General features: G+C 63.3%; 72 protein-coding genes and 1 other RNA gene (2 of these 73 only partly in view). 51 read left to right on the top strand and 22 right to left on the bottom strand.

The window, feature by feature from the left end; genetic code table 11:
• The 3 genes in view from B4393_RS22910 to B4393_RS22900 are tightly spaced (each overlapping or abutting the next) and all read right to left on the bottom strand, a layout consistent with a single transcriptional unit that may run on beyond the window.
• Window positions 1–271, bottom strand: partial view of a metal-dependent hydrolase gene (locus B4393_RS22910; protein WP_078336099.1) — the 5' end (the start) only. It extends 590 nt beyond the left edge of the window; only the first 271 of its 861 coding nucleotides appear in the window; it begins with the start codon at window positions 269–271; its stop codon lies off the left edge, out of view.
• Window positions 268–594, bottom strand: a complete 327-nt coding sequence (locus B4393_RS22905) for a 2TM domain-containing protein (protein ID WP_078279774.1) — start codon at window positions 592–594, stop codon at window positions 268–270. Before B4393_RS22905 ends, B4393_RS22910 begins: the two co-directional genes overlap by 4 nt.
• Window positions 584–1,057, bottom strand: a complete 474-nt coding sequence (locus tag B4393_RS22900) for a PadR family transcriptional regulator (RefSeq protein ID WP_078336098.1) — start codon at window positions 1,055–1,057, stop codon at window positions 584–586. The genes B4393_RS22905 and B4393_RS22900 overlap by 11 nt, the downstream gene beginning before the upstream one ends.
• 199 nt (window positions 1,058–1,256) lie before the next feature.
• Here B4393_RS22900 and B4393_RS22895 point away from each other — a divergent pair, with 199 nt between their 5' ends.
• Complete coding sequence (locus B4393_RS22895) at window positions 1,257–2,015, top strand: hypothetical protein (protein WP_330359284.1); 759 nt, start codon at window positions 1,257–1,259, stop codon at window positions 2,013–2,015.
• On the opposite strand, the gene B4393_RS22890 is transcribed toward B4393_RS22895, so the two are convergent.
• The gene (locus tag B4393_RS22890; protein WP_078336096.1) at window positions 2,012–2,488 is read right to left on the bottom strand and encodes a Clp protease N-terminal domain-containing protein; all 477 of its coding nucleotides are present in this window, start codon (window positions 2,486–2,488) and stop codon (window positions 2,012–2,014) included. The genes B4393_RS22895 and B4393_RS22890 overlap by 4 nt on opposite strands.
• A 21-nt stretch (window positions 2,489–2,509) precedes the next feature.
• Here B4393_RS22890 and B4393_RS22885 point away from each other — a divergent pair, with 21 nt between their 5' ends.
• Complete coding sequence (locus tag B4393_RS22885; RefSeq protein ID WP_078280769.1) at window positions 2,510–2,806, top strand: hypothetical protein; 297 nt, start codon at window positions 2,510–2,512, stop codon at window positions 2,804–2,806.
• A gap of 386 nt (window positions 2,807–3,192) precedes the next feature.
• The gene (locus B4393_RS22880) at window positions 3,193–5,265 is read left to right on the top strand and encodes an acyl-CoA synthetase (RefSeq protein WP_078336095.1); all 2,073 of its coding nucleotides are present in this window, start codon (window positions 3,193–3,195) and stop codon (window positions 5,263–5,265) included.
• Here B4393_RS22880 and B4393_RS22875 read toward each other — a convergent pair.
• The 5 genes from B4393_RS22875 to hisN all read right to left on the bottom strand — a co-directional run bounded on the left by B4393_RS22875 (window position 5,252) and on the right by hisN (window position 10,007).
• Window positions 5,252–5,674, bottom strand: coding sequence for a TIGR03668 family PPOX class F420-dependent oxidoreductase (locus B4393_RS22875; protein ID WP_078336094.1), 423 nt, complete (start codon window positions 5,672–5,674; stop codon window positions 5,252–5,254). The genes B4393_RS22880 and B4393_RS22875 overlap by 14 nt on opposite strands.
• Before the next feature lie 2 nt (window positions 5,675–5,676).
• Window positions 5,677–6,186, bottom strand: a complete 510-nt coding sequence (locus B4393_RS22870) for a hypothetical protein (protein ID WP_078279759.1) — start codon at window positions 6,184–6,186, stop codon at window positions 5,677–5,679.
• A gap of 146 nt (window positions 6,187–6,332) precedes the next feature.
• Window positions 6,333–7,544 carry an acyl-CoA dehydrogenase family protein gene (locus B4393_RS22865; RefSeq protein ID WP_070938776.1) on the bottom strand — a complete coding sequence of 404 codons (1,212 nt, stop codon included), beginning with the start codon at window positions 7,542–7,544 and terminating at the stop codon, window positions 6,333–6,335.
• Between the two features lie 46 nt (window positions 7,545–7,590).
• Window positions 7,591–8,994, bottom strand: coding sequence for an acyl-CoA dehydrogenase family protein (locus B4393_RS22860; RefSeq protein ID WP_078336093.1), 1,404 nt, complete (start codon window positions 8,992–8,994; stop codon window positions 7,591–7,593).
• Window positions 8,995–9,215: 221 nt separating this feature from the next.
• Window positions 9,216–10,007: a histidinol-phosphatase gene (gene hisN / locus B4393_RS22855; RefSeq protein ID WP_078336092.1), complete on the bottom strand. Its 792-nt coding sequence runs from the start codon at window positions 10,005–10,007 to the stop codon at window positions 9,216–9,218.
• A gap of 23 nt (window positions 10,008–10,030) precedes the next feature.
• On the opposite strand from hisN, the gene B4393_RS28520 reads away from it, so the two are divergent.
• On the top strand, window positions 10,031–10,525 hold the full coding sequence (locus tag B4393_RS28520; protein WP_109558634.1) for a hypothetical protein: 495 nt from the start codon (window positions 10,031–10,033) through the stop codon (window positions 10,523–10,525).
• Here the strand turns inward: B4393_RS28520 and B4393_RS22845 are convergent.
• From B4393_RS22845 to B4393_RS22825, 5 genes are all read right to left on the bottom strand, one after another.
• Window positions 10,520–11,998 (bottom strand): FAD-dependent monooxygenase, encoded by a 1,479-nt coding sequence (locus tag B4393_RS22845; RefSeq protein WP_078336091.1) that lies wholly within the window; start codon window positions 11,996–11,998, stop codon window positions 10,520–10,522. The two genes, B4393_RS28520 and B4393_RS22845, sit on opposite strands and share 6 nt — an antisense overlap.
• A gap of 74 nt (window positions 11,999–12,072) precedes the next feature.
• A complete protein-coding gene (locus B4393_RS22840; RefSeq protein WP_078336090.1) occupies window positions 12,073–12,270 on the bottom strand; it encodes a WhiB family transcriptional regulator in 198 nt (65 codons plus the stop codon).
• A complete protein-coding gene (locus B4393_RS22835) occupies window positions 12,260–13,621 on the bottom strand; it encodes an FAD-dependent oxidoreductase (RefSeq protein ID WP_078336089.1) in 1,362 nt (453 codons plus the stop codon). Before B4393_RS22835 ends, B4393_RS22840 begins: the two co-directional genes overlap by 11 nt.
• 145 nt (window positions 13,622–13,766) lie before the next feature.
• Window positions 13,767–15,506 carry an acyl-CoA dehydrogenase family protein gene (locus B4393_RS22830; protein WP_078279737.1) on the bottom strand — a complete coding sequence of 580 codons (1,740 nt, stop codon included), beginning with the start codon at window positions 15,504–15,506 and terminating at the stop codon, window positions 13,767–13,769.
• An 82-nt stretch (window positions 15,507–15,588) separates the two neighbouring features.
• On the bottom strand, window positions 15,589–16,254 hold the full coding sequence (locus tag B4393_RS22825; RefSeq protein ID WP_070938786.1) for a short-chain dehydrogenase: 666 nt from the start codon (window positions 16,252–16,254) through the stop codon (window positions 15,589–15,591).
• Window positions 16,255–16,365: 111 nt separating this feature from the next.
• Here B4393_RS22825 and B4393_RS22820 point away from each other — a divergent pair, with 111 nt between their 5' ends.
• From B4393_RS22820 to B4393_RS22810, 3 genes are read left to right on the top strand one after another with little or no spacing between them, the layout of a single operon-like run.
• Window positions 16,366–17,256: an IclR family transcriptional regulator gene (locus B4393_RS22820; protein WP_078336088.1), complete on the top strand. Its 891-nt coding sequence runs from the start codon at window positions 16,366–16,368 to the stop codon at window positions 17,254–17,256.
• Between the two features lie 49 nt (window positions 17,257–17,305).
• On the top strand, window positions 17,306–18,409 hold the full coding sequence (gene prfB / locus B4393_RS22815) for a peptide chain release factor 2 (RefSeq protein WP_070938788.1): 1,104 nt from the start codon (window positions 17,306–17,308) through the stop codon (window positions 18,407–18,409).
• Complete coding sequence (locus tag B4393_RS22810; protein WP_070938789.1) at window positions 18,402–19,439, top strand: mechanosensitive ion channel family protein; 1,038 nt, start codon at window positions 18,402–18,404, stop codon at window positions 19,437–19,439. Before prfB ends, B4393_RS22810 begins: the two co-directional genes overlap by 8 nt.
• Window positions 19,440–19,563: 124 nt before the next feature.
• On the opposite strand, the gene B4393_RS28310 is transcribed toward B4393_RS22810, so the two are convergent.
• Window positions 19,564–19,815 (bottom strand): hypothetical protein, encoded by a 252-nt coding sequence (locus tag B4393_RS28310; RefSeq protein ID WP_070938790.1) that lies wholly within the window; start codon window positions 19,813–19,815, stop codon window positions 19,564–19,566.
• A gap of 128 nt (window positions 19,816–19,943) precedes the next feature.
• Here B4393_RS28310 and ftsE point away from each other — a divergent pair, with 128 nt between their 5' ends.
• Genes ftsE through smpB form a run of 3 tightly spaced genes read left to right on the top strand, consistent with a single transcriptional unit; the run spans window position 19,944 to window position 22,024 of the window.
• Window positions 19,944–20,633 (top strand): cell division ATP-binding protein FtsE, encoded by a 690-nt coding sequence (gene ftsE / locus B4393_RS22800; protein ID WP_070938791.1) that lies wholly within the window; start codon window positions 19,944–19,946, stop codon window positions 20,631–20,633.
• A 12-nt stretch (window positions 20,634–20,645) separates the two neighbouring features.
• Complete coding sequence (gene ftsX, locus B4393_RS22795) at window positions 20,646–21,548, top strand: permease-like cell division protein FtsX (protein ID WP_070938792.1); 903 nt, start codon at window positions 20,646–20,648, stop codon at window positions 21,546–21,548.
• Window positions 21,545–22,024 carry an SsrA-binding protein SmpB gene (smpB, locus tag B4393_RS22790; protein WP_070938793.1) on the top strand — a complete coding sequence of 160 codons (480 nt, stop codon included), beginning with the start codon at window positions 21,545–21,547 and terminating at the stop codon, window positions 22,022–22,024. Before ftsX ends, smpB begins: the two co-directional genes overlap by 4 nt.
• Window positions 22,025–22,034: 10 nt before the next feature.
• Here the strand turns inward: smpB and B4393_RS22785 are convergent, their stop codons facing one another.
• A complete protein-coding gene (locus B4393_RS22785) occupies window positions 22,035–22,499 on the bottom strand; it encodes a DUF2834 domain-containing protein (protein WP_078336087.1) in 465 nt (154 codons plus the stop codon).
• An 81-nt stretch (window positions 22,500–22,580) separates the two neighbouring features.
• Between B4393_RS22785 and B4393_RS28175 the strand changes: the two genes are divergently transcribed.
• Both B4393_RS28175 and B4393_RS22780 read left to right on the top strand, forming a co-directional pair.
• On the top strand, window positions 22,581–23,186 hold the full coding sequence (locus B4393_RS28175) for a TetR/AcrR family transcriptional regulator (protein ID WP_236743229.1): 606 nt from the start codon (window positions 22,581–22,583) through the stop codon (window positions 23,184–23,186).
• Between the two features lie 54 nt (window positions 23,187–23,240).
• Window positions 23,241–24,803, top strand: a complete 1,563-nt coding sequence (locus B4393_RS22780; protein ID WP_236743228.1) for a phytoene desaturase family protein — start codon at window positions 23,241–23,243, stop codon at window positions 24,801–24,803.
• Between the two features lie 93 nt (window positions 24,804–24,896).
• Here B4393_RS22780 and B4393_RS22775 read toward each other — a convergent pair whose 3' ends face one another.
• A complete protein-coding gene (locus B4393_RS22775; RefSeq protein ID WP_078336086.1) occupies window positions 24,897–25,466 on the bottom strand; it encodes a hypothetical protein in 570 nt (189 codons plus the stop codon).
• Between the two features lie 123 nt (window positions 25,467–25,589).
• Here B4393_RS22775 and ssrA point away from each other — a divergent pair.
• Window positions 25,590–25,958: a transfer-messenger RNA gene (ssrA, locus tag B4393_RS22770) on the top strand.
• 86 nt (window positions 25,959–26,044) lie between these two features.
• Entirely contained in the window at window positions 26,045–27,136 is a 1,092-nt protein-coding gene (locus B4393_RS22765; RefSeq protein ID WP_062912569.1) for a tyrosine-type recombinase/integrase, read from the top strand.
• A gap of 34 nt (window positions 27,137–27,170) precedes the next feature.
• On the opposite strand, the gene B4393_RS22760 is transcribed toward B4393_RS22765, so the two are convergent.
• The 4 genes from B4393_RS22760 to B4393_RS28170 form a co-directional block, all read right to left on the bottom strand.
• The gene (locus B4393_RS22760; RefSeq protein WP_078336085.1) at window positions 27,171–27,530 is read right to left on the bottom strand and encodes a DUF2510 domain-containing protein; all 360 of its coding nucleotides are present in this window, start codon (window positions 27,528–27,530) and stop codon (window positions 27,171–27,173) included.
• 300 nt (window positions 27,531–27,830) lie between these two features.
• On the bottom strand, window positions 27,831–28,526 hold the full coding sequence (locus B4393_RS22755; protein ID WP_078336084.1) for a hypothetical protein: 696 nt from the start codon (window positions 28,524–28,526) through the stop codon (window positions 27,831–27,833).
• Entirely contained in the window at window positions 28,526–28,834 is a 309-nt protein-coding gene (locus tag B4393_RS22750) for a helix-turn-helix domain-containing protein (protein ID WP_133052611.1), read from the bottom strand. The genes B4393_RS22755 and B4393_RS22750 overlap by 1 nt, the downstream gene beginning before the upstream one ends.
• A gap of 229 nt (window positions 28,835–29,063) precedes the next feature.
• On the bottom strand, window positions 29,064–30,800 hold the full coding sequence (locus B4393_RS28170) for a hypothetical protein (protein WP_236743227.1): 1,737 nt from the start codon (window positions 30,798–30,800) through the stop codon (window positions 29,064–29,066).
• 541 nt (window positions 30,801–31,341) lie between these two features.
• Between B4393_RS28170 and B4393_RS22735 the strand changes: the two genes are divergently transcribed.
• Complete coding sequence (locus B4393_RS22735; RefSeq protein ID WP_078336083.1) at window positions 31,342–32,130, top strand: phage antirepressor KilAC domain-containing protein; 789 nt, start codon at window positions 31,342–31,344, stop codon at window positions 32,128–32,130.
• Between the two features lie 83 nt (window positions 32,131–32,213).
• Here the strand turns inward: B4393_RS22735 and B4393_RS22730 are convergent, their stop codons facing one another.
• A complete protein-coding gene (locus B4393_RS22730; RefSeq protein ID WP_109558636.1) occupies window positions 32,214–32,429 on the bottom strand; it encodes a hypothetical protein in 216 nt (71 codons plus the stop codon).
• Window positions 32,430–32,533: 104 nt separating this feature from the next.
• Here B4393_RS22730 and B4393_RS22725 point away from each other — a divergent pair, with 104 nt between their 5' ends.
• The 36 genes from B4393_RS22725 to B4393_RS22550 all read left to right on the top strand — a co-directional run.
• Entirely contained in the window at window positions 32,534–32,734 is a 201-nt protein-coding gene (locus B4393_RS22725; RefSeq protein ID WP_078336082.1) for a hypothetical protein, read from the top strand.
• Window positions 32,731–33,021, top strand: coding sequence for a helix-turn-helix domain-containing protein (locus B4393_RS22720; protein WP_062912826.1), 291 nt, complete (start codon window positions 32,731–32,733; stop codon window positions 33,019–33,021). The genes B4393_RS22725 and B4393_RS22720 overlap by 4 nt, the downstream gene beginning before the upstream one ends.
• Window positions 33,022–33,117: 96 nt before the next feature.
• Window positions 33,118–33,447, top strand: a complete 330-nt coding sequence (locus tag B4393_RS22715; RefSeq protein ID WP_235631128.1) for a DUF732 domain-containing protein — start codon at window positions 33,118–33,120, stop codon at window positions 33,445–33,447.
• Window positions 33,444–33,665, top strand: a complete 222-nt coding sequence (locus B4393_RS22710; protein WP_062912561.1) for a hypothetical protein — start codon at window positions 33,444–33,446, stop codon at window positions 33,663–33,665. The genes B4393_RS22715 and B4393_RS22710 overlap by 4 nt, the downstream gene beginning before the upstream one ends.
• Window positions 33,662–33,826, top strand: coding sequence for a hypothetical protein (locus B4393_RS27890; protein ID WP_165758522.1), 165 nt, complete (start codon window positions 33,662–33,664; stop codon window positions 33,824–33,826). The genes B4393_RS22710 and B4393_RS27890 overlap by 4 nt, the downstream gene beginning before the upstream one ends.
• Entirely contained in the window at window positions 33,823–34,245 is a 423-nt protein-coding gene (locus tag B4393_RS22705; RefSeq protein WP_062912560.1) for a hypothetical protein, read from the top strand. Before B4393_RS27890 ends, B4393_RS22705 begins: the two co-directional genes overlap by 4 nt.
• The gene (locus tag B4393_RS22700) at window positions 34,242–34,424 is read left to right on the top strand and encodes a hypothetical protein (protein ID WP_078336081.1); all 183 of its coding nucleotides are present in this window, start codon (window positions 34,242–34,244) and stop codon (window positions 34,422–34,424) included. The genes B4393_RS22705 and B4393_RS22700 overlap by 4 nt, the downstream gene beginning before the upstream one ends.
• Window positions 34,421–34,630: a hypothetical protein gene (locus B4393_RS22695; RefSeq protein WP_078336080.1), complete on the top strand. Its 210-nt coding sequence runs from the start codon at window positions 34,421–34,423 to the stop codon at window positions 34,628–34,630. Before B4393_RS22700 ends, B4393_RS22695 begins: the two co-directional genes overlap by 4 nt.
• Window positions 34,631–34,658: 28 nt before the next feature.
• Window positions 34,659–35,507, top strand: coding sequence for an SPFH domain-containing protein (locus B4393_RS22690; RefSeq protein ID WP_413816163.1), 849 nt, complete (start codon window positions 34,659–34,661; stop codon window positions 35,505–35,507).
• Between the two features lie 184 nt (window positions 35,508–35,691).
• Window positions 35,692–35,925: a hypothetical protein gene (locus B4393_RS22685; RefSeq protein ID WP_083070023.1), complete on the top strand. Its 234-nt coding sequence runs from the start codon at window positions 35,692–35,694 to the stop codon at window positions 35,923–35,925.
• Window positions 35,922–36,068, top strand: coding sequence for a hypothetical protein (locus tag B4393_RS27700; RefSeq protein ID WP_157901324.1), 147 nt, complete (start codon window positions 35,922–35,924; stop codon window positions 36,066–36,068). The genes B4393_RS22685 and B4393_RS27700 overlap by 4 nt, the downstream gene beginning before the upstream one ends.
• On the top strand, window positions 36,065–37,213 hold the full coding sequence (locus B4393_RS22680) for a beta clamp domain-containing protein (RefSeq protein ID WP_078336077.1): 1,149 nt from the start codon (window positions 36,065–36,067) through the stop codon (window positions 37,211–37,213). Before B4393_RS27700 ends, B4393_RS22680 begins: the two co-directional genes overlap by 4 nt.
• On the top strand, window positions 37,210–37,737 hold the full coding sequence (locus B4393_RS22675; RefSeq protein ID WP_078336076.1) for a hypothetical protein: 528 nt from the start codon (window positions 37,210–37,212) through the stop codon (window positions 37,735–37,737). The genes B4393_RS22680 and B4393_RS22675 overlap by 4 nt, the downstream gene beginning before the upstream one ends.
• Window positions 37,734–38,708 carry an AAA family ATPase gene (locus B4393_RS22670; RefSeq protein ID WP_078336075.1) on the top strand — a complete coding sequence of 325 codons (975 nt, stop codon included), beginning with the start codon at window positions 37,734–37,736 and terminating at the stop codon, window positions 38,706–38,708. The genes B4393_RS22675 and B4393_RS22670 overlap by 4 nt, the downstream gene beginning before the upstream one ends.
• The gene (locus B4393_RS22665; RefSeq protein WP_078336074.1) at window positions 38,705–40,276 is read left to right on the top strand and encodes a DNA cytosine methyltransferase; all 1,572 of its coding nucleotides are present in this window, start codon (window positions 38,705–38,707) and stop codon (window positions 40,274–40,276) included. Before B4393_RS22670 ends, B4393_RS22665 begins: the two co-directional genes overlap by 4 nt.
• The gene (locus B4393_RS22660; RefSeq protein ID WP_078336073.1) at window positions 40,273–41,283 is read left to right on the top strand and encodes a DNA-methyltransferase; all 1,011 of its coding nucleotides are present in this window, start codon (window positions 40,273–40,275) and stop codon (window positions 41,281–41,283) included. The genes B4393_RS22665 and B4393_RS22660 overlap by 4 nt, the downstream gene beginning before the upstream one ends.
• Window positions 41,284–41,473: 190 nt before the next feature.
• Window positions 41,474–41,824 (top strand): hypothetical protein, encoded by a 351-nt coding sequence (locus B4393_RS22650; RefSeq protein WP_078336071.1) that lies wholly within the window; start codon window positions 41,474–41,476, stop codon window positions 41,822–41,824.
• Window positions 41,821–42,555, top strand: coding sequence for a DNA-binding protein (locus B4393_RS22645; protein WP_078336070.1), 735 nt, complete (start codon window positions 41,821–41,823; stop codon window positions 42,553–42,555). The genes B4393_RS22650 and B4393_RS22645 overlap by 4 nt, the downstream gene beginning before the upstream one ends.
• 187 nt (window positions 42,556–42,742) lie before the next feature.
• Window positions 42,743–43,720, top strand: a complete 978-nt coding sequence (locus B4393_RS22635) for a DUF5131 family protein (protein ID WP_078336068.1) — start codon at window positions 42,743–42,745, stop codon at window positions 43,718–43,720.
• On the top strand, window positions 43,717–43,884 hold the full coding sequence (locus B4393_RS27695) for a hypothetical protein (protein WP_157901323.1): 168 nt from the start codon (window positions 43,717–43,719) through the stop codon (window positions 43,882–43,884). Before B4393_RS22635 ends, B4393_RS27695 begins: the two co-directional genes overlap by 4 nt.
• The gene (locus B4393_RS22630; protein WP_078336067.1) at window positions 43,881–44,276 is read left to right on the top strand and encodes a hypothetical protein; all 396 of its coding nucleotides are present in this window, start codon (window positions 43,881–43,883) and stop codon (window positions 44,274–44,276) included. The genes B4393_RS27695 and B4393_RS22630 overlap by 4 nt, the downstream gene beginning before the upstream one ends.
• Complete coding sequence (locus B4393_RS22625) at window positions 44,273–44,503, top strand: hypothetical protein (protein ID WP_078336123.1); 231 nt, start codon at window positions 44,273–44,275, stop codon at window positions 44,501–44,503. The genes B4393_RS22630 and B4393_RS22625 overlap by 4 nt, the downstream gene beginning before the upstream one ends.
• Complete coding sequence (locus B4393_RS22620) at window positions 44,503–45,348, top strand: hypothetical protein (RefSeq protein WP_204985574.1); 846 nt, start codon at window positions 44,503–44,505, stop codon at window positions 45,346–45,348. The genes B4393_RS22625 and B4393_RS22620 overlap by 1 nt, the downstream gene beginning before the upstream one ends.
• Window positions 45,345–45,692, top strand: a complete 348-nt coding sequence (locus B4393_RS22615) for a hypothetical protein (RefSeq protein WP_078336066.1) — start codon at window positions 45,345–45,347, stop codon at window positions 45,690–45,692. Before B4393_RS22620 ends, B4393_RS22615 begins: the two co-directional genes overlap by 4 nt.
• 31 nt (window positions 45,693–45,723) lie before the next feature.
• Complete coding sequence (locus B4393_RS22610) at window positions 45,724–46,098, top strand: DUF7352 domain-containing protein (RefSeq protein ID WP_062912544.1); 375 nt, start codon at window positions 45,724–45,726, stop codon at window positions 46,096–46,098.
• Window positions 46,099–46,414: 316 nt separating this feature from the next.
• Entirely contained in the window at window positions 46,415–47,074 is a 660-nt protein-coding gene (locus B4393_RS22600) for a hypothetical protein (RefSeq protein WP_078336064.1), read from the top strand.
• Window positions 47,071–47,592, top strand: a complete 522-nt coding sequence (locus tag B4393_RS22595) for a hypothetical protein (protein ID WP_078336063.1) — start codon at window positions 47,071–47,073, stop codon at window positions 47,590–47,592. Before B4393_RS22600 ends, B4393_RS22595 begins: the two co-directional genes overlap by 4 nt.
• A complete protein-coding gene (locus B4393_RS22590) occupies window positions 47,589–48,416 on the top strand; it encodes an ATP-grasp domain-containing protein (protein WP_109558633.1) in 828 nt (275 codons plus the stop codon). Before B4393_RS22595 ends, B4393_RS22590 begins: the two co-directional genes overlap by 4 nt.
• A 53-nt stretch (window positions 48,417–48,469) precedes the next feature.
• Entirely contained in the window at window positions 48,470–48,688 is a 219-nt protein-coding gene (locus B4393_RS22585; RefSeq protein ID WP_078336062.1) for a hypothetical protein, read from the top strand.
• Window positions 48,688–49,101, top strand: coding sequence for a hypothetical protein (locus tag B4393_RS22580; protein WP_078336061.1), 414 nt, complete (start codon window positions 48,688–48,690; stop codon window positions 49,099–49,101). Before B4393_RS22585 ends, B4393_RS22580 begins: the two co-directional genes overlap by 1 nt.
• A gap of 149 nt (window positions 49,102–49,250) precedes the next feature.
• Window positions 49,251–49,553, top strand: a complete 303-nt coding sequence (locus tag B4393_RS22575) for a hypothetical protein (protein WP_078336060.1) — start codon at window positions 49,251–49,253, stop codon at window positions 49,551–49,553.
• A gap of 590 nt (window positions 49,554–50,143) precedes the next feature.
• Complete coding sequence (locus B4393_RS22570) at window positions 50,144–50,449, top strand: HNH endonuclease (RefSeq protein WP_078336059.1); 306 nt, start codon at window positions 50,144–50,146, stop codon at window positions 50,447–50,449.
• Complete coding sequence (locus B4393_RS22565; RefSeq protein ID WP_062912535.1) at window positions 50,449–50,829, top strand: hypothetical protein; 381 nt, start codon at window positions 50,449–50,451, stop codon at window positions 50,827–50,829. The genes B4393_RS22570 and B4393_RS22565 overlap by 1 nt, the downstream gene beginning before the upstream one ends.
• Window positions 50,830–50,907: 78 nt before the next feature.
• Entirely contained in the window at window positions 50,908–51,153 is a 246-nt protein-coding gene (locus B4393_RS22560) for a hypothetical protein (RefSeq protein ID WP_078336058.1), read from the top strand.
• Window positions 51,140–51,490 (top strand): hypothetical protein, encoded by a 351-nt coding sequence (locus B4393_RS22555; protein WP_204985573.1) that lies wholly within the window; start codon window positions 51,140–51,142, stop codon window positions 51,488–51,490. Before B4393_RS22560 ends, B4393_RS22555 begins: the two co-directional genes overlap by 14 nt.
• On the top strand, window positions 51,459–52,895 hold the 5' portion of the coding sequence (locus B4393_RS22550; protein WP_078336057.1) for a terminase large subunit domain-containing protein. The gene runs 15 nt beyond the window's last position; 1,437 of the gene's 1,452 nt are visible here — the first part of the coding sequence; the start codon lies at window positions 51,459–51,461; its stop codon lies beyond the right edge, outside the window. Before B4393_RS22555 ends, B4393_RS22550 begins: the two co-directional genes overlap by 32 nt.

Below are 52,895 nucleotides of genomic sequence, written 5' to 3'. Positions count from 1 at the left end.
GGTGCTCCCGTCCATGTGTCACTTCCTGGCCGATGAATCCCGCTACTTGCCTCTTGAGTGCCGGGTCGGTGATCTGGTCGGAGAAGTGCCTGACAGAACGGATGAAGTAGTCCTCCCCTTCGGGGAACACCGCGGACATCATCGCGACGATGTGGCTCATCATGAGGTCGCCTTGCACGTAGTGGCGGTTCAAGGACCCTGTGGGGTAGCGAAATTTGATGCGCCGCACAGTGATGGGTCTGGCGTCGACGTTGGTGGTGGCGGTGTTCATTGGGACTCCTCTGGATGTGTTGACGGTGCGGGCTGTAGCCACATGTTCCTGACGAAGACGTAGTGCGCGATGAGGCCAATTCCCCATCCGAGTAGCGGGTATATGAACCATGGGTAGGCAGTGCCGTGGTCGAACTGCCATGTCAGGGCCCAAATGGCGATCAAGAGCACTTGGACGGCGACGAAGACGCTGGCATGAATCCGGAACGCGGTGCGGTTGATTGCCCGGGCACGTTCGTACCGTTCGCGCTGAAGGCGACGATGCTCTTCCTCAGCTCGGCGCTCGGCGCGTTCTACTGCTCGATCGAAGGCGTCACCGTCCATTATTTGATTCCTTCCCTGGGGTTTTGGTTTGGTCAAGGGCTGTGATCTCGGTAGCGGCGCGGTCGAGGATTGCCTCGACGGCCGCGGGGTCCACCCGGCCGGCCAACGGCGTGATCCGGGCGGCGAAACGGGCGAGGATCTTTTCGAGCGAGTCGCCGCCGCCGAACCGCACGCCCGTGCGCACCTCGACTCCTGCGAGCACATCGATACGCCTGCCCAGCGCCTGCTCGCCCTCTTCGGATGCGCTGTAGACCGTCCGGCCCTCGTGCGTATGTCCGGTGAGCAGGCCCTCTGCGGCCAGCGCATCCACCGCGGGATAGACGGTCCCGGGGGAGGGGCGATAGCCACCGGCGCTGAAAAGACGTGATAGCTCGGACATCAGCTCGTAGCCGTGCATTGGCCGCTGAGCGAGTAGGGCGAGGAGCACCAACGGTAGTTCACCGTGGCGGAAGAACCGTGCCACTAGATACGCCCCCTACGTGCGTTGTTGTGCCAGAAAAAGTCAGCCAAGGGGACCCGCCTCCCGTACCTACGAAACTATTACGCAGAAGCTATATCGAAACTATTACGAAGTCAACGGTTGGGAAGTTGGAGATTTGCCCGCCCGGGTTGCCGGGGAGGACGCTGTCGCGCTCGGTCGGTGGCTAGGCAATGATCTGTTCATGGGTCTCATCTCGCTGCCTACCGCCGTGCTGTCCGACGCCGATATCGCCGACGTGTTGAGCCGTGCGGTCCGGATAATCAACCCGGTGCTCACGGTGCTGGCGGAGTCCGATCCGTTCGGTCTCAAAGAACGCACCTACGAGTTGGGTGCCGGCGAGGGGGTCGCCGATAAGGCGCTGGACGCACTGGCTTGTGCATTGAACACGGCGACGACTCCCGGCACAAAGGCGTGGGACATGCTGGACGCCCGCGGGAAGGCGCACTGGTGGGTGCAGCGGGTTGGCGCCGTCAACACCGTATTTGTTGCGTTCCCAGGCGTTTTCGGTGCCCTCGCGGCGCGTCTACCCGTGCAGGACCTGCTCGGGTTTTCCAACCAGGCCATCGTGTTGGTTGCCATCGCCCGGGAACTCGGAATTGACGATCATCGGGAGCAGGTTCGTCTGCTTGCGCAGGTGCTGTGCAATCGCACGCTCAGTGATGAGGCGTTGGCGGGTGCCGACGATCAGGCGCCGGAGAGCCCGCGCAGTTGGTCGCCGTTCGCCTTGGCCCGCACGCTGTGGCATCTCGCGGGCACGCTGCGGGCCATCGGCGACGAGTTGGAGAAGCGTCCGCAACCCAAGCGGATTTTCCGGTATCTCGGCATGCTGCCCGTGGTGGGCAGTCTGGCCGGATATATCGGTGAATACGGAGCCCTGCGACGTGCTGCCAGCGAGGGTGAGCAGGGCATCGCGGTGCGGTCGCAAGCGGTGTCCGCCTAATCGCCCAGATTCTCGTCCAAGTGCGCTCGGACGTTGTCCCAGAGGTCGAGAACATCGACGCTGAGCCTCTCCCAAATCTGGATGATGATGGGATCCGCCGCGTCGACGAGACCTAGGAGTAGGTGTCCTGTGCAGATCTCCGTGTGCCGGCGACTCTCCGACGCCGTCATAGCGAGTTCAAGTGTCCGTTGGGCGCCCGGAGTGAACGAAATCTTCTCGCCGGGTGGCTCCTGACCCAGCGGGATGAGCTGCTGAATCACCCGCGTCGCGTTCTCGAACCGGACCCCCGCGGTCGCAAGCAGGCGGGCACCAAGCCCGGTTCCTTCGCCCACGAGGCCCAGCAGGAGGTGTTCTGCTCCGAGGTAGTTGTGCTGCCGTTCGCGCGCTTCCTCCTGTGCGATCACGATGACCTGCCGTGAGCGCTCGTTGAACAGATGGAACATGACCCTCCCTGTCTCTGCGTCAACGTACATCTTGCCGGAGTGGGTGCGGCGATGAGCTACTGTCACGGCATGACCGCTCTGAAGGTGTTGGCTGGAACAGGTTTCGTGGCAGTCGCGCTGCTGGCGGGGTGCTCGGGCATCGTCAACATGGGCGGCGATACCAAATGCAAGGACTTCATCGCCGCCGAGGAACAGAAGCAGAACGACGCGGTGAGCAAGATGGTCAAGGACGAACGCGGGCGTGATGCGTCGAACCTGGAGATCTCCGCGATGCGTACCTCGGTCACGATGTACTGCAAGACACTTGGGAACGACAACAGCAAGATTCGCGAGGCACCCCACATCTAGGGGAGGGCCACGCGTAGGCGTTGCGTGCCTGCCGAAGGCTCCAATCATCTTGGGCGCGAGGTCGATGCCGGAGCTTCCATCTGCCTATCGTGGCGGCGATGCCCGCACTGCGGTGGTGTCTCATCGCCCGCCTCGAGGTGATGGGTAGCTAGTGGTGCGGCGCCCGCCCAGGGCGAGCGAACCCTGTCGCGTCTCCCGGGGGCCGCACGGTCGATGATTTGCCACTCGGCGGTGCGCTGCCGAGGTGGTGGGTAATTCGCTCTGGCCTGCGTTCGGCAATCTGGTCACGGTAGTGACAAGAGCCACAATGGTTATTCGGCAGTGATGCGCGTCATCGGGTACGCTCGCGCGATGCATGACCGAAAACCGCAGGTAGGACTACTATTATGGTCGCTGATGTAATTAGTTGCGACAAGTTGCTCAGGCACCCACGCGGGCTGGTGTGGGAGCTGATCAGCTCACCCGATACGTACCCCATGTTCTTTACCGGGGTTGGTTCCTGCGAGACCTTGATCGAGAGCACCGAGGCAGGACCGGATCCCGAATACCTGGTGTTGTCCGCCAAGGTGAAGGCTCGCGTTCGGCTGATTCTCAGCAACACCAAGGAAAGTCTTGCGATCGAGGGCGTCGATAACGACGGGCTGATTTCCGTGCGATTGTTCGAGGAACGGTCTGCGCAGACCCGAGTCCGTATCACGGTGTTGCGGGCGGCATCGGTATTGCCCTCCGGCATCAAGAAGCCGAGTGTGGCCGTCAACCAATGGTTGATGGACGGACTGGACAGAATCGATGACTATCTCTCCGGCGCGCCTACTTCCACCGTGTCCAACTCCGGTGACAACGGAAATCTTCAAGTCAGCATCGCCCGGCTGATGGTCGGCGTGGGTGTGGTACGCATTCCGCGCCCTGACCGTGGGCTTCGCCAGTTGAGTTCACTGGCCCGGTGGGGATTCACCCTTCAGGGCGGCTATGCGGCCGCGGCGGCGCGCGCCCCCAAACAGCTCGCGGTCGCCGACGACGCCGGACAACTGACCTTCGAGCAACTTGATCGACGCGCCGAAGGGCTGGCCACTGGGTTGATGCGTGCCGGCATCAACGAAACCTCGAAGATTGGCCTGCTGGCCCGCAACAACATTGCCATGGTCGAGTGCCTCATTGCCTTCGGCATGCTCGGGGTGGACGTGATGCTGCTCAACAACGCACTCGCAGCAACTCAGATCCAGATTGCTGTCGCCCGCAACAACCTCACCAGGGTGTTCGTCGACGATGAGCTCGATGAGCTCGTCAGGTACGTGCCGTGGGAGGTCGAGCTCGTCAGCACCGGCCGGCGCAGTGCCATCAACGGACGCCGTGGACTCGATGACTTCGTGGTAGCCGACAAGCCCGGAGTGTTGCCACCTACCCGCCCCGGCCATCAGGTGGTGCAAACATCCGGAACCTCTGGAACGCCCAAGGGGGCGTTGCGGCCCACGCCACGCGGGTTCGCCGTCATCGCGGCAATGCTTTCGCGGATGCCCATGAAGATGAACGAGACCATGCTCATCTCGGCGCCCATCTTCCATGCCTGGGGGTTGGGCTGCCTGCAGATCAGCACACCGCTGCGGGCGACGGTGATCCTGCAAGAGAAGTTCGATCCGGAAGAGTGCCTGCGCGCCATCGCCACTCGCAAGGTCACCACGATGATCGCTGTGCCTGTCATGCTGCAACGCATCGTGGACCTGCCTGCAAAGGTGCGTCAGAAGTACGACACATCGAGCCTGCGATTGGTCGCCTGTAGCGGTTCGCCGCTGAATGCCTCACTGGTACAACGGTTTACCAATGCATTTGGCGAGGTGCTCTACAACTTCTACGGATCCACCGAGGTGTCATGGGCCACCATCGCCGATCCCGAGGATCTTGCGATCGCGCCCACCACCGTCGGCCGGCCGCCGCTGGGCACCACCATCGCGATTCTCGATGCCGACCGGCGCCCGGTGCCGCGCGGCGTCACGGGCCGGATCTTCGTCGGCAATGAGATGTTGTTCGAGGGATATGTGGCAGATCCGTCACCGGCGTCGGTGAACGGCCTGCTTGATACCGGCGATCTGGGCCACCTCGACGCCGACGGCCGCCTGTACATCGACGGTCGCGATGACGAGATGATCATCTCCGGCGGTGAAAACGTCTTCCCGCGACCGGTGGAGGACGCACTGTCCTTCCTGCCGCAGGTTGCCGATGTCGCCGTCGTCGGGACCTCCGACGACAGCTTCGGGCAGCGACTGTCGGCGTTTGTCGTGCTGCACAAGGACGCCGGCCTCGACGGCGATATGGTGCGCGCCTTCATCAAAAACCGGCTCAGTAAGTTCCATGTGCCGCGTGACGTGTACTTCGTCAAGGCACTTCCGCGCACGTCGACCGGCAAGGTCATCAAGCGGCTGTTGCTCGCCGATTGCGAGCGTGACGGGATCAGGCCTCAGTAGCCGAGGCTGCCCATCCGCTCCAGTGGAAAACATCGGTCAGTATCATCGGGCCGGTTGGCGGTGTCTCTCGATACTGTCGATATTTGTTGGCCAGCAACGTGATCCAGGTGGCGTCGGGGGTATCCAGAACACGCGCGATGCCGTCGGCGCGCACCCACCACAACGCTGCCCAGTCCTCGTCGTAGCGATCCGCCAGAAAGCTGACCGCAGGGTTCGCGGCGATATTGCGTACGCGCTGCAAGTCGCTGCGTGACTTCGGTTTGTGATCGACGGCCCAGCAGATGAGGTCGTCGGCGACGGCGAAGGTCACCGGAACCAGATGTGGCGCACCGGATTCGCTGATCGTCGCCAGCCGTGCCACCGCCGCCGCCCGGAAGCGGCCGCGTGCCTCGGCAGGGTTGAGGCGCACGCCTAGCGTCGGCCGCCGTTACAGATGTTCGCCAGTACGTGGAAGTTGTTGGCGCCGTCGAACAATAAGCCGCCGACCGCCCCGCCACGATCGACGATGTCGGGGGAGGAGCGCACCTCGGGGGTAGCGGCTAGCCACGTTCCCGCCAGGTCGTAAGCGCCACTGAGGCCGTCGGCGTAGGCAGTGAGCTGCTGGCGCGCTCCCGGCTCGGTGACACCATCCAGGTTGGCACGCACCGCATCGTTGTTGCGTCCCCACATGTCCCGCGCCTGGCCGATGGCCTCGACCTGTCGGTCCAGGCCGGAGTAGGCGGGATTGTCGGCGCGCAGATACATCAGTGCCTCGGTGACGATCGGCCCGTTGTTGGCCGGGTCGTCGATCGTCTTCGACATCTGATCGATCGCAGCGCAGGTCGACTCATCCGCGTTGGCAACCGGAACGCCGGCTCCGAACGGAACGAGGGCACAGCTCACCAGGACGAGCCGAGCGAGCAGACCTGACCGAACCCACATGGTTGTCCTCCCTGAAGTGATGCGCTGCACCGATCGAAACGGCAGCTTAGCTGGCTTCGTCGCTTCGTGCTCAAGTGGCTCGACGAAAAGGGTGCGGCCCCTCCGGGGGAGTCCCGGAAGGGCCGCAATGGATCTTGGTCAGCGCATCACTTGAGCTCGGCGGAGCTCAGCCCCAGCAGGCGGCGGGCCACCACCAGTTGCTGGATCTGCTGGGTGCCCTCGAAGATGTCCAGGATCTTCGAGTCCCGGCCCCACTTCTCCAACAGGGTGCGCTCGGAGTAGCCGGTGGTACCGGCCATTTCGACGGCCTTGAGGGTGACGTCGCTGCCGACGCGGCCGGCCTTGGCCTTGGCCATCGACGCTTCCATCGAGTTGGGGATGTTGTTGTCGGCCTGCCATGCGCTACGCAGTGTCAGCAGGTACGACGACTCCCAGTCGGCCTCCATCCGCAGGAACTCGGCGGCGGCGGCGTGCTGGGCGTGTGCAGGCCGGTCGTAGGAGATCTCGATGCCTGCATCCTCGAGGATCTTGCGCAGTTCCTCCAGTGACGCGCGCGACACACCCACGGCCATGGCGGCCACGATCGGGCGGGTGTTGTCGAAGGTGCTCATCACACCGCCGAAACCCTTTTCGGTGTTGATTTCCGGATCGGACAGGATGTAGTCCTTCGGAATCCGGGCGTTGTCGAAGCGGATGACCGCGGTATCGGAGGCCTTGATGCCGAGCTTCTCCTCGAGACGCTCGATCGTCACTCCGGGGTGTTCACGCGGCACCAGGAAGGACTTGATGGCGGGGCGGCCCTTGGTTTTGTCCAGGGTTGCCCACACCACGATGTGGGTGGCACGCGAACCGGCGGTAACGAAGATCTTCTCGCCGTTGATGACGTACTCGTCGCCGTCGAGCTTGGCGGTGGTGGTGACCGCCGCCGAGTCAGAACCGAAGCCGGGCTCGGTGATGGCCATGGCGGCCCACACCTTGCCGAACTTGTCGGCATCTTCCTTGCTGGTCACGCTGGACACGGCGGCGTTGCCCAGCCCCTGGAAGGGGATGGTGAGCAGCAGGCCGCAGTCGCCCCAGCTCATCTCGAGGGCGTTCAGCAGCGCGGACATGTTGGCGCCGTTGACGTTCTGCTTCTTGGTGTTCTCCTCGGCGCGGAAGGCCTCTGCGCCGGCGAAGGCGAAGGTGCCGGCCGCGGAGACACCTGCGAACAGCGTCTCCAGGGTCTCCAACTCGACGGGGTAGGTGTGCTCGGCCAGGTCGTACTTGCGGGAGATGGGCCGTACCAGCTCGGCAGCGCCCTGATGCCCCTTCTCCTGAACAGCCTGCAACTTCTTGGGGAGTTCCAAATTGATTGCCATGGAAAGACTTTCGTTTAGTAGATAAGACTTCAGAAGGACAGAACCGCTAGAGAATTACCACGCCTTCGGCAACACCGATTGCGCGCAGGTTGCGGTACCAGCGCTCCACCGGGTGCTCCTTGGTGAAGCCGTGTCCGCCGAGCAGCTGCACGCCGTCGAGGCCGATCTGCATGCCCTTGTCGGTGGCGAGCTTGCGGGCCAGTGCCGCCTCGCGGATGAAGGGCAGGCCCTGCTCGGCACGCGAGGCACCGCGCAGCGTCACCAGGCGCAAGCCGTCGAGCTCGATGGCGATGTTGGCGCACATGAAGGCAACGGCCTGGCGGCGGGCGATGGGCTCGCCGAACGCCTCGCGCTGCTTGACGTAGGGGATCACGTAGTCGAGCACGGCTTGGCCGGTACCGACCGCGAGAGACGCCCAGCCGAGGCGGGCCAGCGCGATGGCCTCGGAGTAATCGGAATCCGCGGCACCGTCCTCACCGAGCAGGCCGGAGGAGGGAACCGCGACGTTGTTGAGGTTCAGCCGGCCCAGCGCCGCGCCGCGGATGCCCATGCTCGGGTCTTCCTCGACGGTGATGCCCTCGGTGCCCGACTCGACGATGAACAGTGTCGGGCGGCCGTTGTAGTTGGCGGCCACGATGAACAGTTCAGCCTGCGCGGCGGCCGGAACCAACGACTTCACGCCGTTGAGGCGGAAGCCGCTGGGGGTGCGGGTGGCGGTGGTCTTGAGGCTGAACGGGTCGAACAGTGCCTGCGGCTCGGCGACGACCACCGAAGCCTGCGGCACGTTCTCGCCCGCGAACTCCTTGAGGTAGGTGGCCTGCTGATCGGCGCTGCCCCAGTTGGTCAGCGCGGTGGCCACACCGGAGGGGGCCAGGATCGGCAGGGCCAGACCCATATCACCGTACGAGAGAGCTTCGGCGACAAGGGAGTTGGTGACAGTCGAGCGCTGCGAGGCGATGCCGTCGAAATCCTCCGGGATGTTGATGGCGGTGACGCCCAGCTCGGCGACCTTGCCCAGCAGATCGGCGGGGTAGTTCTTGTTCTTGTCCGACTCGTAGGCGGCCGGGCGGATGACCTCGACGGCGAATTCCTTCACCGTGTCGGCGATCATCTTCTGCTCGTCCTCGGGGTTGAGGTCGAAGTAGTCGGCGTTGGCCTTGTCGAGGCGCTTGGGTGCACCCTTGCTGCCGGTGACCTTCTTGAAGGTGCGGTTGGCAACGCCGAGGGTGGTGAACAGGCCCTTCGTGGTCTCGAAGATGCCCTTGTTGAAGGCTCCGCGCAGGTTGTACTTGTCCAGCAGCTCCGAACCTGCGATCGGGGTCAGCACCGCGATGAGGATGTCGATCGCGCCGCGCTTGTGCTTCTGAAGGCCGACGCCGGTCTCGTGCCTCGCCGGGCTCTTGCTCTTGGCGGCCTTCTTCTCGTCGCGCGGAGTCAACGTGTTGGTCATGTCACCAGCCGTTTCTGGGGTTAAAGGGGTTCTGCCGGAGTATCTGGCCGTTACCTTACTCCGAAGTAAGAACCGTATCTTACTAAGCGGTAAGATCCTCAGGAAACGAGGTGTATGTCACACCCGTCGCCGCCCGGCGAACAGACGCTTATTGCAGCGAAACCCCAGGTTGGGCCTGCAATAAGCGTCTGCTTGCGGGGAGCGGCGGTGCGCACGGGGCGTTAGTCGAGGGCCTTGAGTACCTCGTCGTGCAGCAACCCGTTGGTCGCCACCGCACTACCGCCGTGCGGGCCGGGCTCGCCGGCCAGATTCGTGAACCGGCCGCCCGCTTCGCGAACCAGGATGTCCAGCGGGGCCAGATCCCACAGCGAGACCTCGGGTTCGGCGGCGATATCGACCGCGCCCTCGGCCACCAGGCAGTAGGAGAAGAAGTCTCCGAAGCCCCGGACGCGCCAGATCTCGTCGGTCAGCTCGATGAACTGATCGCGTTTCCCGCGGTCCGCCCAGCCCGACAGGCTGGAGAACGACAGGCTTGCCGACGTCAGCCGATCCACTCGGGAGGCATGGATGAGCCGATCCTCGCCGGACCCGACTCGGGTGTGAGCGCCGAGTCCCTCTGCCGCCCACCAGCGACGGGACAGGGCCGGGGCGCTGATGACACCGACGACGGGTATGCCGTCCTCAAGCAGTGCGATGAGTGTGGCCCAGATGGGGACGCCCCGCGCGAAGTTCTTGGTGCCGTCGATGGGATCGATAACCCACTGCCTACCGCTGAATACGGCCTCGCCGCCGTACTCCTCGCCGACCACCGAGTCCGCCGGGCGCGATCGATGCAACAACGAACGCAGGACCGATTCCACCGAGGTGTCCGCGTCGGTCACCGGTGTCAGGTCGGGTTTGGTGTCCACCCGTAGATCGAGTGCGCCGAACCGGGACGTGGTGATTTCGTCGGCGGCATCGGCTAATTCGAGTGCGAGCCGACGATCTTCGCGCAAGGACACGGTGGGCGTCATGCCTGCAGTCCTACCATGACAGTGTGTGGGAATTCTTGGTGCTACTTCTGGTCGGCGGCTCGCTGGCTTTCCTGATCATGCAGATGCGCCGCGGCAGGCAGGCGCAGCCGGGTATGAACGCGGTGCACGGGACCCTGTTGGTGACAGGTGTCAGCCCTCGTCCCGAGGGGGTCACGGGGGAGCAACTGGTCACAATCACGGGTGCGCTCAACGGTCCTACGGTCGCCGAATATGTCACCTACCGGCAGATCGTGCGCGACGTCAACGACTGGCCGCGCATCGGTGACCTGATCCCGGTGCTGTACCCGCCGAAGAACCCCGATCGCTGGGGTGTGCTGCTGGCGCCGCCGGCCGGTCCGCAGCAGCAGTATCCGAGTGGGCCGCCGTCGGTCGAAAACATCGATCCGGTGCCGCCACCGCCGTCTACACCGGGGCCGGTCGAGGGGCCGTCGTCAACAGAGGATCCGGCCAAGAAGCACGAGCCGCCACCGAGGTACTACGAACCGCCGCCGCTATGAACGAGGCGGCCCGAACCAGGCGTGTAGCGCGTCGTTGAGCCCGGTTGTCGTACCGTCGCCGACCCAGGCGACGTACCCGTCGGGCCGGATCAGTACCGCATTGGGCGCTTTGACGGCACCGATGACGGGCAGCTCGAAGGCGTCTTCTATGCCAACGTATTCGGCGTCGACGGAATCGACCCGATGTGACCAACCCGAGGTGCCGGTCATGGGTGTACCCAGGTTCAGGAGCACGCCGCGGGCATCGTGCAGCAGGGTGAACACGCGGACGATGCCATCGCCGGTGCGCACATCGAGGTCCGGCATACGTCGCCCGAGCAGGGGATGGTCGGGGCCGGTCTGCGGGCCCAGGTCGTAGTGGATGTCCAGACCGCTCATCATTGCCGCGATGTGCTGACGTGGGGCGTCAAGAGCGAGGAGCTGAGCGATGATGTCGCGCAATGCGTCAACCCGCTCGCCGGCGCGGCTCAGTGCGGTCTGTGCCATGGTGTTGTGCAGTACCCGCTCCGCGACGGGGTGCCGTTCGGCGTGATAGGTGTCCAGCAGTTCCTGGGGTGAGGTGCCATTGACGACTTGGGCGAGTTTCCAGCCGAGGTTGACGGCATCCTGGATTCCGGTGTTGAGACCTTGCCCGCCGATGGGGAAGTGCACATGCGCCGCGTCTCCCGCGAGCAGCACCCGCCCCTTGCGGTACGTCGCCGCCTGCCGGGTCACGTCGGTGAACCGGGAAATCCATGTGGGACTGTGCATTCCATAATCGGTCCCGCGTGCCGCGATCAGCGCCGTACTCAAATCACCCAGGGTCGGCTCACCGGTGCGTCCGATCTCGGGCTCGGTCACCAAGACCCGAACGGGGCCGTCCTCCTCGAATCTGAAGATCGAATGCAGCGCGCCGTGGCGGTGGATGCCCCACTGTGGTTCCTCGGTCAGTTCGACATCCGCGACCAGGCAGCTGGTGGACGGATCCCATCCGGGGAAATCGATGCCGGCGGTCTTGCGCACCAGGCTGCGTCCGCCGTCGCAGCCAACCAGATACTGCGCCCGCAGCGCTGAGCCATCGGAAAGATCGGCATCGACGGCGTCATCGGATGCTTTGAACCCGTTGACTTCACGCCCTCGGTAGATCGGTACCCCATGTTCGGCGACCCATTCGCACAGGGTGCGTTCGATGCGGTACTGCAACAACATCAACCCAAAGGCGTGTCTGGTCGGCTGGTCGGTCATATCCAGCAGGAGCGCGGAAAAATGCGCGATGGGTGCGGTGAGTCCCTGGGGCAGGAACCGGCCGACGATCCCGCGTTGATCGAGCACTTCGAGGGTGCGTGACGTCATGCCGCCCGCGCGCGAACCGTCCAGGTCGTGGGTTGCGCGCCGCTCGACGATGGCTACATCGGCTCCGGCGAGGGCCAGCTCGCCGGCCAGCATGAGTCCGGTTGGGCCGCCGCCGACAACCACCACGTCATGTTCGGTCACTCGTCACGCTCCTCGGGCTCAGCCAACTCGGACCAGCTCGACGGTACCCGAAAGATAAGAAAAATAAGAGATTTCTAAGGTAATTCTAAGGGTGCGTGCCCCTGCGATAGCCGTTGCGCGCGTTCGGCATGTTCGCGACGCTCACTCGGGGTGAGCGCGCCCCAGACGCCATGAGACTCATCGTTCACGAGCGCGTACGTCCCGCATGGCTGCTGTACGGGGCAACTGCGACAGATGCGTTTGGATTGAGCTAGCTCAACGTCACGGCTGATCGTGCCGTCCCGTCGCGGCCAACAATTCGGGCACCGTTTCGAGCTTCACCCGGGGGCGTCCTTGTGGTTCACCGGTCGCCCGCTCGTGCGAATCGATGGTGAGCCAATCGGATTGGGACACGATGTGTGGCTCGTGCCCCAACAGCCATTCCTCAAGGGCCGCAACATCGGGCGCGGCCCGCAGTTCTGCGGTTGCCAGATCGGCGAGCAGGGTGTCGACCGTCTCCTGCGAGTCGCTCTTGTTGGTTCCGATAACACCAACCGGACCACGCTTGATCCAGCCGACCACGTACTCGTTGTCGCGACCCTCGATACGCCCCGCGTTATTGAGGATGACCCCGCGCCGGGAGTCGAAGGGCAATCCCGGCACCGGAACCCCGCGATATCCGATGGCACGCACCACCAGATGGGTCGGCAGTGTTTCGCGTTCGCCGGTATCGCGGGCAACCAGATACCCGTCTTCTTCGACTAATTCGTTACGGCCCACAGTGATCGATTCGACTTGGTTCTCGCCAGTACCGTTGCTGTGCAATTCAATGGGGGAGGTGCAGAACCGGAACACCACTCTGCGATGGCCATCGGTGTGCGGCCGCTCCGAGAACTTGCGCAAGGTGTCGATATTGGTGCGGGTGGGCTTGGGGGCCGCCGCCAGCTGCTCGTCGGTGATGCCGGCCAAGTCCTCGGGGTCCACCACCACGTCGACGCCGGGCAACTCGCCCATCTCGCGTAGCTCCAGCGGAGTGAAGGTTGCCTGTAGTGGTCCGCGCCGTCCGATGATTACCACCTCGCGGATAGCGTTGTGGTCCAAGGAATCCAGTGCCCGATCGGCAATGTCGGTGGTGTGTAGCGACTCCGGATCCATGCCGAGGATGCGTGCGACGTCCAGTGCGACGTTGCCGTTGCCGACGACCACGGCGCGCTGACCGGACAGGTCGACCGCCACCTTCTGGTAGGTGGGGTTCGCGTTATACCAACCCACGACGTCGACGGCGGCGATACAGCCGGGCAGCTGATCGCCCGGGATGCCCAGTGGTTTGTCGGACTGGGCGCCGACCGCGTAGATCACCGCGTCGTAGCGAGCTGCCAGCTCCTCGGCGGTGATCTGCACTCCCACCTCGATGTTGCCGAAGAATCGGAACCGCGGATGCGTGGCCGTCTTCTCGAACACCGCGCTGACCGACTTGATCTTGGGGTGGTCGGGGGCCACCCCCGACCGAACCAAACCCCAAGGGGTCGGCAGCATTTCGAGCATGTCCACGTGGACGTCGAAATCGGTGTGTTTGAGCAGCGATCCGGCGGCGAAGAACCCCGAGGGGCCCGCACCGACGATGGCGACGTGAACGGCGCGCACCCTCGTACATCCTTATCTGCCCGACGGGGCAGCGGCTGTCGTCGGCTATGGGCTGGCCGACAGGGGGCTGGCCGCGGTCCTGTCCGGACGGGTTACCCCACCGATGCTAGCGACGGAAACGAGGGTGCGCGGGTAGACCTGCGGACTAGGCCCGCATTTCGTACGCACCGGAGAGCGCCTCGATCCGATTCCAAATCTCATCGAAGCGTTCGGAATTGAATACCGGTTCTGAAATGACGTCCTTGGCCCACTGCCGTTGGGTGGCCGTGGCCTCGCGCTTGCCCAGTAGATCGACCGCGTAGGTGGAGAAGTCCCGGTTGAGGAACTCGAAGATCTGGTCAATCAGCACGGAGTCGGTGCCACGCAGCTTCGCTTGCTCCAAGATCAGACCGCCGTACACCACCAGGGTGAACAGCTCGCCGATGCTCAGCTGCAGGTCCAGGCCGGCGTTCTTGATCGCGTCCCGCTCGCTGGCGACAAGCGTGGCCAACGCCTCGGCACGCTGGGTGAAGGCCGCGACGTTCGGGATGCCGGCATTGTCCGCGAAGGGCTTGCGCCAGTCGTGGAAGCGGACCTTGCCCAGGCCGCTGGCCGGTCCCTGACGGAACAGGAACTCGTCGTCGCCGGGCTGCAGCTGGACGCCGGGCACCGGAAGGTCCTGCGCATCATGTAGGTAGGCGGGCATGAACTTGAGGATCAGTGCCAGGTTCACCGCAACGGTGCCTTCGAGCTTGGGCAGACCGGCCACATCGATGCGAGCGGCAGTCGTGTAGCTCTCTGCCTCGAAGGCCTTGGCCGACATGACGTCGGCGAGCAGTGCCAGCACCTTCTCGGCTTCGGTGGTGGCCTTCATCTTGGTGACGGGGTTGAACAGCAGGTAGCGCCGGTCCTCGGCATTGGCGGTGCGGAAGTAGTCGACCGCACGCTCGCTGAAGAGCTTCATTGCCAGCAGGCGGGCGTATGCGTCGACGAATTCGCGGCGCACATGGTCGAACTTGGTCACCGGGTTGCCGTAGAGAATTCTGTTGTGGGCGTGGGTGATTGATTCGTAGAAGGCGTGAGTGGACAGGCCGATGCCGCCGAAGCACAGGTTGAACTTTCCGATGTTGACGGTGTTCAGTGCCGCGCTGAAGGCATCCGCGCCCACGTGCAGGATGTCGTCTTCGCTGACCGGATACTCATCGAGCGCGAACTCGGCGACGTACATCTGCGACGGCACGACGTTCTTGATCACCTTGTAGTTCGGGTGCTCGCTGTCGGCGAGGAAGAAGACGTACTGATCGAGTCCGTCACGGCCCTGGACCCGGCCGAACACCGAGACGATGCGGGCACAGTTGCCGTTGCCGATGTAGTACTTGGGGCCCGATGCCTTGTAGCCGCCGCCTTCGAGTGGGGTCAGCACCATGTCGGAGGAGTAGATGTCGGCACCGTGGGCCTGCTCGGACAGGCCGAACGCGGCGACGGCACCACCGTCGAGCAGATCGGCGGCCCGCTTGCGCGGGTCGGTGTTGGCGCTCTGCCATACCGGGCCCAGGCCCAGCACGGTGACCTGCCACGGGTACCAGTAGTTCAGGCCGTAGAAGCCGAGGATCTCCGAGAGCTTGGCCACTCGCGCGGTGTCCCAGCGCTTTTCGGCGTTTCCGGCGCCGTCGGCAGCGGGGGTCAGGAAGGTTGCGAACAGTTTTTCGCGTGCCGCGAAGTCCAGGAAGTCCTGGTAGAAGACCTTGTCGACGTAGTCCTGGAGCAGCCGTGTCTTTCCACGTTCCTCGAACCAATCGACGGTTGCTTTGAGGAGCCGACGCGTTTCGCCGTCGAATTCGGCGAAGTCGTCCGCAGTGGGGTGAAGCAGTTCGGTCTTGGGGGCGGCGTTCGTATCCTGACTCACGGTCAGGAACCTACCACCGCGTCAGTTTGGATAGCGAGGGACGGGGATTTGAACACCACGTGCACAAGCGGTTCGGGTCGCGTCAGTTGGCCCGGAGCGCCGGTGGGACGGCGGATACGTCTCCGTCGTGGAGGCAATGGCGGTGACGCTGTCGCCCGAGGCGGGCCAGCGCCATGAGCGCGAGGTCGTCGGCGTCCATCGCAGGGCGGTGTGGAACAAAGTCGTCCAACAGGGCAACCTCGACATCCTGCCGAAGCAGGCCGTCGCGGAGGCCGGCCGTGAATGTCGAGTCGGCGCGGTGTAGTGGTGTGCCCTGGGAGATCGATTGTGCGGCCAGTGATTTCACCATGATTACGGCTCCCTCGCCGCGATCGGCGATTCGTTGCCCGAATCGGTGGGTCAGGTAGAGCGTGCGCAACCGATTCAGGGCAGATTCACCACAGCGGCCGCCGGTGGCATCTTCGTCGGTGATGCACACCAGTAGGCCCACCTCGATATCGTCTGTCGCCGCGGCGAGTTCACCGGTAAAGACGTCGGGTGAGGTGGTCCGGACGCTCACGCCGGCAGTCATGGTCAACGTGTACGCGTCGGCCCGTCCGCCATGCGCCGCCAGGACGATGTTGATGCCGTTTGCCGCGATGTGGCGCGCGAATGCGGTTGCGGTTTCGGTCTCTCCGGCGGCAATGACCGCCCATGGGCCGTACCGTGATCTTGGTAGCGCGGCTAGCTGCTTGCCAAAGGAGTACATGTCGAGCGGGACCCCCGGTAGCCAGGTAGTTAAGTATTGTATTTCTTGTTCGAATTCGATATATCAAATTCACTGAAATATTAGCAGCCAGACGTTTGGATTGGGGGGTAAATGACGAAGCCCGCACCCGCTGTGGTGCGCGCCGCGCAGATCCTCGACCATCTGGCGGGCCGACCGACTCAACCGTTGTCGATGACCGAAATCGCCGAGGCCGTCGGGGTCAATCCGGCATCCACGCTCGCGATACTTCAGGCACTCACCGAGGCGGGCTACCTCGTTCGGCACCCCCGGCACAAGACGTACTCGATCGGCCCGTCCATGCTGATTACCGGGCATGCGGCGCGGCAGCGATTTGAGATCGCCGAGGTGGTGGACACCGAGGTGAAGCGACTCGCGACCCGGTTCGGAACGGCATGCACCGCCTCGATGATCGCGGGAGAGGACGTCGCGGTCATCGCGTCACACGGTCGATCGCCGACAGGCGGCAGTTATCAGGTGGGTCAGCGGATCAGGCTCACTGCGCCGGCCGGTCTGGTGTTCATGGCATGGGCGCAGGACGAGGACGTGCGGCGCTGGCTGCTGCGGGCGACTCCGGCGATCACCGATGAGCTCTGGGACGGGATGCAGGCCATGCTGGCCGGGGTCCGCGAGCGGGGCTACTTCGCGTCCGTGCAGAGCGACCGTGTCGACAAGTTCTATATGCAGCTCAGTGAGCCGGCCGGCCACGGCACCGTCGGCCAGCGACTCGACACCATTCAATCCATGTTGGCAGCCTTGCTCGCCCGTATGGGTGAGCCGATCGATTTCAGTGAGCCGCGACGCATCGGCTTTCTGGGCGCGCCCGTCTTCGACGGCAATGGCGAGGTCGCGGTGATGCTTAGTGTGCTGGGAACACCAAGCCACCTCACTGAAGCCGAGGTCGCGGACGCGGGAAATCAGCTGCGATTCTGTGCCGACCACATCACCTCGATCACCCACGGCAGGCAGGGCTCCGGCACCTAGCCATCGGGTGGCAATAGGACCCACGCTCTGCCCGGTAGCCTGAACAGTTGTGGATCTGGACTGCCAAGCCGACATCGCCGACCTCGACACGACTCTCACCACGGTGGAGCGGGTGCTCGACGTCGATGGCCTGCGTGCCCGGATCAAGACGCTCGAAGAAGCCGCCGCCGACCCCAACCTGTGGGATGACCAGGCGCGCGCCCAGCAGGTGACGAGTCAGCTCTCGCACGCACAGGGTGAGCTGCGGCGCGTCGAGGCCCTGCGGCAGCGGCTCGACGATCTGCCGGTGCTCTACGAGCTCGCGGAGGAATCCGAAGACGCGTCCGTTGTCGCGGAGGCTGATGCCGACCGCGCCAAGCTGCGCGAGGACATCGAGGCCATGGAGGTCCGGACCCTGCTGTCCGGCGAGTACGACGAGCGTGAGGCCGTGGTCACCATCCGGTCTGGCGCCGGCGGTGTGGACGCCGCGGACTGGGCCGAAATGCTCATGCGCATGTACATCCGCTGGGCCGAGGCGCACAAATACCCGGTCGAGGTGTTCGACACCTCCTATGCCGAAGAAGCGGGCATCAAGAGCGCGACCTTCGCCGTGCATGCCCCCTTCGCCTACGGCACCTTGTCGGTGGAGCAGGGCACACACCGCCTGGTGCGCATCAGTCCGTTCGATAACCAAAGCCGGCGACAGACCTCGTTCGCCGATGTCGAGGTACTCCCGGTGGTGGAGACGACCGATCACATCGAGATCCCCGAAGGCGATCTACGCGTTGACGTGTACCGATCGAGCGGCCCGGGCGGCCAGTCGGTGAACACCACCGACTCCGCGGTTCGCCTCACGCACATCCCGACTGGCATCGTCGTCACCTGCCAGAACGAGAAGTCGCAGCTGCAGAACAAGGTCGCCGCGATGCGCGTGCTGCAGGCCAGGCTGCTGGAGCGCAAACGGCAGGAAGAGCGCGCCGAGATGGATGCGCTCAAGGGCGATGGCGGCAGCTCATGGGGTACGCAGATGCGCTCCTACGTGCTGCAGCCGTATCAGATGGTCAAGGACCTCCGCACTGAGTACGAGGTGGGCAATCCCGCGGCAGTGCTCGACGGGGACATCGACGGATTCCTCGAGGCGGGGATCCGGTGGCGCAACAGGCGCGATGATTAAAGCCGCCGAATTCAGTGCGGCGAGCCTTCGCCTAGCAGAACGCTGGAATTCCTTCTGGTCCAGCCAGATTGGACGCTGGCTGCTCGACAATGGGCTGCGCATCGTCATCGCCATCCTCGGTGCGATGATCCTGGTCCGCTTCATCAACTGGGGTGCTCAGAAGATCACCCGACGGTTGGATCGCTCGTTCACGCAAAGCGACGCGCTGGTTCGTTCGGAGGCCAGCAAGCACCGTCAGGCGCTGGCCTCGGTGGTTTCCTGGATCGTTGTGGTGCTGGTCGTCGTCATCACGACCGTGCACGTCGTTGGGGTGCTGGGTATTTCGATCGGCGGCTTGGCAGGTCCGGCCGCGGTGCTCGGTGGTGCACTGGGTTTCGGTGCGCAGCGCGTGGTCCAGGACCTCTTGAGTGGATTCTTTCTCATCACCGAAAAGCAGTACGGCTTTGGTGATTTGGTGGAGTTGTATGTGCAGGGGCAAACCACGGAGTCGCGGGGGACCGTCGAGGAGGTCACGCTGCGGGTCACCAAATTGCGCTCGGGCGACGGCGAGGTGATCACCATTCCCAACGGGTTGATCGTCAAGGCGGTCAACCTCTCCAAGGACTGGGCCCGCGCGGTCGTCGACATCCCGGTGCCGACGAGCGTCGACCTGGCTCGGGTCAATGATGTGCTGTACGACGTGTGCCAGCAGGCGCTGGTGGACCGCGACCTTTCGCAGCTGCTGCTCGATGCCCCGTCACTCATGGGTGTGGAGAGCATCGAGGTGGACCGGGTCAACGTGCGCATGGTGGCGCGAACACTGCCGGGCAAGCAGTTCGAGGTAGGGCGCCGGATGCGGGCCAAGGTGATCGCCGCGCTGGCGAAGGCAGGTGTCGCGCTGGTAGGGGATAGCCGCCCGACGGTGCGGACGATGTCGTCGTCGAGTTCGGGCGAGCTCAAACGCGACGCCAAACGCGACGAAGCCAAGAACGACAAAGAGGGTGTCGACACCAAGCCGCAGCCGATTGTGAAGGCGGAGGAGCTCACATGAGCGAATCCCGCCAGGAGCCGTTCTGGGAGAAGGTGCTGTCCCGCGCCAAAAAGCTCCGCGAGAAGGTGCGCGTCAGGACGTCGACGGTTGTGCTGATCCTCGCTTTCATCGCCGCGAGCTGGCTCTACGACATCACGCGGCCTGAGCCTGCGCCGCCGCAGCCGCCGCCGGGGTACACCTGGGTGCCGACGCCCAGCGTCACGACGTCCACGCCGAGGCCGGTGCAGACCACCACGAGGCGTCCGACGACGACCACACCGACCACCACCACGTCGACCGAGCAGACGAACACGATCGTGACGACGTTCCCGACGTCGACGCCCAGCGGCGCGCCGCCGACACCCCCGACGACGACAACGCCTCCGCCGCCGGGCATATTGCCGCCCTGGCTGGTCCCGCCGCAGCTTCCGCCGCTGCCGGGCGCACCTCCGCCGCCTGCTCCGAACCCCGTGCCCTAGTGCGTCCTCACGGTGGTCACGGTTTTCCCGGCTACACTGGCGTGCCGTGATCAGCCTCGAAAAGGTAACCAAGCTCTACAAATCGTCGGCTCGGCCCGCGTTGGACAACGTGAGCCTCGAGATCGACAAGGGTGAGTTTGTGTTCCTCATCGGTCCTTCGGGTTCGGGCAAGTCGACATTCATGCGTCTGCTGCTGGGTGAGGAGCTGCCAACCAAGGGCGAGGTACGGGTCTCCAAGTTCCACGTCAACAAGCTGCGGGGCCGGGAGATCCCGCACCTGCGGCAGACCATCGGCTGCGTGTTCCAGGACTTCCGGCTGCTGCAGCAGAAGACGGTGTACGAAAACGTCGCCTTCGCACTTGAGGTGATCGGCAAGCAGACCGACATCATCAACCGGATCGTGCCCGAGGTACTGGAGATGGTGAACCTGACCGGCAAGGCGAGCCGCCTGCCGTCGGAGCTCTCCGGTGGTGAGCAGCAGCGCGTCGGTATCGCGCGGGCCTTCGTGAACCGTCCGCTGGTGCTGCTGGCCGACGAGCCGACCGGAAACCTGGACCCCGAGACCAGTGAGGACATCATGGCGCTGCTGGAGCGGATCAACCGCACCGGCACCACCGTGCTGATGGCGACACACGACCATCACATCGTCGACTCGATGCGGCAGCGTGTGATCGAGTTGGAACTGGGCAAGCTGATCCGCGACGAGCAGCGCGGTGTCTACGGGGTAGATAGGTAAGTGGAATAAAACATGCGTTTTGGATTCCTGTTCAACGAGGTCCTCACCGGCCTGCGCCGCAATGTGACGATGACGGTGGCGATGATCATCACGACTGCCATCGCGATCGGGTTGTTCGGCGGTGGTCTGTTGGTGATATCGCTGGCCAAAAACTCGAAGGCCATCTACCTGGACCGCGTCGAGACGCAGATCTTCCTTACCGAAGATCTGTCGGCCAGCGACACCAATTGCAGCAGTGATATCTGCAAGGGTCTGCGTGACGAGATCGAAAAGCGTTCCGATATCAAGTCGGTGCGCTTCGTGAACCGTGAGGATGCCTACGCGGACGCGGGACGGCGGCTGCCGCAGTTCCAGGATCTGATGAAGGATGTCAGCAAGGACGCGTTCCCGGCCTCGTTCATCGTCAAGCTCAAGGATCCCGAGAAGCATGCCGACTTCGACGAGGCATTCGTGGGCAAGCCCGGTGTCCGCGGTGTACTCAACCAGAAGGACCTGATCGACAGGCTGTTCGCCGTCCTGGACAGCCTGCGTGACGCGGCGTTCATGATCGCGCTGATTCAGGCCGTGGGTGCGGTCTTGTTGATTGCCAACATGGTTCAGGTGGCCGCGTACACCCGGCGTACGGAGGTGGGCATCATGCGTTTGGTGGGTGCCACCCGCTGGTACACCCAGTTGCCGTTCCTGTTGGAGGCGGTCATCGCGGCGCTCGCCGGCGTGGCGCTTGCGGTCATCGGCCTGATCATCGCACGGGTGACCATTCTCAATGGGGCTCTGCAGCAGTTCATTCAGGCCAACCTGGTGGCACCGATCACCTACGGTGACGTGTTCCTCGCGGCCATCCAGATGGCGGCTCTGGGCATCCTGCTCGCCGGTGTGACCGCCTATGTGACGCTTCGTTTGTATGTCCGGCGATGAGTAAGAAACCGACCGACGGGCGCCAGATCATCGCGTCCAATCGCAAGGCGCGGCACAACTATTCGATCCTCGACGTCTATGAGGCCGGGGTGCAGCTGGTGGGCACCGAGGTCAAGACTCTTCGCGAGGGCAAGGCATCCCTGGTAGACGCCTTCGCCACCATCGATGACGGCGAGGTCTGGCTGCGCGCGTTACACATCCCGCAGTACGACCACGGAACCTGGACCAACCACGCACCGCTGCGGAACCGGAAGCTGTTGCTGCACAGGGCGCAGATCGATCAGCTGGTCGGCAAGGTCCGCGACGGCAACCTCACGCTCGTGCCGCTATCGCTGTACTTCCTGGACGGCAAGGTCAAGGTGGAGCTGGCCTTGGCGCGCGGTAAACAGGCACACGACAAACGCCAGGACATCGCCAAGCGGGACGCCTCGCGCGAGATCACCCGTGAGCTGGGGCGGCGCGCCAAGGGCATGTGACCCGAACGGATTACGCGGCTACGGCGCGCGTCATCTGGTGTCTGCGTTGCTGTTCCACCGTGACCAGGTAGAAAGCCCACGCGAAGACAAAGCTGGTGAACAGGCTGGATACGAAGTAGAGCCATGGGCGCCGAATGCCGCGGCGGTATCCGTCGATGATGGTCATGAGCGGCAAAAGGATGACGTTGCCGATCGTGTAATCCTGCCCGGCCGAGCCCGCCGCGGGGTTGGCGAACATCAACGTGATGTAGTCGATCCAGCCCGTTATGGGGTTGGACACGTGGTACTCGGCGACGTATCGGATGTTGAAGTACCACCCCAGCACAACCGACGCGATGCCGACGACGTAGTAGACGACCTCCAGCAGCGATACGGCGGGACCCGTTGCGGGCCGGGCGAATATCGACCGGTTCGCGGCAACGATGAACGCGATGACGGCGATTCCCAGGATCGCGTGGACGATGAGCGACACCATGTCGGGAGCCTCGCAGCGGCATCAAGTTTTGTCAATAGTGACATAACTTGTGGCTGGTCGTATGTGGGGTACCTTTCGAGGATGGCCAGACCTGCCCAGACTGTGCGCAGCGAACGGACTCGTGCGGCGCTTCGGCAGGCCGCGGTGGTTCGCTTTCTCGGCCAGGGCATAGAGGGCACCTCGGTGGAGCAGATCGCCGCGGACGCGGGCGTCTCGATGCGAACCTTCTATCGCCATTTCGAGTCCAAACACGATCTGCTCTTCATGGACTACGACCTCGGTCTGGAATGGTTCCGCAACGCCTTGGATGCGCGGTCGCCGGGTGAGCCCATCCTCGAATCGGTGGAGTCCGCGATCTTCAGTGCTCCCTATGACGTCGATGCGGTGGTCAAGATCGCGACGCTGCGTGACCAGGAACTCGATCGGGCGCGCATCGTGCGGCACATCCGGCAGGTGGAGGCCGAGTTCGCCGAGGTGATCGAGGAGCATCTCGTGCGTGATGGTGGCGACGATACGAATCCTGATGTGCGGCTGCGCAATACCGTGACAGCGCGCTGTATCGCGGCGGCGGTTTTCGGTGCCATGGACGCGTGGATGCTGGGCGAGGATCGCTCGCCCGATGAGCTTGCGCGGCTCAGTCGCACCGCACTGGACTCGTTGAAGGCAGGAATCGGCGATATTTCCTGACGTCAAGTTTTGTCACTATTGACAAAACTTGACGAGCCATGCCAGCGTGGGGTGATGGCGGACTTCGAAGCGATCGTGATCGGTGCCGGACACAACGGTCTGACTGCCGCGGCGAAACTGCAGCAATCAGGGCTACACACGGTGTGCCTGGACGCCAAGCTGTATGCCGGCGGTATGGCCTCGACGGTGGAGCTGTTCGACGGATACCGATTCGAGATTGCCGGATCGGTTCAGTTTCCGACGTCCGCCGTTCTGAGTCGCGACCTTGGCCTCGATACCCTGCCGGCGGTCGACCTGGATGTTGTTTCGTTGGCGCTCAGGGGGATTGGCGACGATCCGCTGATCTACTACAGCGACCCGATGAAACTGTTGACCCATCTCAATGACGTGCACGGGGCGGAGGCGGTCAACGGCATGGCGGGGATCATGGCCTGGAGTCAGGCGCCGACCAGGGCGCTGGGGCGTTTCGAGGTGGGGCAGCTCCCAAAGACTTTTGATGAGATGTATGCCTGCGCGACAAACGAATTCGAGCGCTCAAGCATCAACGAGATGCTGTTCGGATCGGTGACCGACGTGCTGGACCGTTACTTCCCCGACAAAGAGAAGCACGGTGTGCTGCGCGGCATGCTGGCGTTCCTGGCGCTCAACATGACCTACCGCGGACCGGAAACCCCGGGTAGCGCCGCGGCGCTCGCGTTCGGGTTGGCCATGCCGGACGCGACCGCGCTGCAGATGAAGAAGCTGCGTGGTGGCATAGGTGCACTGACATCGCATCTGCATGCTCGCGTGGTTGCGCACGGCGGTGAGGTTCGACTCCGTAGCAAGGTGACCCAGATCCTCACGTCGGGCGGTCGGGTGACCGGCGTCGCCTTGGAAGATGGATCGACAATTACCGCGCCGGTGGTTGTTTCGTGTGTCGCACCCGATCTCACCGTCGTGGAGATGTTGGATTCTTCGGCTGTCCCATCAGATCAGCGTGACCGATTCGCGCGGGTGGATCACCGTGGCAGTTATCTACAAATGCACTTCGCGCTCGACGCGCTACCGGAGTTCGTCGCGCCCTACGAGATCCTGAACGATCCGGGGTTGCAGTCGACGGTAGGGATGTACAGCACGCCGGAAGAGCTGCAGGCGCAATGGGAAGACTGTCGACGGGGGATCGTGCCCGCTGATCCTGCGGTGGTGTTTCAGATTCCGTCCTTGCATGACGTACAGCTGGCGCCGGAGGGCAAGTACGCGGCCTCGGCATTCGCGCTGTGGTTTCCGGTGGAGGCCGGGCATGCCAGCTATGGCGAGATGAAGGCGGAGATGGGGCAGCGGGTGATCGATAAAATCTCCCGGCTGGCCCCCAATTTCGAGGACATTGTGCTGCGGCACACCACGTTCACGCCGCGGCACATGGGCACCATGTTCGGTGCGCCGGGCGGTGACTATTGCTTCGGGCTGGTGCACGCGGACCAGATCGGTATCAACAGGCCGGGGCCGCGCGGATACCGCGACCAACCGTTGCCTGTCGGCGGCCTGTACCTGGGGAGCGCGGGATGTCATGGAGGACCGGCAATTTCCTTCATCCCCGGATACAACGCGGCGTTGGAAGTGTTGGCGGACGCGCGCTAGCTCCCTGCGTGCCCTCTCCGTTCTCGTCGAGACCGACGTTGTGGCGGATTCGTCTCGCATCTTGTCGCCACAACGTCGGTTTCGACGACGAGGCTAGAAGGCGCGACTGACGGCGGGGGACAGCACGAATCCGTGCGGACCGCCGCCGGAGAAATTGTTGGGCAGTACGCAGATCGTCTCGTGCTGCTCGCTGATGCCGCATGTGATCACCTTGTCGGTGCCCTTGAGGCCGTAGGTGATTTTCTGTCCGGGCGCCAGCGGCCGATAGACGCTGGGGTCGATGGATGCCGGGCCGGCGGGGGAGGCGTCGGGTCGGGCGATGATCTCCTGCTGGCCCAGGTCCGGCATGTGGCTCAGGCTCGCGGTAGAGGTATTGAGCGACACCGTGGCGAAGTTCTCGTCGCCCGTCACACCGGGGAGCTTGCCCCAGCAGGCTCCGTCGACGCCGGTGGCGCGGGAGTTGGCGGTGATGCGGCAGTGCAGTCCGTCCGGAGTGAGGAACTGCACACCCGAGGTCGCATAGGCGGAGTAGGTCTCAAAGGCGGTGGCCTCGACCGGTGCGTAGCCGTCAAGGTTGGGCACCGGCGGATCCGCGGAGGCGTGACCAGCGAATACGGTTGCGCCCGCCGTAACGGAGACACAGGTGATCAGCAGCGTGCGCATGGTGATGACTCCCGAAGTTGGCGACGTTTGGCTGACGCTACCGTGGGGTGGGCGGGTAATTCGGTGGCTTCGTGGATATACGGCGGTACGATGGAGTGTCCCACCGAAGGTCGGTGGGGTGACGGGGCTGAAAGGTTTCGACAGCGAGTCTCGACTTAAGGGAAGCGTGCCGGTGCAGGCAAGAGACCACCGTAAGCGTCATTGCAACCAATTAAGCGCCGATTCTCATCAGCGCGACTACGCACTCGCTGCCTAAGCGACTGCGTGTCTGTCAGACCGGGACCTCCCGCGGCCCGGACCCTGGCATCAGCTAGCGGGATCAACCGGTGGCTTCGGCCGCGGAAGTCACCGGGACATCAAACAGCGGCTGGGATCGTCATCTCGGCTTGTTCGCGTGACTGAGAGATCCGAGTAGAGACACAGCGAACTGCGCACGGAGAAGCCTTAATGAACGGCCGTTGGACCCGGGTTCAATTCCCGGCAGCTCCACAATTTTATAGCGATTTACCTGGGAAAACACACCAGTGGGATTCCATGCAACACCATATGCAACCAAGTGCGGTGATATGGTCCGTTGCATGGCCTCGATCCGCAGTCGGTCCCTCAAGTCGGGGGACTGCTGGGATGTGCTCTACCGCCTCGGCGCCCGCCAGTTCTCGTTGACATTCGAGACGCTGGCGGGCGCCGAGGCATTTCGCGCTCTCGTGGATGCGCACGGAGCTCTGCGCGCGCTTGAGATGCATAACATCGCCCCGCCGGCACCCCGCTCTGGCATGACCGTCGGCAAATGGGTGAGCCACCACATTGAGCACCTGACTGGCGTGGACCCCAGGACCGTGCAGGACTACCGCGGCTACCTCAAGAACGACATCGAACCGGCGTTCGGCACGGTTCCGCTCGAGGCTCTTTCCCGCGAGGACGTGTCGGTGTGGGTGCAGGGGCTAGGCGAGAAGAAGTATTCGGCTAAGACGATCGCCAACAAGCACGGGTTCCTATCGGCCGCGCTGGCCACGGCCGTCGTGGCGGGCAAGATCGCGAGCAACCCCGCCGACCGGACCCGCCTTCCTCGCGGGGAGGGACACGAGATGGTGTTCCTGACCAAGGAGGAGTTCGCACACCTCAATGAGCAGGTGACTGAACCGTGGCGACCGATGGCAGAGTTCCTGGTGGCGTCCGGCGCGCGTTGGGGCGAGGTGTCGGCGCTGCGGCCATCCGACGTCGACCAGCGCGCCCACACCGTCCGCATCACCCGGGCCTGGAAGCGTGACAACCACGGTTACCGGATCGGCCCACCCAAGACGAAGCGGTCGGTGCGCACCATCAATGTGCCGGCCGATGTGCTCGACAAGCTCGACTATTCGGGTGCATGGCTGTTCACCAACACCGGGCGTGGCCGGCGAGCCGAGGGTGGTCCGGTACGCGCCCCGAACTTCCGTATGAACGTCTGGGCGCCCGCCGTGCTGCGCGCCGAACTCGACCCGAAGCCGCGGATCCACGACATGCGTCATACCTGCGCGTCCTGGCTTATCGCCGCAGGCGTACCGCTGCCCGTCATCCAGCAGCACCTGGGGCATGAGTCCATCACGACCACCGTCAACACGTACGGGCATCTGGACCGGTCGTCGATGGAGGCTGCCGCAGTGGTGATGGCGAAGGCACTGTCGAGTTAAGCACTCAGTGCACGGCGCCGAACTGTAGCGCGAGCTAGCGGGTCGGCCGGCCGCCCTTTTCCTTGATCCCACCGGCGAACATCATGATCGCCTCGACGAAAGTCCAGATCGCCAGCGGAATGAGGATCACCAACCCGATGAAGATCGGCGTGGTTATGAGTCCAATAATCCCGAGGATCAACTGGATGGCGCCGATGCCGGAGTATCCGAGATAGAAGCGACCGATGCCGAAAAAGCCGAGGAAAAATTGCAGAAGCCCCGCCACGGCAGCGGATTTCGGCTGCGCGGGAGGTGCGATTGGTGCCGGCGCTCGCTGCTCTGTCCAGGTTGTTCCATCGAAATAGCGCTGACTGGGAATCCCCGAAGGATCTGGGTACCAACCGGGTGCCGTCATGGACTCTCCCCCTTGTGTAGTGGTTGCCCCAACCGGCAAGAAGCCTACAGCTGCGCGACTCGGTGCGAAGCGTTCGCAGTCAGGCCGAGGCAAACCCACCACGGCGGTGCTGAACGTCAGCTCCAGCGCGCCCCGCTGGCATCTGTGCGCCTAAACCAGCCTTCTCGATCGCCTCTGACGTTGTCTTTACGTGCTCGTACAACGATGCGATGAGTGCGCGCGCTTGTGCTACCGAGCTGTCTTCGACCACTGGTTTTTATCCCCCGGTTATGCAGTGTGTTGCCTTGCGGTGCTTGTGTTTTACCGTGCTGGTTCGACGGTCATTTGCGTTCGGCGGTGCTGGTTGGCGCCGACGATTCCGGCTGCAGATAGGGCTGCAAAGCTGATGAGCTGGATGGTCCACACCACCGGGTAGGTGGTTTCGAGTGGCCATCGCAGCGTGTACATATCGATGCGGTCCACCACCATTAGCAGCGGGTAGAGCGCGCCGACGGCGCCGTAGATTCCGAAGAGCCAGAACAAGACTCGGTTCTCCACACCGCGCTTGGCTCCGATGACCGCTGCGATATGGGTGGGCAGCAGGCCGACGGCGAGCAGCCACGAGAAGATGTAGCTGGGCGGTCCGGGGATTGTCTCGACCACCAAGCTCGGGGTGGTGGACAGGTTTGTGAGCAAGTAGACGGCGGACATGCCGATGATCGAAACCCACGTAATAACCAGGGCCCAAAGGGTATTGAGACCGGCGACCCTGCATGTTGTGCGCGCGAAGATATACGACGAAGCCACCATCAGGACATAGGTAATGATCTGTGAGAGGTTGGCCCAACCAGTCCAGTCCAGCAGCGGGGGGTCAAGGGTCGTGACGAGGGCGCTCACGAGCTGGGACAGGCTGGTCACCCATAGACCGACGGTGAGAAGGACTGGCGCTCGCACGATCGTCCGGTAGAGAGCGGCCAGCGCCAGAACTACAGCGCACGCGGTGCCGATCGGATCCATCAGAATCCCCTCTCGAAGATGTCGGCGGCACTCGGGTAGGTGGTCCGGTCGCGCGGGCGCCCCGGGGTATCGGATTCAGCTTCGGCAAGCACAGCTGACAGTGATTTGCCGATGGTGCCGCTGATGATGTCGGCCTGGTCGATGGTGATTGGGCGTTCGCCCTTGAGTAGCCGGTCAAGCTGCGATTTGCTGATACCTAGTTGCCCGGCGATGGCGTGTTTGTCGCCGCGCTTGCGCTCGATGCCGCCGCGCAAGATGTTCGCAAGCTCGCGGCCGAGTTGCCCCACTTCAAGACTCGATAACGGCATGGGTGAAGGGTACTCCCATCCGGCGCAATACTCAGAAAATAAACGCAGTGTGTCAGATAGCGACGCAGTATTGCGTCAAGTGGTCTATCGTTCCCTTCACGTTTGCGAGTGACGAAAGGGCGGAACGATGGAGCAAGGAACTCGGCGGGAATGCCTACACAATCAGCTACGCCTGGCACTTGGCGCTGTGCCGCCAGCCGACTGGTCGATCGAAGAGTGCGCCGCGATGCTATCCATGGTCCGCCTGTTCATCGCCAGGCGAGGTGGGGTCGACGCCGCCTGGGAGGAACTCCTCGGGGGTCAGGTAGGGGACATTACCGTGCACCCGCGATATCCCCGGACGTAATGCGTGCTCCCGGCCTGTCACGTTCGATTCCGGCGATGGGGGATCGTTCAGTAGATCCGCTTCGCTCCGCTTGGTGCGCAAGTACAGGTTTGGACTCTTCGGACCACTGTCGGTGACTGTGCGTATCTCACCACCGAAGATGACCATCTCCGAGAATTCGCGACGGTAGCGAGCGTGCGCAGCTGCGTACTCAGCGTCCGAGAGTGGCAGCTGAGCGTGAAGGTCCGGCTCACCCCCTTGATGCGGAGTGGACAGTCGGGCCGCGAGGTACTGCACATACAGCCCGTCGCTGACCTCTGGTGCGTAGCTCTGTCCCAGGCTCGGATTATCACCGAGTGAGAGCCGTGCCTGCTGAAGGAGGCTCTGGCGGTTGGCGCCTTCGCGCGCGCGCCGGCGCATTTCTGTGTATTGCTCGGCCAGAGATTGGGCGATGATGCCTGCTACTGCCCAGAGTGTCTGCTCTGATAGTTCATCAAACCCGGGACGGCGGTCCGGCAAGTATGGTGGCCAGGCGATTTCAAGCCGTGATCTCGAGAGGGCATCGTTTTCTGGCGATCCTTCAGCCGACTTCGGCTCTGTGGAGTTGACCTCGTCGAGGCGTCTCCGCACCTCGGCGATTCGACGTTCCAGGGTCTTCTTGGTTTCGGCTTGCTTTCGTGTCGAGCTTTGCCGTCGGTGGGCGACCCCCCGAGCCTCTCGGGTCAACTTCTCGACATCCAGCTCTTCGGCTCGCCGTTGCCAATGAGATTCGAGGCTCTCGATGGCCATCAGCATCAGCTCGTCAGACTTCAGACCGTTTTGCACGAAATCGCGAGCTACCTCCAGCTGATCTATTCGAGATTGCTCAAGCACCTCAATCAATTTCGCCTGGGCGGCCATGTTCGCCTTGTCGTATTCGGCGGTTGCCACAGCGAGTTCGGCCAGCCAGGCCATCCACTCTTCGGTATCGAACTGGTGAACAGCTAGGCCGCGTGACTCGGGGATGATGCGGTCATACAGGGCATCGATGACTGCCATGTGCAGGAAGCGCCGAAAGTAGCTTGAGGGAATCTTCGCCCGACCAGACCCCAGACCCCTCTCGGTGTATTGCGCCTCGATGGTCTTACCCAGGGCGGCGATATCAGACATACGAGCGACAATTGATTCAAACTCGTTGGTCTGTGGAGTCGCAAGGCCGCCGGGGTCCACCTCCTGGGTTTGCTTCGTCGAGCGCGGCATTCCCTGCCGCGTGGTCGAGCGTAGCTGGGCAAGTAGTGCCAGTACCGCATCCCGATCTCGCTCCGACAGATCGTGGTCAAGGCGGACAGCCTGCTCGGGTGTCGGGGCATCGTCGTGCTGTGGAAGCAGAATGCCCATGCTCTCGATCGCGGCAACCGCGACGCGCGCAGGGGCGACTCGCAGCCCAGCGGCAAGGGAGAGGATGACCTCGCCCTTGATGGATGGAAAAGGAAGTCTGTAACGCGAGATGTTCGATTTGGATAAGACATAGCCCTTCTCCTTCGCATTGCGCACCAGGTCAGGGTCGGACCAGCCGTTGGCGACCTTGATGTCGTCAATCAGCTGACCGAGCTGGTGCTGCGCCATGTCTTGACACTCTCTCTTCCTGGTCGCCGCGTCCAACGTGCTGGGCACCCGGCACCCGTCATGTCTGGGCACTGCAAGATACGTATATCTCCTCCAAATAGTCGCAGGTAGGGGCCTATCTGGCAAAAAACACCCTTGTAATTTCTTGTCTCATGGGCACCACGGATGATGGAATGGACAGAAATGCTGGACACTACGGACAGGAATGTGTAATGTCTCTCTCATCACGCCAGGCGAGCCTCGGAGAGGTGTACATGGAGCTTCATGACCGCAAGCGGCTAATGCGGTTGATGATCGTCCAAGAGGAAACGCAAAGGTCCTTGTCGGGGGCGGCGGGCTGGCGATCGCACTCGTATCTCGGTCGACTTCTCCGAGGGGAAGTGAAGACGCTCGACACTGACGCTGCATTGCGCATTGCGCACAAGCTCAAGGTTCCGGTCGACGATCTTTTCGTGGTTCGAGTGGACAGTAATCCTGGCGAACTGGGACAGAAAAGTAAGTCATCTGCCGCATAAAGCACAAGAGCCCCCACCCGGGACAACGGGTGAGGGCGCCGACAAGAAAGGAATCAGCTTCCATGTCAGATCTACTGCATATCGGCGAGAAGTCGCCCTTCGATGAAGGCTGCGTGCCGTGCCCCCAGGGGGGCGAAGATCGTTGGTCGGCCCGTTGGCTTCAGGGAAAGATGGGGTACCCCCGCTGGAACGAGTTCGAGCCCGTCATTGAGCGAGCCAAGCAGGCTGCGCACAACCAGGGATTCAACGTCAACACCCTTTTCAGGGCCAACACTGAAAAGACTGGTGGGAGGCCACAAACCGACTACATGCTCACCCGGTTCGCCGCCTACCTCGTGGCGATGAACGGTGACCCGCGCAAGCCGGAGGTCGCGGCGGCGCAGGAGTACTTCGTCGTCAAGACCCGCGAGGCCGAGACCCGGCCCGCGATCAACGGGGCGGACATCACGCGCCTGGAGCTCATCGAGATCGCCCGCAACGCCGAGCTGGAGCGCCTCGCATTAGAGGCCGAGAACCGAGAGCTTGCGCCGAAGGCCGAGGCCTACGACTCGTTTCTGGACGCCACGGGAAAGTATGCCGTCGGCGCCGTCGCACAGATGCTCGGCACCTCACAGAACAAACTCTTTCGGGAGCTTCGAAACCGCAAGGTGTTCATTGCCTCGGGCTCTCGGCGCAACACCCCGTATCAGCAGTACGCCCACCACTTCGAGGTCATACCCCACGAGTTTGAACGCTCGAACGGCGAGATGGGTTGCAGTTACACCACATACGTACAGCCCTCGGGGATCGACTTCATTCGTCGACAGCTGGGAATGCCTGCGATTGACCCCCTCCCGGCGGAGGCATCGTGAGCCTTCCCGATGAGCAGCGCGGTTGCTATCTCAATCCGTGCACCGCGGCTGAGGCGCGGCGATTCGCGGTCATCCTGCGGCGACTACTTCAGTCGCTGGATCGGGAGATCGTCCTCACGGCCATCCTCGGAGAGTGCGAGTCCGATCTGCTGAACCCCGTACGACAGGAAGTGGACTGCGTTCGCGAGTTCCTTGATGGCCGGGTCGCTATGCGATCGGAGCCGAGCGACCTTCGTAGTTGCGGTCTGGCAGTTTTGGATGCCTTCGAGGACGATTCCGAGTCGGGTGCTGAGCGCCATAGTTCTTCTCCTTCTGCTGATGCTGGTGACACACGCAGCGTAGGAGAGGGCGCCGGGGGTGTAGCCGAAAACCACATTCCCGGCGCCAACCATGGCGGTGACTCATGAATCGGCCCACCGTCTTGGAACTCGCAGAGTCGCGCGGATTCGCCATCGACTCCAGCCTGGACACCCTCGCATCGGTCTCATGTGACGTCGTGTTGCACGACTTCTACCCATCGTCGCGTCGGGCCGTCTTCGCGGACCTGCTGCGAATCCAGCAGCAGATGCGCAACCACCAGCAATGGAAGGCGATCACGGCATGACCGCCACTTCTCCACGCATGGAGACCTTCTCGTTAACCGAGGTGGCCGATGCGGCACTACCGAAGCACTGGAAACACCCCGAGCGCTGGCTTCGAGAGCGGCTCAACCGTGGAGAACTCGTTGGGTACCGCCTTGGCCGCGAGTGGCGATTCACGCGTGAGCAACTCGATGCCCTGATTGCGAAGTACACCAACGTTGCGACACCTGCGCCGACCGTCGCGCCGGTGCCCGAACCTTCGGCCGTGGGGCTGTCACCTCGGACCCGTCGTCGACTACTCAGCGCATGAAACAGAACAACTGAATACAAGCGCGGTACCGGTGGTCCAACCGCCAAGTCATTCCACCGGTACCGCTTCCATCACCAGCCTACAGAGGAGGCAGGCGTGTTCAACCGTAATACCAAACCCATCGGACTAGTTACTGCGGGCGTACTCGCGGTCGGGGTCGCATGCGCGCCACCCGCCAATGCGGATCCGATCGCAGAGGACTTTGTCGCCACGAACGGCTGGCGGATCTGCGTTGACCTGGACGCCCTGCCGAATTTCAACGGCATCAAAGCAATTCAGGTGGCGCTGGCTCAGCGTGGCTACAACCAGGAACAGCGCGGGGAGATCATTCTCCTGTCGGTCACCGACCAATGCCAGCGCCACATTCCACTTCTCAAGGCGTACGTGGACTCCAAGGCTCCCCAGCGGCAGGGGAGGGCGGCATGAATCCCGACGTCCACTACATCGAACACGAAGGGCCGTGGCCGATTCCGACCAGCCGGATCAGACCCGCTGGACCCCGGCTCGGGTCGGCGCCGTCGCTGGACGACATCACGACGCTCATAGAGGACAAGCCCGTCGAGCACGTGCTGCTCGCGATGGAACGCGCATGGAATGAGGCCGTAGCCGTCTCCGGTATCGACCCGAGGGAGGAAGCGGCATGACCCCCCGCACCAGCTGCGGCCATATCGTCATGCGCCCCATGGGCGGTGACATCTGCCGGGCATGCCGGCGGGACCCGTTCACCTTCCAGGCGTTCCTGCTACTGATCGCGGTCGGCCTCATCTTGGGCATCGCCGCCGCCGGGCAATCGGGGTGGCTATGAGCCTCTACAACATGGTCCATGGCGTGACGCTCGCGACCTTCTATCTGATTCCGATGCTGGGCGATAAGCACCCCGATGAGTACCCGAGGTTCCGTGACGTCTACACCAGCGATCAGGATCACCCCGAGTATGACAATCACATCCACCTCTACACCCGGGTCGGTGGTGGCAATCGAAACTGTGGATACGGCGAAGACGAGCTGTATCAGCATCCGAACTACGTGGAGACATTCGATGATGAATCGGACTGCACCTACGCCACATACGTTTTCAGCGTTCCCGAGCAGTGGAAAGCCGACTACGCCGCCTTCATCGAAGGGCGTCCGACCGACCTGAGCCCTGAGTACAGGGCGCAAGCCGAGAAGGTCTTCCCTCGATTGGAGGGCAAGTGGCCATGGTCAGAGGGCGGTGAACGATGACCTGGGAGACCGTAGCCACCATCCTGCTGATCCTCGTGCTGGCTTCATCCGCGCAGTGGTGGCGAGCGGAAGCCAAGGAGCTGAACGTCGAGAACCGGAAACTCCGCAAGGAGAACGCCCTGCTGACCAACCACCCTGCAGTCTTCGATGCCGAATTACCTTGGGGCGGTTGGGTATGACTGGCATAGAGCGCAAGGAGGCTGCGCAGCTGCTCGCCAAGGACGCTCAAGACCACATCAAGAACGCCATCGAGTCCATGGATCACGTTCGAATCGTCCACTCGTGTTCCGAGCAGTACGCCATGTCCGCGACCCGGACCCTGCAGCGTGCGTTCGACCAGATCGGCGTCGCGTTCGACCTGGAAACCCAAGACTCTCAATCCTGAAAGGACTTACCCCGCAATGCCTATCTCAATGTGGTTCTTCATCATCCTTGCCTTCGTCGCCGTTGTCGCGGCCATCGTCGGCCTGATCGTGCGGCGCGATGACCGTCCTCTTGTCTTCTTGATGGCCGGTGGGGTCGGGTTCGTCGGTCTGATCTGCCTCGTGTTCGCATCCACAACCGTGGTCGGTACACGGCAGATCGGTATCGAAACGAAGTTCGGTCGGCCTACCGGCACAACGCTTTCTAATGGCCTGCACCTCAAGTCCCCAGTGACCGAGGTGACTGAGATGGACGGCGCAGTGCAGATCGATCAACACACGGGTGATCACCGCATCAAGGTCCGATTGGGGAACAGCTCGACGGCTGACGCTGACGTGTCGGTGCGCTGGCAGATCAAGCCAGACGCGACACCCGAGTTGTTCGTGCAGTACAAGGCTTTCGACAACGTGCGAACCAACCTCGTCACCCGCAACCTGCAGGTTGCCCTCAATGAAGTGTTCGCGTCATTCGATCCTCTTGCGCCACAGAACCTTGACCGCTCACCGCTGCCCGAGTTGTCGACACAGGCGAAGAACATTCTCGCCGCGAAGGTCGGCAGCCAGGTCGAGATTCTGGACGTCGCGGTGCCCACCATCGACTACGACGACGGCACCGAGCAGAAGATCAACCAGCTGAACCAAGAGCGGGCGGCGACTTCGGTAGCGCTGCAGGCACAGAAGACGGCAGAAGCGCAGGCCCGAGCCAACGAGATCCTCGCGGCGTCTGTGTCTAAGGATCCAAACGTTCTGGTGTCCAAGTGCCTGGACATCGCCAAGGACAAGGGCATCCCGCTGCTGTGCTGGCCGACCCCGGTCATGCCGACGGTCCCGGCGAGGTAACGGCGATGCCGGTAAGCGCGCCCGCGAGGCCCTGCCCGATCTGCCAGGGCGGGAAGCGGATTCAGGTGGCTGACGTCTACGGATCAGTCGGCCGTGAGCGGGATTGCCTTGTGGCGTGGGAGATTTCCACGTCCGGTCCGTGCTGGTGTGTCACATACGGATTGCAGAGCATCAAGGAGGTGTCGTGAGGGTTGTTCTCAAGAAGCGCCACAGCGCCGGGTGCTGGTGCTCGGCGCCCGAAGCAACGTCGTGGGTGATCAACGTACGGAACCCGGTGATGTGGCTCGACCGCAGAGGCGGTGGCACCGGCTCCACAACCATGTGGATTCGCCTGCAGTGCAACGACCCTGACTGCGAGGCCCTCGCGATCGTGCACCACCAAGACCTTACGGAACTCGTAGAAAAGGAACTCGCATGACCGCATACAGGGGAGAGGTCTCCCAATTCAGCACTGACGGAGTTGTGATCACGGGTGACTTCACGCCAGGGGACGTGATCTCTCTGCGCCCTGGGGCTCGGATCGTGATCCTGACCGAAGAGGATGCGGAGAGGTTTCTGTGAAATTCTCCGTGCACTCCAGCGCATTTGCGCCTGCAATCGCTTCTGTCGCAGCAGGGCTATCGCGTGCGGCCGACACCCCAACGTTGGCCGGCATCCTGATTGAGCCCCTGATTGGTTCGATCGCGTTGAGCAGCTACGACTACGAGCGCTCGATCCGCATGGAAGTCGCTGCTGACGTGGGCGAGGTGGACGGGCCCGTGCTCGTCGCCGGCAGGCTACTGGCGACCATCGGCAAGCTATTGCCCGCTGATGCCGAGGTGGCCTTGGAGGTCGAAGGCGGGACCCTGGCGATCACCTGTCGCAAAGCCTCGTTCGTGTTGCCGCTCATGGACGCTCACTACTACCCACAGCTGCCGCAGGTCGCCGAGGACCACGTTGTCGGTTCGGTCATGGCGGCGGAGTTCAGCGCGGCGGTCGGGGCGGCGGCGCCTTTCGCGGCGGGCGATCCGGCCCTGCATGAGTGGACGGCGGTGCACCTGGTTGCGACCGAGGCGTATCTCGAGCTGACGGCCTGCGACAAGTGCTCGGTCATCGTCAAACAGATCCCCTTCGACTTCGCTGCCGACGACGTCACGACGGTCGATGTACCCGCCGGCCTTCTGGCCGATGCGGTAGGCCCCTGGAAGGGGTTTGACGGGTCGATCGAGTTGTCCTGGGACGAGAACTTATTCGCGCTGTCAGGGAGGGGATCTGCGTCCACGATGAGCATCTTGGCCTACCCCTATCCGTCCGTGGAGCGGGTGTATCCCAAGGAGCTGACCGCGGCGTGCGAGGTGACCAAGAGCCAGCTGGTGACCATGCTCAGCCGGGCCTCCGCTTTCAGCTCCGGGGACTACGCCCGCATCGAGTTGTTCGCGAGCGAGGGCAGTCTCGCCGTCCAGAACCTCGGCGGCGATGCCCTCACTCGCGATGAGCTGGAGCCGCACAAGTTCTCGGGCGCCCCGACGAAAGTTGCCATCAATGGCCGACGACTTGCGGCGGCGATCAAGGCGATCGATACCGATCGGATGACGCTGGGATTCAACGGAATGCGTGTGGGGATCTACCCGGGAACTCCCGAGGTGGTGTTCGAGCGCACGGGTATATCGCTGCCGCCCGAAGAGATGGCGGTAGCAGTCATGGGAATGGTGGGAGATAAGCAATGAACAGGCAGACGCGAATCGCTGTTGCAGCCGAATTCCGCAAGCTAGCCGACGAGATTGAGCGGGATGAGAAGACCGAGTTTCTAGCCGAGAATCACCCCGGCGCCCGGCTCGCGGTGCTTTCGGATCAGAAGGGGGTTGACGGACAGAATCTCTTGATCGGGTGGGTGTCCATCGACAAGCCAACCGCGGCACACGAAGTCCTGTCGATAGACGACGAAGCCGCCGCAATCGACTGGGTGTTGGAGGAATTCAGCGACCCACTGCTTGCGACGCAGAAGCTCTCGGATCAAGGCTGTAGCACAGTGCTCGCAGCGGCACAGGCAGCGGTGAATTCCAATCGACAGCTACCTCCGGGGGTCTCCAGTCGTCCTGTGGCGGCGGGAAGGCCTGTCGTGAAATGGAAGGCGGAGCCGAACGCGCGGGAGCTATTAGTGGATATGCGGTCCCGGGGCGTCCTGGACATCCCCGCCGCACTTGGGCTGGCGCTGGAACCCGTCGTTGTTGACGCCGAGGTGGTCCAGTGAGCCTGTCCGTCCGCAAGCCAACCGGTGTGGTGCCCTTCCCGCTTGTGCTGATCGAGGGTCCCGAGAAGTCTGGGAAAACCTACGCCGCAGCACAGTTCACCGCCTCGGACAAGATCGGGCAGGCCTACTGGCTCGATCTGGGCGAAGACGCCGCCGACGAGTACTCAGTCATCCCCGGTGCCGACTACCTGATCATCGAGCACGACGGCACCTGGCACGACATCGTGCACCAGCTCGAGGAAGTGGCGAAGCTTGCCAAGGCTGCGCATACGGCTGGCGAACCGCCCGTCGTGCTCGTCGTCGACTCCATGACCAACGAGTGGACGTTCCTCAAGGACTGGGCCGATCAGCGTGCGCGGAACACTCCGACCAACCGGGCCAAGCTGGCCAAAGACCCCGACGCCGAGATCAAGCCGTCGATGAACTTCTGGAACGACGTCAGCGAGCGGCACTACCAGTTGATGCGAATCCTCGTGTCATTCCCCGGCATCGTGGTCATGACCGCGCGCGGCAAGGAAGTAGCCGAGGTCGAGGACGGCAAGCCCACCGGCAAGCGCGACTACCGCGTGGAAGGCCAGAAAGACCTGGCGTACGAGGCCACCGCGTGGGTGCAGCTCTCCCGCGAGCGGCCGCCCGTGATTGTCGGTGTCCGATCACCCACATACGGCGTGCGCCCCGGCGTCGACCAGCCCAAGTCGGTGAAGGACTTCTCCCTGGACTGGCTGATCTTCGACGTGATGAAACCCGGCATGTCACCGCGCAAAACCACTCCGTTGCAGGCCTCGGATGTTCCGCCGGCACAGCAGATGAAGGACGAGTTGCGAACCCTCATGGAGGGCAGGGGCATTGACCTCAAGCTGGCCGGGAAGTGGTTCAGCGACGAGTACGGCGCCGACCTCAACGCCTCCATCGACCTGGAACAGCTACAGGCCACTATCGACCACTTCGCGGCTTTGGAGACCGTCTCGTGAGCACGCATATTTCAATGACCGATTTCTTCTGCGGTGCAGGCGGTTCCAGTACGGGTGCGATTCAAGTGCCGGGTGTTTCAGTCCGATGCGCGGCGAACCATTGGCAGCTGGCGGTGGATACACACAACGAGAATCACCCGGACGCGGACCACTACTGCGCGGATCTGTCGCAGATCCACCCCAAGTACTTCCCCAAGACGACATTCGGCTGGTTCTCACCCGAATGCACGAACCACTCACAAGCCAAGGGAATCAAGCGGATCGACGCGCAACCCGACCTGTTCGGCGATTCGCTGCCCGACGAAGCCGCAGAACGCTCGCGCGCAACCATGTGGGACGTCGTGCGGTTCTCGGAGTATCACCGATACGAGGTCGTGTTTGTCGAGAACGTCGTCGAGGTCGCCAAGTGGGCGCCGTTCAACGCGTGGCTAGCCGCGATGGAATCTCTGGGCTACGACCACCGGCTGGTGATGCTGAACTCGATGCACGCCCAACTGGGCGGGCGCGGCGCCCCGCAGTCCCGCGACCGCCTGTACGTCGTGTTCTGGCGCCGTACGAACCGAGCCCCCGACCTTGAGCGGGTGGTCCGGCCCCGGGCGATCTGCCCCGACTGCGGGCCCATCAACGCCATGCAGGTGTTCAAGAGGCCCGGCAACACCGTCGGCCGCTACCGGCAGCAGTACATGTACAGGTGCCCTAACGTCAAGTGCCGCAATCAGGTTCTGGAGCCCATGGTCCGTCCGGCCGAAGAAATCATCGACTGGTCACTACTCGGTGAACGTCTTGGCGACAAGCCGATCAAGAAGTTCGTCGACAAGAAGACCGGCGAGATCAGTTTCGGGCCACTAGCTCCCAAAACGATGGCACGCGTACACGCCGGCATCGACCGCTACTGGCTGCCACTGCTCGTGCCTGTCGAAGGGCGCGAAGGCAAGGAAGCGCGCCCGGTATCAGAGCCCGTCAGGACGATGACCACGCGCAGTGAAACCGGGCTGCTAGTGCCCTGCGGCGGCACCTGGCGTGAAGACGCCGCCCCGACCACCGAACCATTCTCCACCCGAACCACCCGGGAGACAGACGCCCTCGCGTTCATCGCCGAACTACGCGGAGGCGGTAGTGACGCCCGACCCGTGGCGCACCCACTGGCCACCGTCACAGCCTCGGGGAATCATCACGCGCTCGTCACCACCTACAACGGCAAGGGCGGCACCAGGTCGGTCGACCAGCCGCTATCGACCGTGACAGCGGTGGAACGCCATGGGCTGCTGATGCGGAACAACACGCCGCGCGGCAATCCGGCTCAAATGGTCACACCAACTTCGGAGCCGATGCGCACGCTGACCACCGAGGGGCACCAGTCGTTGTTGAGTGCCGAGCGCCCCACGATCAATGTTGACGACGTCCGCTTCCGCATGTTGGAACCGCATGAACAGAAGCGCGCCATGGACTTCCCGGCTGACTACGTGATCAAGGGCAACCGTCGCGAGCAGGCACGCCAGGCGGGGAATGCGGTCACCCCGCCCTCATCACGCGACCTGATCACCGTGGGCGTGGAGAGCCTGACATGACGGCCCCCTACTACCAGGACCACTCTGTAACCCTCTACCACGGCGACGCACTCGAGGTGGTAGAGGACTTGCCCGATGGCGCGGTCGACTGCATCGTCACCAGCCCGCCCTACTTCGGCCTCCGCGACTACGGCGAGCCTGGCCAGTATGGGCTGGAGTCCTCACCTGCCGAATACGTCGAGCACATGCGCACACTGTTCGCTCAGCTGCGCCGCGCGCTCGCCGACGACGGAACACTCTGGCTGAACCTGGGCGACAGCTATAGCGGCGGCAAGCGTGGCGTCTATGACCATACGGGCCATCTAAGCAAGGGTGTACCCGCCGTGCGGCCGGTGACGGACCTGCCCGGCAAGAACCTGATCGGCATCCCGTGGCGAGTGGCGTTCGCGCTTCAGGATGACGGCTGGTACCTGCGCAATGACAACATATGGTCCAAGCCAAACACGATGCCCGAGAGCGTTAACGATCGACTGTCGAGCAAGCACGAGTACGTGTTCATGCTGACCAAAAGTCGGCGCTACTTCTTCGACCTGGACGCGATCCGGGAGCCGGTGATTTGCACCCGTGAAGCGGCGCTGAGCTGGGCCCGTGACGAGCAGGGCGTCCCAGGACAGAGGCCTCAACACCGACCGGGTCGCGCTGTCCGACCAGAAGCGACACCGCCCGGAGCATCGCCGCAGACCAACTTCGGGCCGACCGGGAAGCGGCACGGGAAGTTCCACCCAGCCGGGAAGAACCCCGGCGACGTGTGGGAGATCGCCACTCAGCCCTTCCCTGGGGCGCACTTCGCGACCATGCCGCCAGCACTCGCTCAACGCTGCATTGCTGCAGGCTGTAAACCCGGCGGAACCGTGCTCGACCCGTTCTCCGGTTCCGGCACAACCGGAATGGCCGCGCAGCGGCTCGATCGCAAATACGTCGGCATTGATCTAAATCGTGACTACCTCGATCTGTCGCTACGGACACGCTTTGGTCAGCCGACATTCGACTTCGAGGCCGGCGCATGAAGCATGCCTTTTGTGACAGGTGCGGGCGCTACTGCGTCGTGCGCGACCACCGGGATTGCATGTGCCTCGACTGCGAGCTGGGCATGAATTCCATAGCGGCAATGCTCAATCCGCGATGGGCGCGCCCGATGACAAGCAGCGAGATCAAGCTCGCGCATACCTGGCTGATGATCGAGCGGCGGTCGGTCGCATGAGCGCCGAGTTCACCACCGAGGCCCTACGACTCATGCGTGAGCGGAGCGGAGGCCTCTGCGAGGTGCAGTGGCCCTCGGTATGCCAGGGCAGCGGCAGCCAGCTGGTCGGTCACCATCGCCGGCCCCGGGGCAGCGGAGGCACCAAGCGCCACTCGTCGCGCCTGGCCGCCAACGGGCTGATGGCGTGCACATGGTGCCATAGCTTCCTGGAGACCGGGGAGCGCGGCGATGCGCGTGAGCTCGGGTTCATCGTCGACCAGAACCAGGAGCCCGCCGACGTCGCGGTGTTCTACCGCCATGAGTACAAGGTGCTGCTGTGTGATGACGGAAGCCTGGTGGCGGCATGAAGTGCGTACGCCCCAACTGCTCCAGTAATAGCCGTGCACTGTCCAGAAGTAGTTTCCGGCAAGGGTTTTGTAAGCAGCATTACGAGCTGGCCGAGCGCGGTTACGTCGATAGTGCGCCCGTGCGGGCACGCCTGGAACTGCTTCACGCCGCGGGCTGCTCGTGGGGACGCATCGCCGAACTGGCCGAGATGAGCGAGCACGGTGTGCGCCTGATCCGGGACGGCGAGTACGACTCGGTCCGCAAGCTCAGTGCCCAACGGATTCTCACCATCCCCATCCCGGGGCGATTCGGCGGAAACGGATACGTGAGCGCGGTCGGGACAGTGAGGCGACTGCAGGCGCTCGTCGCGATCGGGTGGAGTTTCGATGCGCTGGCCAAGATGATGGGCACCCACCGCAACGTGCTCCTGAAGACTCTGAAACGCGAGCGCGTACTAGCCCGGCGTGCCCGCGACATCGCGGAGCTGTTCACCCGGCTGCACCTAACTGTGGGACCGTCCGGCAAGGCACGCCGGCATGCCAGCGCGAACGGATGGCCAGTGCCCTTCGCATGGGACGAGGACACCATCGATGACCCCAGTGTCGCACCGGATCTCGGCGGCAGGTCGACCTGGATGCAGGAGTACGAGGACTACCAGTGGGTGCACGGCGACGACGAGCAGATCGCCGAAGCGATGGGTATCCAACTCGACTCGGTGAAGACGCAACTACGGCGGAAGGGCGCGGCATGACTTCGCTGGCGGATGGTGTCCCGGTGTCCGACAACCCGATATGTGTGTGCGGCGACCCATTGAGCGATCACCAGGGCCCCTTGGCTCCCCGCTGCCATGTCGTCCGCTGGCCCACGTATGAGCGAGGCAGTGGCCTGTGCGACTGCCCCGGATTTGAAGCCGACCCGAAAGTGAACGGAGACAACTGATGGGTGATAAGACCGGCATCGAATGGACCGATGCGACATGGAATCCGGTAACGGGTTGCGACAAGGTGTCTCCCGGCTGTGACCGCTGCTACGCCGAGACGTTCGCCGAGCGCTGGCGCGGCACGCCGGGCCACTACTTCGAAAACGGGTTCGATGTGCAGCTGCGCCCCGACAAGCTCAACCTGCCGCTGCGCTGGACCAAGCCGCGCAAGGTATTCGTGAACTCGATGTCAGATCTGTTCCACGACAAGGTGCCTGACGAGTACATCGCCCGCGTGTTCTCTGTCATGGCGTGCGCCGAGCGGCACACATTTCAACTCCTGACCAAGCGGCATGGGCGCATGCGGTCGCTGCTGAACTCAGAAGCATTCCGCGAGTTGGTATTCAAGTGCCAAGCGCTGGAGTTACCGGGCGATGTGATGGGCGACTACTGGCCGCTGCCCAACGTCTGGTTAGGCGTGAGCGCCGAGGATCAGAAGCGCGCCGACCTCCGTATCCCGGCACTGCTGGACACCCCGGCCGCGGTGAGATTCGTAAGCGCCGAGCCACTACTTGGGCCGATCAACCTGCATACCGATTCGATCGAGGCGGCCTCGCCTTTCTGGGGCAGTCGGCTCGACTGGGTGATCGTCGGCGGTGAATCTGGGCCTGGCGCAAGGCCGATGCATCCCAACTGGGCGCGCTCGCTGCGCGATCAGTGCGTGGAGGCCAGTGTGCCGTTCCTGTTCAAACAGCGTGGCGAGTGGACCTGGAACGAGCCCGGAGGGTTCCGGCTCCCGTCTAAGCCGTTGACGGATCGCGTGGCGGTAATGCATCCGGCCGGTATGACAGCGCTCTCGAAGGACAACCCGTTTGATCCCTTCGGGCTCGGACATCCGAACTGGGCCACCCGTATTGAGCGGGTCGGCAAGAAGCGCGCCGGCCGCGAGTTGGACGGGCGTGTGTGGGACCAGTACCCCGAGGCGGTGCAGTCGTGATCATCCATGTCGTTGTTCCACTGCACCGGCACTCAATCTCGCCGGAGAAGATCGCCGCGCACATGTCCGAAATGATCGACCCGGATAACGATTACGTCCGTTTGGTCACGGTAACGGACACCGACGGCGACATGGAGTCCTGGGCGCCGGGGGACGAGTCGTGACCGACGAACGACTCGACAACAGGGTGACGGTCTCCATCCAGGAACTCGCCACGGTCATCGCCAGCATCCGAAACCTGATCACCGAGGAATGGTGCGCGAAGTACGTCAAGCCACAGTCCCACCTACTCGACTACGGAGCCGCACGGGAGCTGTCGGTGATGGTCCTGCGAACGATCAACTCCAAACGCCTCGGATACGGCGAGGGCACCGTCGCGGTCAATGAGGACGGTCGGCTGGCTCGCCGCTACTACTCGGAGGCCGAGAAGCGGCTGACGTGGCTGCTGCTCGATCCTCCGACGGATCGGCCGGTCGAGATCGACAGCGGTCCCGAGCTTCCCGGCGATGGCTGGAAAGTCATCGAAGACCGCCCATGGGAGGTGGTGCCATCGTGACCCTGCATTTCCATCTGCACGTCAACGGGATCTCCATCCACGAGGGCATGGAGATCAAGCGCACGACCGTCGGCCGCCCACTACCTGACGACGTGAACACCTATGTGGCCCAAGCGAAGTGCGACGGCACATGGCACACGATCTCAGTCGAGCACCGATACGGGGACGGCCCATGGGAGTTGGTGCGCAAGGCACTCAATGCGATCCACCAACAGGAGGGCAGCTGATGCCGTGGTTCTTCATTGATGACGGCTTCTCCAATTCCAAGCCCGTGATGCAGCTCGACGCCCGACTGCGCAACGAGGCGGTCGGTCTGTGGGTGCGATGCGGGGCATGGTCGGCCAAGGAAGAGACCGACGGACACGTGCCGCTGGACGTTGTCCGCGGCTTCGGTGGAACCCCCAGACTCATACGCGCTCTGCATGATCAGGCCGAACTTTGGGTGGAATCTTCACCAGAATCTTGGCGGAATTCTCGCGAAGTTTTGTTCGGAAACTGGGAAAAATGGCAGAAAACTAGGGCCGAAAATCAGGCACGGCGCAAACGTGAGGCCGAGAAGAAGCAGACCTGGAGGTCTGGAAAAAAGGGGCGCGATTACGTTCCTGCCAGCGATGACTCGGAAATGTCCACCGGGGACACGGTGGTGGACATGGAACCCAATGGCAAAAACGTGTCCACCGGGGAGTCCACCGGGGTGTCCCGCTACCCCGACCCGACCCGACCCGACCCGACCCTTATTCCATTGGTAACTAAAGAGGGGAGGGGTACGTCAGTAGACGCGAACGACCCCCGCCCCCATTGCCCCGACCACGAAGAGAACCACGACGGGCCGTGCCGGCCCTGTCGGCGCCGCCGGGAGTGGGACGAGGCGCATGCCGACGTCGCTGCCGCCGACGAGCTGGAGCGCAAGCGCGCCGCGAAAGCCGCCACGGCGCAGGCCCTCCGAGACTGCCCGCTGTGCGACAGCGAGGGCTGGACCCTCGGATCGGACGGCACGCCCGTCGAACCAGGGGTCAAATGCCGGGCCCACATAGCCCCAGAACCGCCGAACACCGGAAGGGCGACGCGATGACCGCAGAACACCAATCCGGAGGCTCCACAGCCGTCCTAGAGCGTCCCGAGGTCGATATCGCGAAGATCGTCGGCGGTATGGGCGCGAAGGCATGCCAGTGCCTGTTCGTTGTATGCCCGTGTCACAAGAATCGATGCGATCAGGAAGCGAAGTGGGCGGCCCGCATCCATGGCTGGGTCAGACCAGGCGACGCAGATCACTACAAGGTCTACGACCTGTGTGATGACTGCAAGAAGCACGTCGAGGAATCGGCGCAGCGGCTTGTCGGAATCGAGGGTGCGTGCAGCTGTGGCATGACCGGTAAGTCGGTCTCGGACTACATCGGTCCGGTGATGCCGCTATGACCGCAGAACACGAATTCAGGAGGGAAATCGAATGAGGATCATCCGGCACGATCTCGACATCACCGACTACCAAACGGTGACGTTGCCTCACGACGGCGACCTACAGTCGGTGGCCGTCTCGCGTACCGACCGCAACACCCGCATCGATCTCTGGTCATTGGACTTCGAGTACGGCCAGGGTTGGTCCAAGGGCATTTACATTGTGGGGACGGGTAATCCGATGCCCGAGCAGCTGCGCGACTCGGCCAATACCCAATACCGCCGCAGCGAGCACCGCTACAGCCCGGGATTCACTAACGATGTCTTCATTATGGACGAAGACCCGAAGCCGTGGCGGAAGTTCATCGGAACTGTCGTTACTCCATGCGGTTTGGTGTGGCACGTATTCGAGGGGCCGGTCCAGTGACCGCGACACCGCTGCTATGGCATGAGCACGACGAGAAGCGCTGGACGGCGCGGGTGGCCGGAATACCTTGCGACACATACTCAGTTAAGGCGCATCTCTACGCCAGAGGCGAGTGGGCATGTCAGTGGCGCGAGACGCCCATCTCGGTCTGGATAGACCTCGGTCATGGCGGCACGCGACAGGAGGCCATGGTCGTAGCCCACACCCATCACGCAGCCCGGATGCGCCGTCTCGCGTGGGAGCGCTACATGAAGGAAAACGACCCGCCCATCGCCCCTGAATCGCCCCGAGTAGGCAGGACATCGCAACCGTGACCATGGACTTCTTCCTCGCGCGCGACCTCCAGCGCAAGCTGACCGAACAACTCGGGTCCATCCCCGATCTCGTCGAGGATCTCTCGATCACCATCACCCGACAGTCCCGCGTGCAGCGGCCAGGACTGGGCAAGCCTCGCCGGCAGAAGCCAGAGTCGCAGGTGCCCTTTCACATCGGCGCATCCGGCGCGGCCGCAGAGCTGCACAACAGTCTGGCCGGCTGGGTCCGGTTGGTGTGCGAGCAGCGGGCGATCATCTACGAGGGCCACAGTGACATCGTCACTCTGGCGCGATGGCTACGCCGGAACATGGTGGCCGTGGCGCTCACTGAGGGCTCCGAGGAGGCCTGCGACGACATCTGCGACCACATCGCGCAGTGCCGCCGGATGATCGACCTACCCCCGGAGGACGACATCGTGATCGACCGCGCTCGGGTGCGCGACGCGAACCGCCAGGTCCTCACCGCGGGCCAGGTGGAGAAGATCGCCGCCCGGCTGGGCTCGATCGCAGAGGGGCTGAACAAACGCCGGGTGGAGACCCTGGTGCGCAACAAGATGCTGTCTCCGTGCTCCGTGGACGGCGAAGTCCAGTTTTACCGGCTCGGTGATGTCCTCGACGCTCATCACCGATATGCCAAGCGCAACAGGAAGATTCCGTCATGACCAACCCGGAGCAGGCAGTCATCGACGCAATTGACGCGCTCGTGGACGATCAGCTCGACGGTTATAGAGACCGCAGCGGCTATGACCACAACGTCAACCAGGTTCGGTGCTCGCTGTGTCAGCGCGAATGGCACGGTCTGCGCGAGGGCTACTGCCCAGGCGCTTTTGCCACTGGCCCGCAGCGCATCCGGTATCGACGACTGCGTGAGCGCATGTGGGGCGAGTGGGGCCGGCCCGTCGCATTCGCCGCCAGTGGCCGACTGTCGTCGATATGGGCCGAGCGGAACCATTGCGATGCGCCGCGACGGGCCCTTCGGGCCATCCGGTCAGTGTGTGAATCCCTCGCTAGCCTTACCCACATCCCAAACCCCTTGCTACCGCCGTTTTCGACAGAATTGCAACCTCCAGATCCGGCGGCACCGTGGCTCGTTTTCATTCCGCCTAGGTCGCACGACTGCATGGTGGTGCCTGTGTGGGATGGCTCCATAGCCAATGCCGCCGAGGAGGCGCGGCCATGACCGAGTTTCGGATAATCACGCACCGCAATTGGCTGGCCGATGTGTTCAAGGCGTTTGGCGCGGTGCAGGACTTCGGATTTGATATCGATCCCGTGTCAGCGCTCGACACCTACTGGTGGGCGCCCGGAGCGTGGGTGGCAAGCGCGCACAAGGCGGGCGTGACCTTGCCGCTGCTCTCATGTGGCCCGTACTGGCTCGATCGGCTACCGGCGCGCTACCTCGGTCGGCCTGTGCGAACCATGCCCCTCTCTGAGCTGTCGAACGGTGTGGACTTGGCGTTCGTGAAGCTGCCTGAGGCGAAGGTGGATTCTTGCCCGGCACGGGTGTACGACTCGGGCCGACTGGTGGATACCTGGCGGCAATTCGGTTTCCCTGACGACACTCTCGTGCAGCTGCAGGGTGTGGTGGACTTCGTCACGGAGGCGCGATTCTTCATCGCTTACGGCGAGATCCTCGCCAGTAGCCTCTACCGACACCGCGACTGGGTCTGGGGTGCCCCGGAGCCTCCGGTAGATCCGCTGTACGAGAACAAGATGCGCAAGATGGAGCGATTCGCGCGGACAGTCCTGGATGACCCCGAGGTGACCTACCCGCCGGGGTTCGTGCTGGACATCGGCATCACCAGCGACGGAAATCCGAAGGTCATCGAGGCTAACGCCGCCTGGTCGTCAGGGCCGTACGACTGTGAGCCCGCCGGCGTGGTGGCCGCGATCAAGGCCAGCCACGATCATGAGGGCCAGCACTCGGAATGGCTGTGGCGCAACCACACAAACCCGATCTGGGCGCATGCGGGTGCGTTGAAAACCATAGCTCGATCTGCATAGAAATATGTCTATCCGACTTGACTAGAAAGTGTCTATCGGGTTAGACTATATTCATGATCGCACCGGCGCCCACCCGAGTAATCGTCAAGCAGCTCAAGCGAGCTGGCTTCACAATGCGGGACGGCAAGGGCGGTCACACCGTCTGGACCTGCTCGCACGGGCGCTACACGGTGTCGGTGGACACCGGCCATCGTGAGATCAGCGCCGGGGTGCACCGACAGGTCGATGAGGCAATCGACCTGTGCGAGAAGAACTGCAAGGAGGAGAAGTGATGGCCACCTACGACGTGAAGGTCACCCGCGACGGCAAGTGGTGGATGATCCACGTTCCCGCACTCAGGGGATTCAAGGACGCCTCCGGTGCTGAGAACTTGAGCGACGTCACCCAGGCCCGCCGCCTGTCCGACGTCCCCACCCAGGCCCGCGACTTCATCTGCACGGTCACCGACGTCGCGCCCTCGGAGGTGGAGCTGAGCATCTCCATCTCGGTCGACGAGCTCGACGTCTCGGCCCGCGCTGAGAAGGTCCGCACCGACCGCGAGCTGGGGGAGAGGTACGCCGCAGCTTCCCGCGATGAAGCCCAGGCGCTCGCCCGCGACCTCGCTGCCCGTGGTGTCGCCGTGCGCGATGTCGGCGATGTCCTCGGCCTGTCGTTTCAGCGCGCGCAGCAGCTGATCTCCACGTAAACGCTGGTGAGACACGCCGTCGGTAGTTGACCTTAGGTGCGACTCCGCTGGTAGGCTGATGCCGTTAGGCCTACTTGACACTTGGACCCTCGTCGCACAGCTCGGCGGGGGTCTTTTCGTGTCGGTGGCCCGGACATAGAATCGAACTCATGTTCGAAAATTGGTCCGATCCGCCCGGGGTGAAGATCCTGCACCAGATGGACCGGCCCGTCCTGATCTTCACCAACCAGGTCTGGCTATCAGTCGGAAACCCCGTGGGACTCGCACCGCCGGACGCCCGCAAGCACGGACTGAAAATCGCCTCGCTGCAGCCCGGTCATCAGGTGGCCTGGGTCCGCCTCACCACCGGCGAGTGGCTCGGGGTCATCCACACCGACGTCGCCTCGGCCGACGGGCACTCAACGCTGTCCATGCAGCTGTGGCTGCAGAAGCACCAATTCCGACCCGCCTGATGGGCCGAGGTCTATCGCGACAAGGCTCACATTGAGGCATGTGAACGGACCATTCGAAACGTGGTCCTTTTATTGCGGGCTTGAAGGATGCTCACCAGGCCGTATACGCTATATATGCACCAAACAGCAGTAGGCGGCCCGCTGCAACGGACCGCCTACCGACTGGCTTCTTAGAGCCAGTGCTGGACATGGAGCTCGAGTAGGAGCCTCGCCATCTGAACCAGGCAATTCAGCATTGCCCAGATCGGCGGGGCTTCCTTTTTCCGCCTACCCATATCTCACCTCCTCTCGTTCCCTAGCCGGGTCAATTACGCGCCGGTTGGCTTGTGGGGCTAGACGTTCGAGGGGAGGTACGGGAAGTAAGTCTAGCCCTAGGGTCCGACATATCCTTAAGCCTTCTACCTGCGGAAATGCTCGCGTGAAACATCGTGAAACATCGCGGGTACTCATTCCAGTCCGCTCCGTGTGTCGTTGCCAAACAACTGCCTGGCCATGTCAGCTCTCTGTCTCTCGGTGAACATGCGGAGAGATTTTCACGCGATCGGCGTCGTCAACGACTGAGCTGTACGACACGCCGAGGGGAGGGCGTGATGATCCAGCGCAACACCACTACCCGCGACAAGCACCGCCGTATCATCGCCAAGGGGTTGGAGCCCAGCCCCTTGGGTCCCGAGCCGCCTTGTCACTGGTGCGGTGAGCCCATCGACTACGAGGCCCACTACCTCGATCCTCTGAGCTTCACCATCGACCACGTCATCCCATTGGCCAAGGGCGGAAGCGACACGCTCGACAACATCGTCCCGGCACACCGGGTTCACAACCGCGAGAAGTCGGACAAGCTGGTCTACCAGCCTGGCGTCACGTTCGTGACCGAGAGGAACTGGTGGTCCAAGTGATGACCGAGAGCATCGAGATACGCGTCGAGGATGACGACTTCACCTCGGAGTACGGACGCCCCGACATTCCCATGTTTCGAGACAACCCCGACGGCACGGTCGATCTCTACGACATCCCGAATGCCACGACGATCCCGGTCAAGTACGCCGCGCAGGTAGAGGCAGAGGGCGGGATGGACTGGCGCGGTGTTCGCCTGAACATCACGCGAGACAACGACGGCATGCAGCTCAATACGACTGCGGCCAACGGGGTATTCCGATGGGAGCTGCAGCCCGCTCATTTCGCCGATGACTGCGAGGGCAAGGAACTTCTCATCGGGCGGCTGATCGACAGCGACACGGACAACCAGACGGGTGAGAGCGAGACCCTGGGGGGATGACCCTCCCACCCCCTACCCGGTCGCCCCTCCTGGCATAGGCGCATACCCCCCATTCGTTTTTTCCAAAAGGAGGCCGCGGTGCGCATTTTCAGCGGCAACCACGCCGACCGGCCATTCAAGGTCCACCAGGCGGCGAATGACTGGCTCAGCGTTGACTTTCAGGACGAATGGGGCGGTCACGAGATCATCGGCGTTCGCCAGATCGAGTGCACCGAGCAGGAATGGGAAGACCTGGTCTCGACGGCCGGTCCCCACAGCGGCATGCTGTCGACCGCATGGCGGTGGGAGGCCGGCAGGTTGGTGCTTTCTCGTGACGCCTCGTAAGACCGCGGCGCCACGCAAGTCGACGGCGAAGCTGCGCGCCGTGCCCGATACCGGGGAGGCGCCCGGGCAGCCGGCGGAGAATTCCGAGACCAAGCGGCCCAAGACGATCTTGGAGTCTGCCGAGAACGGCTCGCGTATCGACGAGCTCAAGGCCATGCGCCGTCGGCTCGCCAAGGCCATGGATGACCCGAACACTCCCGCCCGGGATCTAGCTGCGCTGTCGCGGCGCCAGCTCGAAATCGGCAGGGAGATCGAGGCTATCGAGGTCGCCGAGGACGAAGATAAGTCGGTGATCGCGAACACTGATGACGAAACCTGGGACGGCACCGGCTACTGACAATCGGCCGCTATCCGAGGTCGCTCGGCACGTCATCGCGCCGAGTGGGATCGCCTCGACGAGTTGGCCGAAGGTACGCGACACCTGCAGGCGGCTCGGCTGGGGATTTGACGGCTGGCAGGATGGCGCCGGCCGACTGATTCTGGCGCGGCAGGCGGACGGCACCTACGCCTCGGACACCATCGTCCTGTCGATTCCGCGACAGGTGGGCAAGACCTACCTAATCGCGTGCATCATCTTCGCCCTGTGCCTGATCAACCCTGGGCTCAAGGTGATCTGGACGGCGCACCGCAAGTCCACTTCGGCCGAGACGTTCCGGCAGTTCGACGGCATGTCTCAGCGGCCCAAGGTTGCCCCGCATGTCCGGCAGGTGTTGCGCGGCAAGGGCGATGAGTCGATCTGGTTCCACAACGGGTCATCGATCGAGTTCGGTGCCCGTGAATCCGGGTTCGGACGTGGTCGCACTGACGTCGATGTGATCGTTTTCGACGAGGGCCAGATCTTGCCCGAGTCGACGCTCGAGGACATGGGCGCCACGCAGAACGTGGCGAAGGATCCCCTGACGTTCGTCATGGGCACGCCGCCGCGCCCGAAGGATGACGGGGAGTTCTTCTCCCTGCTCCGTCAGGAAGCGCTGGACGGTGAGTCCGAGGGCACGCTCTACATCGAGATGAGCGCGGACCGCGGGTGCGATCCGATGGACCGTGTGCAGTGGCGCAAGGCCAATGGCTCATTCCCGCACCGCACCAGCGAGCGCGCGATGCTGCGCTTGCGCAAGAAGCTCAAGTCAGATGACTCCTGGAACCGTGAGGCGCTGGGCATCTGGGACGAGATCAACCGCCATAAGCCCATCGTCACGTCAAGTCAGTGGCGAGAGTTGGTTGACGTCGGACCCGCCGGGAGCTTGGCGCCCAACGGCATCGGCGTCGACATGTCGCACGGCGGTGACATCTCGGTCAACGGCTGTTGGATGGAAGGCGAATCCGCTCACGTCGAGGAAGTGTGGGCAGGCCGCGATGTCGCCGCGGCGATCGACTGGGTAGCCACCGCAGCGGGTAGGCGCATCGAGATCGTGATCGATGACCTGTCGCCAGCCGCGCAGATGATTCCCGAGCTCAAGGCCCGGGGGTGCAAGGTGCGGCGGGGGACCGCGAGGGATATGGGCAAGGGCTGCATGTTGTTCGAGACCCGCGCGAACTCCAACACGCTCACGCACGGCGGGCAAAAGACGCTCACGGACGCAGTCAAGAACGGGCGAAAGCGATCGATCGGCGAGGCCGGGGGCTGGGGCTGGGACCGCAAGGACTCCACCTCGGTAATCCACCAGGCAGTCGCTGCCAGCCTCGCGCTATTCGCCGCCTCCGAGAAGCACAACCCCAAGCGGGGGAAACGACAGCCTAGGAAG

It is taken from the genome of Mycobacteroides franklinii, from assembly GCF_002013895.1.
Classification (GTDB): domain Bacteria; phylum Actinomycetota; class Actinomycetes; order Mycobacteriales; family Mycobacteriaceae; genus Mycobacterium; species Mycobacterium franklinii.
This window is presented reverse-complemented; position numbering and strand designations above follow the sequence as displayed.

What these genes read in the sequence shown, in the direction of transcription:
- B4393_RS22695 (WP_078336080.1), top strand. Translation starts at nt 34,421, where the DNA reads ATGACTGGCATAGAGCGCAAGGAGGCTGCGCAGCTGCTCGCCAAGGAC.
- B4393_RS22895 (WP_330359284.1), top strand. Translation starts at nt 1,257, where the DNA reads ATGGGTCTCATCTCGCTGCCTACCGCCGTGCTGTCCGACGCCGATATC.
- B4393_RS22645 (WP_078336070.1), top strand. Translation starts at nt 41,821, where the DNA reads ATGAAGTGCGTACGCCCCAACTGCTCCAGTAATAGCCGTGCACTGTCC.
- B4393_RS22890 (WP_078336096.1), bottom strand. Translation starts at nt 2,488, where the DNA reads ATGTACGTTGACGCAGAGACAGGGAGGGTCATGTTCCATCTGTTCAAC.
- B4393_RS22885 (WP_078280769.1), top strand. Translation starts at nt 2,510, where the DNA reads ATGAGCTACTGTCACGGCATGACCGCTCTGAAGGTGTTGGCTGGAACA.
- B4393_RS22565 (WP_062912535.1), top strand. Translation starts at nt 50,449, where the DNA reads ATGACCGAGAGCATCGAGATACGCGTCGAGGATGACGACTTCACCTCG.
- B4393_RS22860 (WP_078336093.1), bottom strand. Translation starts at nt 8,994, where the DNA reads ATGACCAACACGTTGACTCCGCGCGACGAGAAGAAGGCCGCCAAGAGC.
- B4393_RS22615 (WP_078336066.1), top strand. Translation starts at nt 45,345, where the DNA reads ATGACCGCAGAACACCAATCCGGAGGCTCCACAGCCGTCCTAGAGCGT.
- B4393_RS22735 (WP_078336083.1), top strand. Translation starts at nt 31,342, where the DNA reads ATGTCAGATCTACTGCATATCGGCGAGAAGTCGCCCTTCGATGAAGGC.
- B4393_RS22675 (WP_078336076.1), top strand. Translation starts at nt 37,210, where the DNA reads ATGAACAGGCAGACGCGAATCGCTGTTGCAGCCGAATTCCGCAAGCTA.
- B4393_RS22580 (WP_078336061.1), top strand. Translation starts at nt 48,688, where the DNA reads ATGGCCACCTACGACGTGAAGGTCACCCGCGACGGCAAGTGGTGGATG.
- B4393_RS22730 (WP_109558636.1), bottom strand. Translation starts at nt 32,429, where the DNA reads ATGGCGCTCAGCACCCGACTCGGAATCGTCCTCGAAGGCATCCAAAAC.
- B4393_RS22865 (WP_070938776.1), bottom strand. Translation starts at nt 7,544, where the DNA reads ATGGCAATCAATTTGGAACTCCCCAAGAAGTTGCAGGCTGTTCAGGAG.
- B4393_RS22810 (WP_070938789.1), top strand. Translation starts at nt 18,402, where the DNA reads ATGATTAAAGCCGCCGAATTCAGTGCGGCGAGCCTTCGCCTAGCAGAA.
- B4393_RS22710 (WP_062912561.1), top strand. Translation starts at nt 33,444, where the DNA reads ATGAATCCCGACGTCCACTACATCGAACACGAAGGGCCGTGGCCGATT.
- B4393_RS22590 (WP_109558633.1), top strand. Translation starts at nt 47,589, where the DNA reads ATGACCGAGTTTCGGATAATCACGCACCGCAATTGGCTGGCCGATGTG.
- B4393_RS28310 (WP_070938790.1), bottom strand. Translation starts at nt 19,815, where the DNA reads ATGCCCGGCGGCGGAGGCGTTGTCGTCGTCGGGGGTGTCGGCGGCGCG.
- B4393_RS22825 (WP_070938786.1), bottom strand. Translation starts at nt 16,254, where the DNA reads ATGTACTCCTTTGGCAAGCAGCTAGCCGCGCTACCAAGATCACGGTAC.
- B4393_RS22595 (WP_078336063.1), top strand. Translation starts at nt 47,071, where the DNA reads ATGACCAACCCGGAGCAGGCAGTCATCGACGCAATTGACGCGCTCGTG.
- B4393_RS22785 (WP_078336087.1), bottom strand. Translation starts at nt 22,499, where the DNA reads ATGGTGTCGCTCATCGTCCACGCGATCCTGGGAATCGCCGTCATCGCG.
- B4393_RS22585 (WP_078336062.1), top strand. Translation starts at nt 48,470, where the DNA reads ATGATCGCACCGGCGCCCACCCGAGTAATCGTCAAGCAGCTCAAGCGA.
- B4393_RS22720 (WP_062912826.1), top strand. Translation starts at nt 32,731, where the DNA reads ATGACCGCCACTTCTCCACGCATGGAGACCTTCTCGTTAACCGAGGTG.
- smpB (WP_070938793.1), top strand. Translation starts at nt 21,545, where the DNA reads ATGAGTAAGAAACCGACCGACGGGCGCCAGATCATCGCGTCCAATCGC.
- B4393_RS27700 (WP_157901324.1), top strand. Translation starts at nt 35,922, where the DNA reads ATGACCGCATACAGGGGAGAGGTCTCCCAATTCAGCACTGACGGAGTT.
- B4393_RS22880 (WP_078336095.1), top strand. Translation starts at nt 3,193, where the DNA reads ATGGTCGCTGATGTAATTAGTTGCGACAAGTTGCTCAGGCACCCACGC.
- B4393_RS28175 (WP_236743229.1), top strand. Translation starts at nt 22,581, where the DNA reads ATGGCCAGACCTGCCCAGACTGTGCGCAGCGAACGGACTCGTGCGGCG.
- B4393_RS22760 (WP_078336085.1), bottom strand. Translation starts at nt 27,530, where the DNA reads ATGACGGCACCCGGTTGGTACCCAGATCCTTCGGGGATTCCCAGTCAG.
- B4393_RS22905 (WP_078279774.1), bottom strand. Translation starts at nt 594, where the DNA reads ATGGACGGTGACGCCTTCGATCGAGCAGTAGAACGCGCCGAGCGCCGA.
- B4393_RS22570 (WP_078336059.1), top strand. Translation starts at nt 50,144, where the DNA reads ATGATCCAGCGCAACACCACTACCCGCGACAAGCACCGCCGTATCATC.
- B4393_RS22705 (WP_062912560.1), top strand. Translation starts at nt 33,823, where the DNA reads ATGAGCCTCTACAACATGGTCCATGGCGTGACGCTCGCGACCTTCTAT.
- B4393_RS22775 (WP_078336086.1), bottom strand. Translation starts at nt 25,466, where the DNA reads ATGCGCACGCTGCTGATCACCTGTGTCTCCGTTACGGCGGGCGCAACC.
- B4393_RS22820 (WP_078336088.1), top strand. Translation starts at nt 16,366, where the DNA reads ATGACGAAGCCCGCACCCGCTGTGGTGCGCGCCGCGCAGATCCTCGAC.
- B4393_RS22660 (WP_078336073.1), top strand. Translation starts at nt 40,273, where the DNA reads ATGACGGCCCCCTACTACCAGGACCACTCTGTAACCCTCTACCACGGC.
- B4393_RS22765 (WP_062912569.1), top strand. Translation starts at nt 26,045, where the DNA reads ATGGCCTCGATCCGCAGTCGGTCCCTCAAGTCGGGGGACTGCTGGGAT.
- B4393_RS22690 (WP_413816163.1), top strand. Translation starts at nt 34,659, where the DNA reads ATGTGGTTCTTCATCATCCTTGCCTTCGTCGCCGTTGTCGCGGCCATC.
- B4393_RS22870 (WP_078279759.1), bottom strand. Translation starts at nt 6,186, where the DNA reads ATGTGGGTTCGGTCAGGTCTGCTCGCTCGGCTCGTCCTGGTGAGCTGT.
- B4393_RS22700 (WP_078336081.1), top strand. Translation starts at nt 34,242, where the DNA reads ATGACCTGGGAGACCGTAGCCACCATCCTGCTGATCCTCGTGCTGGCT.
- B4393_RS22725 (WP_078336082.1), top strand. Translation starts at nt 32,534, where the DNA reads ATGAATCGGCCCACCGTCTTGGAACTCGCAGAGTCGCGCGGATTCGCC.
- B4393_RS22575 (WP_078336060.1), top strand. Translation starts at nt 49,251, where the DNA reads ATGTTCGAAAATTGGTCCGATCCGCCCGGGGTGAAGATCCTGCACCAG.
- hisN (WP_078336092.1), bottom strand. Translation starts at nt 10,007, where the DNA reads ATGACGCCCACCGTGTCCTTGCGCGAAGATCGTCGGCTCGCACTCGAA.
- B4393_RS22620 (WP_204985574.1), top strand. Translation starts at nt 44,503, where the DNA reads ATGCCGTGGTTCTTCATTGATGACGGCTTCTCCAATTCCAAGCCCGTG.
- B4393_RS22610 (WP_062912544.1), top strand. Translation starts at nt 45,724, where the DNA reads ATGAGGATCATCCGGCACGATCTCGACATCACCGACTACCAAACGGTG.
- B4393_RS22780 (WP_236743228.1), top strand. Translation starts at nt 23,241, where the DNA reads ATGGCGGACTTCGAAGCGATCGTGATCGGTGCCGGACACAACGGTCTG.
- B4393_RS22755 (WP_078336084.1), bottom strand. Translation starts at nt 28,526, where the DNA reads ATGGATCCGATCGGCACCGCGTGCGCTGTAGTTCTGGCGCTGGCCGCT.
- B4393_RS22650 (WP_078336071.1), top strand. Translation starts at nt 41,474, where the DNA reads ATGAGCGCCGAGTTCACCACCGAGGCCCTACGACTCATGCGTGAGCGG.
- B4393_RS22600 (WP_078336064.1), top strand. Translation starts at nt 46,415, where the DNA reads ATGGACTTCTTCCTCGCGCGCGACCTCCAGCGCAAGCTGACCGAACAA.
- B4393_RS27890 (WP_165758522.1), top strand. Translation starts at nt 33,662, where the DNA reads ATGACCCCCCGCACCAGCTGCGGCCATATCGTCATGCGCCCCATGGGC.
- ftsX (WP_070938792.1), top strand. Translation starts at nt 20,646, where the DNA reads ATGCGTTTTGGATTCCTGTTCAACGAGGTCCTCACCGGCCTGCGCCGC.
- B4393_RS22635 (WP_078336068.1), top strand. Translation starts at nt 42,743, where the DNA reads ATGGGTGATAAGACCGGCATCGAATGGACCGATGCGACATGGAATCCG.
- B4393_RS22750 (WP_133052611.1), bottom strand. Translation starts at nt 28,834, where the DNA reads ATGCCGTTATCGAGTCTTGAAGTGGGGCAACTCGGCCGCGAGCTTGCG.